Source organism: Kribbella sp. NPDC005582 (assembly GCF_040605415.1).
Classification (GTDB): Bacteria; Actinomycetota; Actinomycetes; order Propionibacteriales; family Kribbellaceae; genus Kribbella.
This window is the reverse complement of record NZ_JBEXCU010000010.1, coordinates 1-54645: the sequence shown is the minus strand read 5'-3', so window position 1 is coordinate 54645 and position 54645 is coordinate 1. Positions and strand designations below refer to the sequence as shown.

Annotated in this window: 62 protein-coding genes (1 of these 62 only partly in view); 28 read left to right on the top strand and 34 right to left on the bottom strand. The window is 67.9% G+C overall.

Annotated elements, in window-relative coordinates; translation table 11 throughout:
- A protein-coding gene (locus ABZS29_RS37250; RefSeq protein WP_355469565.1) for an AraC family transcriptional regulator crosses the window boundary here: on the top strand, positions 1-543 show its 3' portion. 354 nt of this gene lie to the left of the window's left edge; only the last 543 of its 897 coding nucleotides appear in the window; its start codon lies beyond the left edge, outside the window; its stop codon occupies positions 541-543.
- Here ABZS29_RS37250 and ABZS29_RS37245 read toward each other — a convergent pair.
- Entirely contained in the window at positions 524-1207 is a 684-nt protein-coding gene (locus ABZS29_RS37245; RefSeq protein WP_355469563.1) for a TetR/AcrR family transcriptional regulator, read from the bottom strand. The genes ABZS29_RS37250 and ABZS29_RS37245 overlap by 20 nt on opposite strands.
- Positions 1208-1299: 92 nt before the next feature.
- Here ABZS29_RS37245 and ABZS29_RS37240 point away from each other — a divergent pair, with 92 nt between their 5' ends.
- Entirely contained in the window at positions 1300-2511 is a 1212-nt protein-coding gene (locus ABZS29_RS37240) for an FAD-dependent monooxygenase (RefSeq protein ID WP_355469561.1), read from the top strand.
- Here the strand turns inward: ABZS29_RS37240 and ABZS29_RS37235 are convergent.
- Both ABZS29_RS37235 and ABZS29_RS37230 read right to left on the bottom strand, forming a co-directional pair.
- Complete coding sequence (locus ABZS29_RS37235) at positions 2479-2940, bottom strand: PGPGW domain-containing protein (protein WP_355469559.1); 462 nt, start codon at positions 2938-2940, stop codon at positions 2479-2481. The genes ABZS29_RS37240 and ABZS29_RS37235 overlap by 33 nt on opposite strands.
- A gap of 53 nt (positions 2941-2993) precedes the next feature.
- Positions 2994-5117, bottom strand: a complete 2124-nt coding sequence (locus ABZS29_RS37230; protein ID WP_355469557.1) for a peptidoglycan DD-metalloendopeptidase family protein — start codon at positions 5115-5117, stop codon at positions 2994-2996.
- 133 nt (positions 5118-5250) lie between these two features.
- Here ABZS29_RS37230 and lpdA point away from each other — a divergent pair, with 133 nt between their 5' ends.
- Complete coding sequence (gene lpdA, locus ABZS29_RS37225) at positions 5251-6648, top strand: dihydrolipoyl dehydrogenase (RefSeq protein ID WP_355469555.1); 1398 nt, start codon at positions 5251-5253, stop codon at positions 6646-6648.
- A gap of 169 nt (positions 6649-6817) precedes the next feature.
- Here lpdA and ABZS29_RS37220 read toward each other — a convergent pair whose 3' ends face one another.
- The 3 genes from ABZS29_RS37220 to ABZS29_RS37210 all read right to left on the bottom strand — a co-directional run bounded on the left by ABZS29_RS37220 (position 6818) and on the right by ABZS29_RS37210 (position 9832).
- Entirely contained in the window at positions 6818-7687 is an 870-nt protein-coding gene (locus ABZS29_RS37220) for a hypothetical protein (RefSeq protein ID WP_355469553.1), read from the bottom strand.
- A 464-nt stretch (positions 7688-8151) separates the two neighbouring features.
- Positions 8152-8904: a metallophosphoesterase gene (locus tag ABZS29_RS37215; protein WP_355469551.1), complete on the bottom strand. Its 753-nt coding sequence runs from the start codon at positions 8902-8904 to the stop codon at positions 8152-8154.
- Positions 8879-9832, bottom strand: a complete 954-nt coding sequence (locus ABZS29_RS37210; protein WP_355469549.1) for an NAD-dependent epimerase/dehydratase family protein — start codon at positions 9830-9832, stop codon at positions 8879-8881. Before ABZS29_RS37210 ends, ABZS29_RS37215 begins: the two co-directional genes overlap by 26 nt.
- A 106-nt stretch (positions 9833-9938) precedes the next feature.
- Here ABZS29_RS37210 and ABZS29_RS37205 point away from each other — a divergent pair, with 106 nt between their 5' ends.
- The 6 genes from ABZS29_RS37205 to ABZS29_RS37180 all read left to right on the top strand — a co-directional run bounded on the left by ABZS29_RS37205 (position 9939) and on the right by ABZS29_RS37180 (position 15746).
- Positions 9939-10832 (top strand): AraC family transcriptional regulator, encoded by an 894-nt coding sequence (locus tag ABZS29_RS37205; RefSeq protein ID WP_355469547.1) that lies wholly within the window; start codon positions 9939-9941, stop codon positions 10830-10832.
- A gap of 55 nt (positions 10833-10887) precedes the next feature.
- Positions 10888-12246, top strand: coding sequence for an NAD(P)/FAD-dependent oxidoreductase (locus ABZS29_RS37200; protein ID WP_355469545.1), 1359 nt, complete (start codon positions 10888-10890; stop codon positions 12244-12246).
- Positions 12247-12292: 46 nt separating this feature from the next.
- Positions 12293-13312, top strand: coding sequence for an energy-coupling factor ABC transporter permease (locus ABZS29_RS37195; RefSeq protein WP_355469543.1), 1020 nt, complete (start codon positions 12293-12295; stop codon positions 13310-13312).
- Complete coding sequence (gene cbiQ / locus ABZS29_RS37190; RefSeq protein WP_355469541.1) at positions 13309-14067, top strand: cobalt ECF transporter T component CbiQ; 759 nt, start codon at positions 13309-13311, stop codon at positions 14065-14067. Before ABZS29_RS37195 ends, cbiQ begins: the two co-directional genes overlap by 4 nt.
- Complete coding sequence (locus ABZS29_RS37185) at positions 14064-14837, top strand: ABC transporter ATP-binding protein (RefSeq protein WP_355469540.1); 774 nt, start codon at positions 14064-14066, stop codon at positions 14835-14837. Before cbiQ ends, ABZS29_RS37185 begins: the two co-directional genes overlap by 4 nt.
- A gap of 117 nt (positions 14838-14954) precedes the next feature.
- Positions 14955-15746 carry an SGNH/GDSL hydrolase family protein gene (locus ABZS29_RS37180; protein WP_355469538.1) on the top strand — a complete coding sequence of 264 codons (792 nt, stop codon included), beginning with the start codon at positions 14955-14957 and terminating at the stop codon, positions 15744-15746.
- 96 nt (positions 15747-15842) lie between these two features.
- Here ABZS29_RS37180 and ABZS29_RS37175 read toward each other — a convergent pair whose 3' ends face one another.
- Positions 15843-18104: an excinuclease ABC subunit UvrA gene (locus tag ABZS29_RS37175; protein ID WP_355469536.1), complete on the bottom strand. Its 2262-nt coding sequence runs from the start codon at positions 18102-18104 to the stop codon at positions 15843-15845.
- Between the two features lie 106 nt (positions 18105-18210).
- Here ABZS29_RS37175 and ABZS29_RS37170 point away from each other — a divergent pair, with 106 nt between their 5' ends.
- The 5 genes from ABZS29_RS37170 (at position 18211) to ABZS29_RS37150 (ending at position 22868) form a co-directional block, all read left to right on the top strand.
- Positions 18211-19260, top strand: a complete 1050-nt coding sequence (locus ABZS29_RS37170; RefSeq protein ID WP_355469534.1) for a LacI family DNA-binding transcriptional regulator — start codon at positions 18211-18213, stop codon at positions 19258-19260.
- Between the two features lie 90 nt (positions 19261-19350).
- Positions 19351-20652 (top strand): extracellular solute-binding protein, encoded by a 1302-nt coding sequence (locus ABZS29_RS37165; RefSeq protein ID WP_355469532.1) that lies wholly within the window; start codon positions 19351-19353, stop codon positions 20650-20652.
- A 14-nt stretch (positions 20653-20666) separates the two neighbouring features.
- Positions 20667-21542 carry a sugar ABC transporter permease gene (locus tag ABZS29_RS37160; protein WP_355469530.1) on the top strand — a complete coding sequence of 292 codons (876 nt, stop codon included), beginning with the start codon at positions 20667-20669 and terminating at the stop codon, positions 21540-21542.
- Positions 21539-22384 (top strand): carbohydrate ABC transporter permease, encoded by an 846-nt coding sequence (locus ABZS29_RS37155; protein WP_355469528.1) that lies wholly within the window; start codon positions 21539-21541, stop codon positions 22382-22384. Before ABZS29_RS37160 ends, ABZS29_RS37155 begins: the two co-directional genes overlap by 4 nt.
- A 169-nt stretch (positions 22385-22553) precedes the next feature.
- Positions 22554-22868 carry a hypothetical protein gene (locus ABZS29_RS37150; protein ID WP_355469526.1) on the top strand — a complete coding sequence of 105 codons (315 nt, stop codon included), beginning with the start codon at positions 22554-22556 and terminating at the stop codon, positions 22866-22868.
- 128 nt (positions 22869-22996) lie between these two features.
- On the opposite strand, the gene ABZS29_RS37145 is transcribed toward ABZS29_RS37150, so the two are convergent.
- Genes ABZS29_RS37145 through ABZS29_RS37110 form a run of 8 tightly spaced genes read right to left on the bottom strand, consistent with a single transcriptional unit; the run spans position 22997 to position 29915 of the window.
- A complete protein-coding gene (locus ABZS29_RS37145; protein WP_355469524.1) occupies positions 22997-23347 on the bottom strand; it encodes a YciI family protein in 351 nt (116 codons plus the stop codon).
- 16 nt (positions 23348-23363) lie between these two features.
- Positions 23364-23819, bottom strand: coding sequence for a carboxymuconolactone decarboxylase family protein (locus ABZS29_RS37140; RefSeq protein ID WP_355469522.1), 456 nt, complete (start codon positions 23817-23819; stop codon positions 23364-23366).
- 32 nt (positions 23820-23851) lie between these two features.
- Positions 23852-24634 (bottom strand): TIM barrel protein, encoded by a 783-nt coding sequence (locus ABZS29_RS37135; protein ID WP_355469520.1) that lies wholly within the window; start codon positions 24632-24634, stop codon positions 23852-23854.
- Entirely contained in the window at positions 24635-25459 is an 825-nt protein-coding gene (locus ABZS29_RS37130; RefSeq protein ID WP_355469518.1) for a carbohydrate ABC transporter permease, read from the bottom strand. It lies immediately after the preceding gene.
- Complete coding sequence (locus tag ABZS29_RS37125; RefSeq protein ID WP_355469516.1) at positions 25449-26396, bottom strand: sugar ABC transporter permease; 948 nt, start codon at positions 26394-26396, stop codon at positions 25449-25451. The genes ABZS29_RS37130 and ABZS29_RS37125 overlap by 11 nt, the downstream gene beginning before the upstream one ends.
- A 3-nt stretch (positions 26397-26399) precedes the next feature.
- Positions 26400-27707, bottom strand: a complete 1308-nt coding sequence (locus ABZS29_RS37120; protein WP_355469514.1) for a sugar ABC transporter substrate-binding protein — start codon at positions 27705-27707, stop codon at positions 26400-26402.
- A 17-nt stretch (positions 27708-27724) separates the two neighbouring features.
- A complete protein-coding gene (locus ABZS29_RS37115; protein ID WP_355469512.1) occupies positions 27725-28867 on the bottom strand; it encodes an enolase C-terminal domain-like protein in 1143 nt (380 codons plus the stop codon).
- Positions 28868-28877: 10 nt separating this feature from the next.
- Positions 28878-29915, bottom strand: coding sequence for a hydroxyacid dehydrogenase (locus tag ABZS29_RS37110; RefSeq protein ID WP_355469510.1), 1038 nt, complete (start codon positions 29913-29915; stop codon positions 28878-28880).
- Positions 29916-30010: 95 nt separating this feature from the next.
- On the opposite strand from ABZS29_RS37110, the gene ABZS29_RS37105 reads away from it, so the two are divergent.
- The 3 genes from ABZS29_RS37105 to ABZS29_RS37095 are packed head-to-tail and all read left to right on the top strand — an operon-like array spanning position 30011 to position 32663.
- Positions 30011-30892, top strand: coding sequence for a LysR substrate-binding domain-containing protein (locus ABZS29_RS37105; RefSeq protein ID WP_355469509.1), 882 nt, complete (start codon positions 30011-30013; stop codon positions 30890-30892).
- Between the two features lie 17 nt (positions 30893-30909).
- Complete coding sequence (locus tag ABZS29_RS37100; protein WP_355469507.1) at positions 30910-31860, top strand: SDR family NAD(P)-dependent oxidoreductase; 951 nt, start codon at positions 30910-30912, stop codon at positions 31858-31860.
- A gap of 20 nt (positions 31861-31880) precedes the next feature.
- Positions 31881-32663 carry a putative protein N(5)-glutamine methyltransferase gene (locus ABZS29_RS37095; RefSeq protein ID WP_355469505.1) on the top strand — a complete coding sequence of 261 codons (783 nt, stop codon included), beginning with the start codon at positions 31881-31883 and terminating at the stop codon, positions 32661-32663.
- A gap of 8 nt (positions 32664-32671) precedes the next feature.
- Here the strand turns inward: ABZS29_RS37095 and ABZS29_RS37090 are convergent, their stop codons facing one another.
- On the bottom strand, positions 32672-34645 hold the full coding sequence (locus ABZS29_RS37090) for a translation factor GTPase family protein (protein WP_355469504.1): 1974 nt from the start codon (positions 34643-34645) through the stop codon (positions 32672-32674).
- Positions 34646-34805: 160 nt separating this feature from the next.
- Between ABZS29_RS37090 and ABZS29_RS37085 the strand changes: the two genes are divergently transcribed.
- On the top strand, positions 34806-35582 hold the full coding sequence (locus ABZS29_RS37085) for an aminoglycoside phosphotransferase family protein (protein WP_355469502.1): 777 nt from the start codon (positions 34806-34808) through the stop codon (positions 35580-35582).
- Here ABZS29_RS37085 and pyrH read toward each other — a convergent pair.
- Together pyrH and ABZS29_RS37075 are read right to left on the bottom strand one after the other, a co-directional pair.
- A complete protein-coding gene (pyrH, locus tag ABZS29_RS37080; RefSeq protein ID WP_355469500.1) occupies positions 35575-36282 on the bottom strand; it encodes a UMP kinase in 708 nt (235 codons plus the stop codon). The genes ABZS29_RS37085 and pyrH overlap by 8 nt on opposite strands.
- A gap of 56 nt (positions 36283-36338) precedes the next feature.
- Complete coding sequence (locus ABZS29_RS37075; protein ID WP_355469498.1) at positions 36339-37217, bottom strand: NAD(P)-dependent oxidoreductase; 879 nt, start codon at positions 37215-37217, stop codon at positions 36339-36341.
- Between the two features lie 73 nt (positions 37218-37290).
- Between ABZS29_RS37075 and ABZS29_RS37070 the strand changes: the two genes are divergently transcribed.
- The 3 genes from ABZS29_RS37070 (at position 37291) to ABZS29_RS37060 (ending at position 39711) form a co-directional block, all read left to right on the top strand.
- A complete protein-coding gene (locus ABZS29_RS37070; protein ID WP_355469496.1) occupies positions 37291-37860 on the top strand; it encodes a TetR/AcrR family transcriptional regulator in 570 nt (189 codons plus the stop codon).
- Positions 37861-37872: 12 nt separating this feature from the next.
- Positions 37873-38538 carry a VOC family protein gene (locus ABZS29_RS37065; protein WP_355469494.1) on the top strand — a complete coding sequence of 222 codons (666 nt, stop codon included), beginning with the start codon at positions 37873-37875 and terminating at the stop codon, positions 38536-38538.
- A gap of 210 nt (positions 38539-38748) precedes the next feature.
- Complete coding sequence (locus ABZS29_RS37060) at positions 38749-39711, top strand: small ribosomal subunit Rsm22 family protein (RefSeq protein ID WP_355469492.1); 963 nt, start codon at positions 38749-38751, stop codon at positions 39709-39711.
- On the opposite strand, the gene ABZS29_RS37055 is transcribed toward ABZS29_RS37060, so the two are convergent.
- The 4 genes from ABZS29_RS37055 to ABZS29_RS37040 form a co-directional block, all read right to left on the bottom strand.
- Complete coding sequence (locus ABZS29_RS37055) at positions 39699-40463, bottom strand: SDR family oxidoreductase (RefSeq protein WP_355469490.1); 765 nt, start codon at positions 40461-40463, stop codon at positions 39699-39701. The two genes, ABZS29_RS37060 and ABZS29_RS37055, sit on opposite strands and share 13 nt — an antisense overlap.
- A gap of 105 nt (positions 40464-40568) precedes the next feature.
- Positions 40569-41009, bottom strand: coding sequence for a GNAT family N-acetyltransferase (locus ABZS29_RS37050; RefSeq protein ID WP_355469488.1), 441 nt, complete (start codon positions 41007-41009; stop codon positions 40569-40571).
- Positions 40999-41505 carry an NUDIX hydrolase gene (locus ABZS29_RS37045; RefSeq protein WP_355469486.1) on the bottom strand — a complete coding sequence of 169 codons (507 nt, stop codon included), beginning with the start codon at positions 41503-41505 and terminating at the stop codon, positions 40999-41001. The genes ABZS29_RS37050 and ABZS29_RS37045 overlap by 11 nt, the downstream gene beginning before the upstream one ends.
- On the bottom strand, positions 41502-42233 hold the full coding sequence (locus tag ABZS29_RS37040) for a VOC family protein (protein ID WP_355469485.1): 732 nt from the start codon (positions 42231-42233) through the stop codon (positions 41502-41504). Before ABZS29_RS37040 ends, ABZS29_RS37045 begins: the two co-directional genes overlap by 4 nt.
- Before the next feature lie 47 nt (positions 42234-42280).
- Here ABZS29_RS37040 and ABZS29_RS37035 point away from each other — a divergent pair, with 47 nt between their 5' ends.
- Genes ABZS29_RS37035 through ABZS29_RS37025 form a run of 3 tightly spaced genes read left to right on the top strand, consistent with a single transcriptional unit; the run spans position 42281 to position 45543 of the window.
- On the top strand, positions 42281-42730 hold the full coding sequence (locus ABZS29_RS37035; protein WP_355469483.1) for a helix-turn-helix transcriptional regulator: 450 nt from the start codon (positions 42281-42283) through the stop codon (positions 42728-42730).
- Between the two features lie 5 nt (positions 42731-42735).
- Positions 42736-43146 (top strand): VOC family protein, encoded by a 411-nt coding sequence (locus ABZS29_RS37030; protein ID WP_355469481.1) that lies wholly within the window; start codon positions 42736-42738, stop codon positions 43144-43146.
- Positions 43147-43176: 30 nt separating this feature from the next.
- Positions 43177-45543, top strand: a complete 2367-nt coding sequence (locus tag ABZS29_RS37025) for an excinuclease ABC subunit UvrA (RefSeq protein ID WP_355469479.1) — start codon at positions 43177-43179, stop codon at positions 45541-45543.
- 194 nt (positions 45544-45737) lie between these two features.
- Here the strand turns inward: ABZS29_RS37025 and ABZS29_RS37020 are convergent, their stop codons facing one another.
- From ABZS29_RS37020 to ABZS29_RS37010, 3 genes are read right to left on the bottom strand one after another with little or no spacing between them, the layout of a single operon-like run.
- Complete coding sequence (locus ABZS29_RS37020; RefSeq protein WP_355469477.1) at positions 45738-46214, bottom strand: hypothetical protein; 477 nt, start codon at positions 46212-46214, stop codon at positions 45738-45740.
- Positions 46211-46768, bottom strand: coding sequence for a maleylpyruvate isomerase family mycothiol-dependent enzyme (locus tag ABZS29_RS37015; RefSeq protein WP_355469475.1), 558 nt, complete (start codon positions 46766-46768; stop codon positions 46211-46213). Before ABZS29_RS37015 ends, ABZS29_RS37020 begins: the two co-directional genes overlap by 4 nt.
- Entirely contained in the window at positions 46674-47054 is a 381-nt protein-coding gene (locus tag ABZS29_RS37010) for a hypothetical protein (protein WP_355469735.1), read from the bottom strand. Before ABZS29_RS37010 ends, ABZS29_RS37015 begins: the two co-directional genes overlap by 95 nt.
- Here ABZS29_RS37010 and ABZS29_RS37005 point away from each other — a divergent pair.
- The 3 genes from ABZS29_RS37005 to ABZS29_RS36995 are packed head-to-tail and all read left to right on the top strand — an operon-like array spanning position 46965 to position 47858.
- Positions 46965-47150, top strand: coding sequence for a hypothetical protein (locus tag ABZS29_RS37005; protein ID WP_355469744.1), 186 nt, complete (start codon positions 46965-46967; stop codon positions 47148-47150). The genes ABZS29_RS37010 and ABZS29_RS37005 overlap by 90 nt on opposite strands.
- 31 nt (positions 47151-47181) lie before the next feature.
- On the top strand, positions 47182-47466 hold the full coding sequence (locus ABZS29_RS37000; protein WP_355469473.1) for a metalloregulator ArsR/SmtB family transcription factor: 285 nt from the start codon (positions 47182-47184) through the stop codon (positions 47464-47466).
- Complete coding sequence (locus ABZS29_RS36995; protein ID WP_355469471.1) at positions 47463-47858, top strand: VOC family protein; 396 nt, start codon at positions 47463-47465, stop codon at positions 47856-47858. Before ABZS29_RS37000 ends, ABZS29_RS36995 begins: the two co-directional genes overlap by 4 nt.
- Here the strand turns inward: ABZS29_RS36995 and ABZS29_RS36990 are convergent.
- Entirely contained in the window at positions 47847-48527 is a 681-nt protein-coding gene (locus ABZS29_RS36990) for a VOC family protein (protein ID WP_355469469.1), read from the bottom strand. The two genes, ABZS29_RS36995 and ABZS29_RS36990, sit on opposite strands and share 12 nt — an antisense overlap.
- 146 nt (positions 48528-48673) lie before the next feature.
- Complete coding sequence (locus ABZS29_RS36985; protein ID WP_355469467.1) at positions 48674-49072, bottom strand: cupin domain-containing protein; 399 nt, start codon at positions 49070-49072, stop codon at positions 48674-48676.
- An 88-nt stretch (positions 49073-49160) separates the two neighbouring features.
- Between ABZS29_RS36985 and ABZS29_RS36980 the strand changes: the two genes are divergently transcribed.
- A complete protein-coding gene (locus ABZS29_RS36980) occupies positions 49161-49796 on the top strand; it encodes an HAD-IA family hydrolase (protein WP_355469465.1) in 636 nt (211 codons plus the stop codon).
- Here the strand turns inward: ABZS29_RS36980 and pqqB are convergent.
- The 7 genes from pqqB to ABZS29_RS36945 form a co-directional block, all read right to left on the bottom strand.
- Positions 49793-50602: a pyrroloquinoline quinone biosynthesis protein PqqB gene (gene pqqB / locus ABZS29_RS36975; RefSeq protein WP_355469463.1), complete on the bottom strand. Its 810-nt coding sequence runs from the start codon at positions 50600-50602 to the stop codon at positions 49793-49795. The genes ABZS29_RS36980 and pqqB overlap by 4 nt on opposite strands.
- The gene (pqqE, locus tag ABZS29_RS36970; RefSeq protein ID WP_355469461.1) at positions 50599-51684 is read right to left on the bottom strand and encodes a pyrroloquinoline quinone biosynthesis protein PqqE; all 1086 of its coding nucleotides are present in this window, start codon (positions 51682-51684) and stop codon (positions 50599-50601) included. Before pqqE ends, pqqB begins: the two co-directional genes overlap by 4 nt.
- Positions 51681-51941 carry a pyrroloquinoline quinone biosynthesis peptide chaperone PqqD gene (gene pqqD, locus ABZS29_RS36965; RefSeq protein WP_355469459.1) on the bottom strand — a complete coding sequence of 87 codons (261 nt, stop codon included), beginning with the start codon at positions 51939-51941 and terminating at the stop codon, positions 51681-51683. The genes pqqE and pqqD overlap by 4 nt, the downstream gene beginning before the upstream one ends.
- Positions 51938-52627 carry a pyrroloquinoline-quinone synthase PqqC gene (gene pqqC, locus ABZS29_RS36960; protein WP_355469458.1) on the bottom strand — a complete coding sequence of 230 codons (690 nt, stop codon included), beginning with the start codon at positions 52625-52627 and terminating at the stop codon, positions 51938-51940. The genes pqqD and pqqC overlap by 4 nt, the downstream gene beginning before the upstream one ends.
- A 200-nt stretch (positions 52628-52827) precedes the next feature.
- Complete coding sequence (gene pqqA / locus ABZS29_RS36955) at positions 52828-52926, bottom strand: pyrroloquinoline quinone precursor peptide PqqA (protein WP_344147489.1); 99 nt, start codon at positions 52924-52926, stop codon at positions 52828-52830.
- Positions 52927-53136: 210 nt separating this feature from the next.
- Positions 53137-53781 (bottom strand): hypothetical protein, encoded by a 645-nt coding sequence (locus tag ABZS29_RS36950; protein ID WP_355469456.1) that lies wholly within the window; start codon positions 53779-53781, stop codon positions 53137-53139.
- Between the two features lie 9 nt (positions 53782-53790).
- Positions 53791-54504 (bottom strand): hypothetical protein, encoded by a 714-nt coding sequence (locus ABZS29_RS36945; RefSeq protein WP_355469454.1) that lies wholly within the window; start codon positions 54502-54504, stop codon positions 53791-53793.
- Positions 54505-54645: the final 141 nt, after the last annotated feature.

Genomic DNA, 54645 nt, shown 5'->3' with positions numbered 1-54645 from the left:
GCGCAGCGTCGCGGCGTGCTCAGCACACATCTCGAAGGCGAAACCCTGGCCGAGGCCCGGCGCCATCTGGACGGGCTGCGGTCCTTGCGGGACCAGCCGCTGGGCCGGCATCGCGGTGACCTGATCGGCTGGCTGTCGCTATACCTCAGCTGCCTGGCCCGGACCGTTGCCGAGCGCGACGACCTTCACGAGCAGACGCATCCCGCCGTACTGGATGCGATGCGATTACTGGAGGCTGACCCGGCGCGGCAGTGGACGCTGACCGACTTGGCCCAGGCGCTGCACCTCGCGCCCGGCTACCTGGTGCGGTTGTTCAAGTCGGCCACGGGCCTACCGCCGATGGCCTATCTGTCCCGGCATCGCGTCGAGCTGGCGGCTGTCCAGTTGCTCCACACCGACCTGCCGGTGAGCCGGATCGGGGAGTCGGTCGGCTGGCCCGACCAGAACTACTTCGCGCGTCGCTTCAAGTCGCACTTCGGGCTGAGCGCAAGCACGTATCGACAACGTTTCAATACGCCGAAGCTCACTTCCGGCTCTCGATGAGTACCGCGAGGCCGTCCAGAATCCGCTCGAGACCGAACTCGAGTCCTTCGTTGTTCTGATTGCTTGATCGCAGCGCCGCGGCCAGGCTCGGGAAGCGCTCGGCCTGGGTCGTGAGGATCGTGGCGAAGGTGCCGAGGAAGGCCTCCTCGGTCAGGCCGGCGCGGCCGCCTGGCAGGGAAGCGGTCTGGAGGGCGAGCGTCCGGACGTGGCCGCTCAGCACCAGGATCGCATCGAACTGCTCACTGCCGCTCAGGCCGGAATCGGTCAGCGCGCGGACACCATGCTCCATCCAGGTCAGCTCGTTCGGGCCGACCGGGCGGCGGCCGACGGTTGTCAGCAGCAACCATGGATGCCGGTTGAAGCCCTCGTAGAGGTCCATCGACCACGTCCGCAGCGCCTCGCGCCAGGGCTGTTCCGGCCGCTCCGGGGGAGTGCCCATCGCGAGATCACTCATCACCGCGACCAGCTCGGTCTTCCCGGGAACATGCCGGTAGAGCGCCATCTTGGTGACCGGAAGATCGTCGGCGACCCGCTGCATCGAGACCGCGTCGAGCCCTTCGGTGTCGGCGATCCGGATCGCGGCCTCGGCGATCCCGGCCAGCGTGACCGCGGGCTTCGGGCCGCGACTCGGCGGCTGGGGCGTTCCCCACAGCAACTCGGTCATCCGGAAAAGCCCCTTCCCTGATCGGTTGATCTGTGTCTACCATACACATTATTGTGTCCACCGGACACAGTTAACTGAACGAGGAGCTGAGCATGAAGATTCTGGTGTCGGGTGCGAGCGTGGCGGGGCCGTCGGTCGCGCTCTGGCTGGGCCGTGCGGGCCACGAGGTGACGGTCGTCGAGATTGCGCCGACCCTGCGCAAGGGCGGGTACGCCGTGGACTTCCGCGGCGAGGTCTTCCTGACTGTCCTGGAGCGGATGGGCGTTCTGGGGGAGCTGCGGAAGCGGCAGACCGGTGGGAGCGCGATGCGGTTCGTGGACGCGTCGGAGAAGCAGCTGATGCGGCTGCCACCCGAGTTCGCCGGCGGGGAGCTCGAGGTACTGCGCTCGGACTTGTCCCAGGTGTTGTACGAGCACGGTCGCGACGTGGCGGCGTACCGGTTCGGGGACTCGATCGCGAGCCTGCACGAGACGGCCGGCGGTGTGGACGTCACGTTCGAGAGCGGACTGGAGGAGACGTACGACCTGGTGATCGGTGCCGACGGCATGCATTCGGTGGTGCGCAGGCTGGCCTGGCCGGCCGAGCGGGTGACCGAGCGTCACCTCGGGTACTACGTCGCGGGCTGGGAGGTGCCGAACACGATCGGTGCGGTCGAGGACTCGCTGCTCTACAACGTGCCCGGACGGATGGCGAGCGTCAGCGCCGACCGACGGGATCCGGCGCTGGCTCAGACACTCTTCGTGTTCAAGTCACCGGTGCTCGCCTATGACCGGCGCGACCGCGACCAGCAGAAGGCGATCGTCCGCGAGCACTTCGCCGGACTCGGCTGGCGAGTGCCGGAGCTGCTCGAAGGGTTGCCCTCAGCAACAGAGTTGTACTTCGACTCGATCAGTCGCGTCCACGTCGATCGCTGGTCCACTGGCCGGATCGTCCTGCTCGGAGACGCCGGGTACGGCGCGACCTTCGGCGCACTCGGCACCGGTACGGCGGTCGTCGGGGCGTACGTGCTGGCGGGGGAGCTGGCGGCCGGCAACTACCCGGGCGCGTTCGAGCGCTACGAGTCGCGACTGCGCAAGGCAGTGTCGACGACGCAGGACGGCAGCCAGGCGGGCCGCTTCCTCGCACCGCCGTCCAGGTTCGGCATCACAGCCCGGAACCGGATGCTGAGCAACCGGTTCCTGATGGGGCAGATGATCAAGATGGCTCAGAAGATGAGCACCCTGATCGAACTGCCGGCCTACTCGATGCAACAGGGCTCAACACAACAAGGTTCAGCCGAGCAGGGGCAGCTTGTGCAGGAATGACTCCCAGGAGTCCGGCAGCCAGCCGGGCACGCCGAGCACGGCCAGGTAGAGCCAGATCGCGACCAGCACGCAGCAGAACAGCGCGACGGTACCGAGCGCCTTCAGCCAGGCCGGCTGCTTCCCGGTCCAGGCGGTCAGCTCCTTGACCCAGTCCTTGACCTTGTAGAGCAGCCGCTGGGCCCACTCGAACTCGCTGGCCAGGACCGCCAGACCCGCGATGAACAGCGGGATGCCGCCCGGACCCGGCAGCCAGCCGGTCAACGGCGCCGCGATGATCAGCACACCGCCGACCACGCCCACCACGATGCGGTAGATCAGGTGCTTCTTCGGATTCGCCCGGATCCGGCGCCGCCACTCCCACCGGTCGTCGTCAGCGTCCAAGGTGACGTTGTGATCAGTGCGGTCGGGACTCTTGTGCTGCTCGGCCACGCCACCACACTACGTGCTGATCCGGCCGAACTCCCGGAAATACCGCTGCCGAATCAGGTGCGCGCGGCGCGGCCGAACTCCCAGTGCCACGGCTCCTCGCGGCTGCCGCCCTGGTCGGCCCAGGACGGGTGCACCCAGCCGAAGGCGCCGGCGTTGGCCTTCATCCAGCGGTACTGCGCGGAGCCGAACTTGTCGATGCCGCCACACAGGTCGACCGCGACGCCCCAACCGTGGTTCGACGTACCGGGGAGGGCGGCCAGTGACGGCTTGCGCGCGTACAGGCTCACCTGCGCCTGGTACGAGCGGTAGGAGTCGGTGATGCAGAGCGACTTGCCGAACGCCTTCTTGTAGGAGCCGGCGAGCTGCAGGTAGGCCGCGGCGGCGTCGCAGCGCAGCATGTGACCGTTGCCGGTCGCGCACAGTTTGCTGGCCGGGATCATGCCGTTGCTGTAGCCGCCCCAACCGGTGGTCGCGGATCCGGTGGCCAGGAACGGCATCGGGTTGACCGGGTCGCCGCCGATGCGGACCTCGAAGTGCAGGTGCGGTCCGGTCGAGTTGCCTTCAGTGCCGACCGCGCCGATGCGCTGACCGGCGACCACCTGCTGGCCGTCGGTCACGTTGACCTGGCTGAGGTGGGCGTAGAGGGTCTCGAAGCCGTTGCCGTGGTCGACGCGGACCAGGTTCCCGGCCCAGCTCGGGTGCTCGACCCGGATGGTGCCCGCGGTGACCGCGCGGACCGGCGTACCGATGGCGGCGGGGAAGTCCTGGCCGGTGTGGAAACCAGTCGACCACATCGCGCCGGACTGGCCGAACGGCGTACCGATCTCGTAGGTGCCGTCGGCGAGCGGCCACGTCCACGCGCCCGAGCCGACGTTGACCGACGTACCGGTGTTGCCGCAGCGGAAGTTGACCGCGCTCGGCCCTGCGGTGGGGGAGACCTGCGGCTTGGTGGGGGCGCCGAGGGTCGGGCGCAGTGCGGCCCAGAGGTTCTCCGGGACCGGAGTGACGACGACCGAGCCCTTGGACTCGTCGGAGGCGATCATCTCGTCGTTGTCGAGGGCGATGCCGATGTGAACCAGGCCGAGTGACCGGCTTCCCATCAGCATCAGGTCACCGGGCTGGATCTGGTCCGGCGGGACCTGCTGGTAGCCCGGGTAGACCTTGCTGATCGCGTCCGGCAGTTTCGCGTACGGCGCCCACGCGGCGCGGGCGGCGCCGAGGCAGCCGTACTGATCGGGGCCACCGGCGTCGATCGCATACGCACGGCCGACCAGGTTGAAGGCCTGGTTCACCGCGCGGATCGTCTCGGCGGGAAGCACCCGGAGCGTCTTGCCGGCCACTGTCACCGCTGCTGCGCCGGGAACCGGCTGACCGCCCGCGACGAGTGGGGTCAGGCCGGCCGGCAGCGCGGTGGGGTTCTTGAGGGTCGCAGCGGGCGGCAAGGTGACCTTGGCTGCGGTGAGCTCGGTGAGATAGGCCTGCCAGCGCAGCAGCGCCTGCTGGTTGCGGGCGCGCTGGAGCTGCTTCGACAGCTCGGACGCGCCGTCCAGCTCGGGAAGCTGGTCGATCGCGCGCGACGCGGCATCGGCCGCCTTCTGCTTCACGTCGTTGCCGAGTTGCTGGGCCCGCTCGGCGGCCGCCTTGGCCGCGGCGCGCTTGCCGGCCGCCTCGGCCTTGGCCTTGTCGGCCTCGGCACCGGCGTTCATGGCTTTGTTGTACTGCGCGGTCTGCGTGGTGCCGATCTGCTGGATCGCGGTCTGCCGGTCGGCGATCTCCTGGAGGTTCTCCGCGACCGGTGCCAGCGACCACAGGATCGACTCGGCGCCCAGCTGGGTGGGGATGCCCATCTGGTAGGCCTGCGCGGTCACGACACCGAGCTTGCGACGCTCCTCGTCGGCCTTGCCGGTCGAGGTGGTCGCCTCCGTCTCGGCCTTCTTGGCCGCGGCCTCGGCGGTCTCGGCCGCCTTGAGCGCGTTCGTGTAGGCGATCGTCGCCTTGGCGAAGTCGGCCTGCAGCGCGGCGGCCTCGGCCTGGAGCTGCTCGAGGGAGCGTTTGACGTCCGTCACGGAGGCCGGCGGAGGTGGTGTGGGCGTGCCGGCATACGCGGGCAGCGCCATCACTGCCAGCACGGTGCCGAGTGCCGCGAACCGCAGCCCCCGACGGTTCCCCAGAACCATCAGGCTCCCCATTGTCGTCCCGCCTCACGTACGCAGGGCGAACGAGCCCCCGCGCGTGCCCAGCGTAGGCCGCGAACGGTCCTGACGAAACCCCACCCGTGCCGCGCTGGAGCGACCGACTAAAGTTCGGAGTATGGCCTCGCACTTTGACGTTGTTGTCCTCGGCGCAGGTCCGGGTGGGTATGTCGCGGCGATCCGCGCGGCTCAGCTCGGGCTCAAGACCGCCATCATCGAGAAGAAGTACTGGGGCGGTGTCTGCCTGAACGTGGGCTGTATCCCGTCCAAGGCGCTGCTGCGGAACGCGGAGCTCGCGCACATCTTCCGGACCGAGAAGAAGGCGTTCGGGATCAGCGGTGAGGTCAGCTTCGACTTCCCGACCGCCGTCCAGCGCAGCCGCAAGGTCGCCGACGGCCGGGTCAAGGGCGTCCACTTCCTGATGAAGAAGAACAGCATCACCGAGTTCGACGGGTGGGGCTCGTTCACCGACGCCAACACCCTCGACGTGACGCTGAACGACGGCTCCTCGGAGACCGTCACCTTCGGCAACTGCATCATCGCCACCGGCGCCACCACCAAGCTGCTGCCGGGCACCCAGCTGTCCGACCGCGTGGTCACCTACGAGGAGCAGATCCTCACCGAGGAGCTGCCCGGCTCGATCGTGATCGCCGGCGCCGGCGCGATCGGCGTCGAGTTCGCGTACGTGCTGGCGAACTACGGCGTCAAGGTCACCATCGTCGAGTTCCTCGACCGCGTGGTCCCGCTGGAGGACCCGGAGGTGTCGAAGGAGCTCGCCCGCGCCTACAAGAAGCTCGGCGTCGAGATCCTGACCTCCACCCGGGTGGACTCGATCGACGACTCCGGTTCCTCGGTCAAGGTGACGGTGACGGGCAAGGACGGCGCCTCGAAGGTCATCGAGGCCGACAAGGTCATGCAGGCGATCGGCTTCCAGCCGCGCGTCGACGGCTACGGTCTGGACAAGACCGGCGTACAGCTCACCGAGCGCGGCGCGATCGCCGTCGACGGTCTCTGCAAGACCAACGTGCCGAACATCTTCGCGATCGGCGACGTCACCGCGAAGCTGATGCTCGCGCACGCCGCCGAGGCGATGGGCGTGATCGCCGCCGAGACCATCGCCGGCCACGAGACCATGGAGCTCGACTACGCCATGATCCCGCGGGCCACCTTCTGCCAGCCGCAGATCGCGAGCTTCGGCTACACCGAGGAAGAGGCCAAGAAGCTCGGCTACGACGTGAAGGTCGCCAAGTTCCCCTTCACCGCCAACGGCAAGGCCCACGGTCTCAACGACCCGAACGGCTTCGTCAAGGTGATCAGCGACGCCAAGTACGGCGAACTCCTCGGCGCCCACCTGATCGGCCCCGAGGTCACCGAGCTCCTCCCCGAGCTCACCCTCGCCCAGAAGTGGGACCTCACCACCAAGGAACTGGCCCGCAACGTCCACGCCCACCCGACGCTGTCCGAGGCCCTGCAGGAAGCCTTCCACGGCCTCGAAGGCCACATGATCAACTTCTGATCACCCCGCAACGGGCGCCCGCGGATCCGTCCGCCGGCGCCCGTTCGCATTCCCGAGATACACCCCATCTGGTGGGTGGACCCATCAGGTTATGGGTTCCCCAGCCGCATGCGAGTAGCCAACCCACCATCTGGTGGGTGGACCCACCAAATGCGGGCGGCCGGGGTGGTCAGGCTAGGGCGGCGCGGAACTTCGGGTAGCCCGGGGCGAGCTCGGTGAGAATTCCGGCGGCTTGGGCGAATTGCCGCGAGGTCAGCGCGAACTGCAGACTGCCCAGTTGATGGGCGAGGTCCGCGGCCACGGTGGCGGCCTCGTGCTGGTCGATGGCGGCCAGCCAGATCGAGGCGTCGTTCAGCCGCCGTACGCCGGATGGTCCCGCCAGGTGAGCCAGATGACCGCGGATGCCGTCGTCCTCGGCCGCGAGCTGCGCGGCCGTCTGCTCGATGGCTTGCTGTGAGTCGCGGGAGAGCCATTCGCGGGCGTAGGGGAGCGAGGCGCGCAGTGCGTCCTCGACCGACACTTGCTGGCGGCGTTCGAAGTCGGTGCGGAGGATGTAGGAGCCCTCGACCGAAGTGACTTCGTCGGCACGCCATGCCTCGAGGAACTGCGGTATCGGCAGCGTGGCATAGGGAAAGCCGTCCGGATCATGGAAGACGACGGCATCGTCGGTCACCTCGGTGACGACCACCCAGTGGTCACCGCCGACAGCCTTGCCCGGCGACCACGGCTGATGCGTGAGCAGGCCGACATCAACCGGACCGACGAGAGCCGGCGTGCTTGAGCTCAGTCGCGCCAACGCCTCGTCGGCCGAACCGCCCGACGTACGAGTGCAGGTCCAGCCCAGCAGCTCGATCGCCCGGTCGAGTCCCAGGTCCGGTTGCCAGCCGGGCGGATCGAACCACGGCAGCCCGGTGTCTTCGACCTGCGCGCCGAACGGCGACCCGGTCAGCACCTCGATCGCCGTCATCGGCACGTCGCGAATCATCATCGCCAGCGAGTTCGCATAACAGTAGGCGCCAGACCCCACATAACTCGTCATGCGGTGATCCTGGCATTTTCGGAATTCGTTGTCAGGTGTCGGCCGGATGTGAGCTGTAATGACGGGATGAGTCTGCCGGCGCCGTCAGATCCGCGCGTCTTCCACGGGTACGACGACCCGCCCGCGCATCCGACCTTGATCACGCTCGGCTGGTGTGCGGCCGGGGTGTTCAGCGGCGTCGGAGCCTTTCGTCTGGTGCTCCTCCGCATGCCGTCCCATCCCTGCGGTCCTGGCGTCGACTGCGGGCCCGAGACCTCAAGTCTCCTGGCTCTTGCCCTCGGGCTGACCGCCGTGGGTCTTATAGCGGCCGGATGGTCGCTGTTCTGGCATCTCCGGGACCGGCAGTACCGCTTCCAGCCGCCACCGAACTGGCCGCCGGTTCACCCGAACTGGCGGCCGCCGCGTGGATGGTCGCCACCGCCGAACTTTCCCAAGGCGCCCGAGGGCTGGCGGTTCTGGGTCCCTCAGGGGAAGCGGTAGAAAGTCTGGAGGGGTTCGCCCGGGTAATAGATGTGCAGGGCGAGGCCGGGGGCGGCGTCGGTGTCGACGATGGTGCCGCTGGCGGGGGCGGGCTCGAAGGGGAGGGGGACGGTTGAGCGGATGCCGGGGGCGCCGAGGACCGGGTGCCCGGCGAAGGTGGTGGCGACGGGGTTGTGCACGTGGCCGGTGAGGATGGCGGTGATGGGTTTGCCGGCCAGGACGGCTTCGAGGGCAGGCTGCTCGAACAGCAACCACTGGTCCATCACTGGGTGGTGCATGACCAGCGGCGGGTGGTGCATCGCCACGAAGATCGGCCCGTCGAACGGCTCCCGCAGTACGCCGTCCAGCCAGGCCAGCGACTCCTTGGACAGCAACCCGTGGTCCTCGTCCGGCACTGTGCTGTCGACCAGCACGAACCGGGCACCGGCAACGTCCCGCACTTGATGCACCGGATGCCCGTCTCCGGCCGCATCCACGAAACCAGCCAGCCCGGCCCGCAGCGGCGCGCTCACGTCGTGGTTCCCCGGCAGCACGAGCACCGGCACGTCCGTCGGCAACTCGGCTGCCAGTTCGGCGTACTCCGCCGGCAGCCCGTGATCCGCCAGATCCCCACTCACCAGTACGACGTCCACCGGCGTACTGAACTCCCGCAAGTACGCCGTCACCCGCCGAAGCCGGTCCCGCGGAACGTCCGTCCCGTCCAGATGCGGATCACTCAAGTGCGCGATGACGATCATCGCCCGACCCTAACCGCAGCGCGTCGATCGTCTCGATGAGGACCGACTTGAGTGGGGTGGCGGTGACGCCAAGAACAGCTGAGGTGTGGGCGGAGTCGAGCAGGAAAGGTTCGCGGTCGAGGTACTGCATCTCGAGCAGTTCCGCGGTGACCGAGTCCTGCGCACCGAGGCGCGCGAGCTCCACGAGCGCCAGTTCGGTGAGTTGCGCGTCCGGAGCGCCCGCGAGCGCGGTCAGCTCGGCGGTCAGCGCCCGAACCGACAGCATCGAGGTGGACGGCACGTGCCAGACCCGTCCCCAGGCCTCGTCGTGCCGTGCGGCGGCAAGCATCGTCCGGGCGGCGTCGCCGACGTACGTCCAGCCGTGCTCGACGTCGAGGTCGCCGGGGTACGACGCCGGAAGCCCAGCCAGAACACTGGGTACGACGAGCAGGTTGTAGACCGACATGGTGTCTCCGCCGAGGAATGCACCCGCGCGGATCTCGGTGACTCGGACGCGGCCGGCCTCGTGCGCGGCCAGGGCGTCGGCCCACATCTGCTCACGCACCGCGCCCTTCACCGAGATCGGGGCGGAGGGCTGGTCCTCGGTGACCGGTCCGCTGACCGCGCCGTAAGCGTAGACGTTGCCGAGCATGACGTAGTCCGCACCGCTGTGCTCGGCCGCAGCGAGCAGAGCGGCCGCAAGCGGCGGCCAGTCGGTTGGCCATCGGTCGTACGGCGGCATCGCGCAGTTGTAGAGCGTGGTCGCGCCGGCGGCCTGATCGGTGAGCCAGTCGACCGCTGTGGCATCGCCCGCGACCCGTTCGATGCCGGGATGATTCGGGCCGGAGCCGCTCCGCGTGACGAGCTTGACCCGCTCGCCACTGTCCGCGAGCAGTCGAGCCAAAGCCCGCCCGGTACCGCCCGCCCCGACCACGACAGAAAACGTCATTGCAATCTCCCGAAGAGTTGTTGGACCTCGACAGTACGAATCCAACGATGTCCACGGACATGGTCACGACGCTCAATGCCATATCCGACCGTCTAAGCTGATCACCGTGGACGTGCTGAGCGACGTACTGACTGCCTTGCGGACCGGTCGGCCGCACGCATCGCGGACCCACGAGCAGGCGCCGTGGGGGATCCGCTTCCCACCGAGCGATGGCGCTGGATGTCACGTGCTGCTCGAAGGCTCGTGCTGGCTCCTTCCGGCGCGCGGTGAGCCGATCCAGCTGCGCATCGGCGATGTCGTGTTCGTTCCGCACGGCGCCGGCTATGCCTTGGCCGACCAGCCGGACAGCCCGCTCAAAGACTTCCGCTTCGACACCGCGCCGGCCGCCGACGCGGTCGCTGTCCAGGGCCCCGCGATCAAACTGCTGTGCGCGGCGTACTACTTCGACCGGTCGAGCAGTCATCCGCTGCTCGACGACCTGCCCGAGGTCGTGCACCTGTCCGGCCGGGATCCGTCGCTGCGCGCCGCCATCGAACTGCTCTCCGACGAACTCACCGAGCCACGGGCCGGCTCGTCCGCGATCTTGACCGGTCTCGTCGACATGCTGTTGATGTTCGTACTCCGCGCCTGGTTCGCCGGCGAGCGCGCGACCGACGGCTGGGCCACCGTGCTCGCGGATCCCGCGCTGATGGCGGCGCTGCGTGGCATCCACGGCAACCCGCAGCACCCGTGGACGGTGGCCGAGCTCGCCACCCTGTCCGGGATGTCCCGGGCCAGCTTCGCCAAGCGGTTCACCAGCGCGGTCGGACGGACGCCGCTCGGCTATCTGACCTGGTGGCGGATGACGCTGACCGCGCGCCGGTTGCATGATTCCGACGTACCGCTGCGAACGATCGCCGCCCAGACCGGCTACGGCACCGAGTTCGCTCTCGCCAAGGCCTTCAAGCGTGAGTACGGCGTCGCTCCGGGTGAATACCGCAGGAGCCGCCTTACCGCCTGATGACGCGCCGACGCCGGGCTTGGCTGCCGGACCGCCATCTGCGAGATTTGGCGGCATGGCTGAACAGGTTGACGTGGTCGTGATCGGGCTGGGTGTAGGCGGCGAGGAGGCGTCCGGGCGGCTTGCCGAAGCCGGGCTGAACGTGGTGGGCATCGAGCCGCGGCTGGTCGGCGGCGAGTGCCCGTACTACGGGTGCATCCCGAGCAAGATGATGATCCGTGCCGCCAACCTGATCGCCGAGACCCGCCGGGTCGACGGCATGGCCGGTACGGCGACGGTCCAGCCCGACTGGGCTCCGGTCGCGAAGCGGATCCGTGACGAGGCGACCGACAACTGGAACGACCAGGTCGCGGTCGACCGGCTGGCGAAGAAGGGCGTCACGTTCGTCCGCGCGCACGCGACGATCACCGGACCGAAGACCGTCGAGGCGGGCGGCCGGGAGTTCGAGGCTTCGAAGGGCATCATCGTCGCGACCGGCACGGTCCCGCTGGTGCCGCCGATCGAAGGCCTCGCCGGTACGCCGTTCTGGACGAACCAGGACGCGATCCGGGCCGAGACGCTGCCGGCCTCGCTGGTCGTGCTCGGCGGCGGCGCGATCGGCGTCGAGCTGACCCAGGTCTTCGCCCGGTTCGGCGTCGCGGTGACCGTGATCGAGGGCGCCGAGCGCATCCTCTCGATGGAGGAGCCCGAGTCCGGTGACCTGGCCCGTGAGACGCTCGAGCGCGACGGCGTGACCATCAGCACCGGCGTCCACGCATCCAAGGTGGCGCACGACGGCAACGAGTTCACGATCACTCTCGACGACGGCCGCACGGTGACCGGCGAGAAGTTGCTGGTGGCAACCGGTCGCCGGGTCGACATCAAGGGGCTCGGCCTGGACCAGGTCGGGATCGACGCCGATGCCCGCAAGATCGAGGTCGACGAGCACGTCCGGGCCGCGGACGGCGTCTGGGCGGTCGGTGACGTGACCGGGGTCGGCGCGTTCACCCACACCGCGATGTACCAGGCGAACATCGCCGTCCACGACATCCTCGGCACCCAGAACGCGCCGCTGGCGCGCTACCACGCGATGCCGCGGGTCACCTTCACCGATCCGGAGATCGGTGCGGTCGGGCTGACCGAGAAGCAGGCCCGCGAGCACGGCCTCAACGTCGCCACCGGGCTGACGCAGATCCCGTCCTCGTCGCGCGGCTGGATCCACAAGGCCGGCAACGAGGGCTTCATCAAGCTCGTCGTCGACACTGACCGCGGTGTCCTGATCGGTGCGACCAGTGCCGGGCCGACCGGCGGCGAGGTGCTCAGCGCGCTCGCGATCGCCGTTCACGCCGCCGTACCGGTGCACTCTCTGCAACAGGTCATCTACGCGTACCCGACCTTCCACCGGGCGATCGGCGACGCGCTGAAGGACCTGTGAACGATCTCTCTTGCGATTCGATCGCAAAAGGACCAAGAATGTCGGCGTGCATGTTCCTGATGGGTTCTTCGACGCGCCGACCTCCGTCGCCACCGGCCTGATCGCGGCCGGTGCGGTCGGGTTCAGCCTGCAGCGGGCCAACCGCGAGATCCGGGAGACCGGTCCCGCGCTGGCCGGGCTGACCGCCGCCTTCGTCTTCGCCGTACAGATGGTGAACTTCCCGGTCGGCGCCGGCACCAGCGGCCACCTGCTCGGTGGCGCGCTGGCGGCCGCGCTCGTCGGCCCGTGGACCGGCGTACTGGTGATGTCCACGGTGCTGCTGGTCCAAGGGCTGCTCTTCGCGGACGGCGGCCTGACCGCCCTCGGCACGAACATCACGCTGATGGGCCTGATCACCGTGCTGGTCGGCTACTTCATCACTCGTGCTCTGCTGCAGGTCCTGCCACGCCGTACGGGCAGTGTCGTACCGGCGACAACCGTCGGCGCGCTCGTCTCGGTACCGGTCGCCGCACTCGCCTTCACGGGCCTGTACGCGATCGGCGGCGCGGTCGACATCCCGATCGGCAAGCTCGCGACCGCGATGGTCGGCTGGCACATCCTGGTCGGGATCGGTGAGGCGGTGATCACCGCGGCCGTGCTGGGCGCGGTCGTCGCGACCCGTCCTGACCTCGTGTACGCCGCCCGCCACCTGCAGCCCGACCTGATCCTGGTCGATGCCGACGGCAACACTTCCACCGTCTCGCCGGACAAGCCCATCGCCGCCAAGCCCGCAGGCCGCTTGTTCGGCATCGGTATCGCGGTCACGCTCGTCGTCGCCGGTGGCGTCAGCCTGCTGGCCAGCGCACATCCCGACGGTCTGGAGTTCGTCGGCGCGAAACTCGGCTTCGAGAGCGCCGCGAAGAGCTCCGCGGTCGCCGGCAGTCCGCTGGCCGACTACGGCGTGAGTGGCATCGGCAACGCGCAGGTCTCCGGTGCGCTCGCCGGGATCATCGGCGTACTGGTCACGATCGCCGTCGGCCTGACCATCGCCAAAGTCGCCTCCCTCCGCGCCAACAAAGCATCGTGAGTGGGGACGGCCTGCTCGTCGCGGTCGACAGCAAGGTTCATCGCATCCCGGCGCAGGTGAAGATCGTCGCGCTGTTCGTCTTCGTGCTGGCAGTGGTCTCCACCCCGGCCGCGCACTTCTGGGCCTTCGGCCTGTACGCCGCCTTCCTCGCCGCCGCGATCGTGCTGGCGAAGCTCCCCATGCCGGTGGTGTCGCGGCGGTTGGCCGTCGAGACGCCGTTCCTCGTGTTCGCCTTGCTGCTCCCGTTCGTGGCGACCGGGCCCACGGTCGACGTACTCGGCCTGCAGTTGTCGGAGTCCGGCGTACTGGGTGCGTGGAACGTGCTCGCCAAGGGCACGCTCGGTGTCATCGCCGCCATCTTGCTCTCGGCCACCACCGGCCCTCGCGACCTGCTCGCCGGTCTCGAACGACTGCGCCTGCCGTCGACGCTGGTGGCGATCCTGTCGTTCATGGTCCGCTACCTCACCGTGGTCTCCGACGACCTGCACCGGATGCGGATCGCCCGCGAGTCCCGTGGGTACGCCGGTGGCCGAGCCGGCCATCTGAAGGCGGTCGCCGGGGGAGTGGGCGCGCTGTTCGTGCGGAGCTTCGAGCGTGGTGAGCGGGTTCACCTGGCGATGCGTTCGCGCGGGTACACCGGCCGGATGCCGCTGCTCGGCGAGGTCGGCGCGACCCGGGCCCAGTGGCTCGAGGGGCTGACGATCTCCCTGGCCGCGGTGGCGGTCGCGGTGGCGGCTAGGGTTGTCGGCTTGTGAGCGGTCCCGCGATTCAGGTCGAGCGTCTGGTCTTCGCCTATCCCGACGGGAGGCAGGCGCTGTTCGGCGTCGACTTCACCGTCCAGCGCGGTGAGCGAGTCGCGCTGCTCGGCCCGAACGGCGCCGGGAAGACCACGCTGGTGCTGCACCTCAACGGCATCCTCGGCTCGGTCGCCGGCGGCTCTGGCAGCGGCCGGATCGAGATCGGCGGGACCGGACTGCACCGCGATCATCTGCGCGTGATTCGCCGCAAGGTCGGCCTGGTCTTCCAGGACCCCGACGACCAGTTGTTCATGCCGACCGTGCGCGACGACGTCGCCTTCGGTCCGGCGAACCTCGGCCTGCGTGGTGCCGAGCTGGACGACCGCGTGCGCGAAGCGCTGGTGCAGGTCGGCATGCAGGACCACGCCGACCTCGCGCCGCACCACCTCTCCTACGGTCAGCGTCGCCGCGTCGCCGTCGCGACCGTGCTTGCGATGCGTCCCGAAGTACTGGTTCTGGACGAACCGTCGAGCAACCTCGACCCGGCCAGCCGACGCGAGCTCGCCGACATCCTGACGGGTCTGGACGTGACGCTCCTGATGATCACCCACGACCTGCCGTACGCCCTGCAGTTGTGCGAGCGGAGCCTGCTGATGGACGGCGGCCGCATCGTCGCGGACGGCCGGACCCGCGACCTGCTCGGCGACCCCGGCCTGATGAGCGCACACCGGCTCGAGCTCCCGTACGGGTTCGATCCGCTCTCGGTTCCCGGCCCCGAAGGCCGCTGACGTAGGCGAGAAATACCTCGCCAGTTTCTTACCAAGACCTTGTTTGTTACCCGCGAGTCGGCCATCGTGACGTTAAGTATGTGAGTCGCCACCCCTCGCACCCAAGGCGGTCCGCCCATGAAGTCCATCGCCAGCCTCCTGTCCGCAGCCGCCCTCGGCGCTGCGATGCTTCTCAACCCCGGCGTCGCCCACGCCGCGGTCAACTACGTCGCGCTCGGCGACTCCTACGCCGCCGGCGTGGGTACCCGCACCTACATCTCCAGCAGCGGCTCGTGCCAGCGCTCCACGAAGGCCTACCCGTACCTCGACGCCGCCCGGCTCGGCGCGACCCTGACCTTCGTCGCCTGCTCCGGCGCCCGCGTCGCCGATGTCACGAACAACCAGCTCAGCGCGGTGACGAGTGCCGCCAACCGGATCACCGTGCAGGTCGGCGGCAACGACGCAGGCTTCTCCTCGGTGATCACGGAATGCGCCAAGCCGGCCTGGCTCGGCGACTGCAACACCGCGGTCAACAACGCCCAGGCCACCATCAACAACACGATCCCGGCCCGGCTGAACGGCCTGTACGGCGCGATCCGCAGCCGCGCCGCGTCGGCCAAGGTGATCGTCGTCGGCTACCCGAGGCTGTTCAACGGCACCGACTGCAACGCCGGCACCTTCTTCAGTGCCGCCGAGATGACCCGCCTCAACGCAACCGCCGACCTGCTCAACTCCAAGATCGCCGCCGCCGCGAGCGCGGTCGGGTTCACCTTCGTGAACCCGACCTCAGCCTTCATCGGCCACGCGGTCTGCGGCAGCCCCGAATGGATCAACGGCCTGTCCAACCCGGTCAGCGAGTCCTACCACCCCAACACCACCGGCCAGGCCGCCTACGCCAACCTGCTAGCCCCCACCCTCACCAAGTCCTGACCTCCGACCGTTTGATGGGCGGGCCTACCGGCGTGTGGGTGGGCTAACCGCATGCGGTGGGCCCACCCACAACGCGGTGGGTGAGCCCACCAAATGTCAGTCGGTGGTGGTGATGTAGGCGCGGAGGTGTTCGGCGGTGAGGGTGGGGCTGCTCTCGACGAGGTCGGCGGGGGTGCCGGTGAAGACGATCTGGCCGCCGTCGTGGCCGGCGCCGGGGCCGATGTCGATCAGCCAGTCGGCGTGGGCCATCACCGCTTGGTGATGCTCGATGACGATGACGGTGTTGCCGTCGTCGACCAGCTTGTCGAGCATCGCGAGCAGTTGGTCGACGTCGGCCAGGTGCAGACCGGTCGTCGGCTCGTCGAGGATGTAGATCGAGCCGCTCTTGCCCATGTTGATCGCGAGCTTCAGCCGCTGCCGCTCACCGCCGGACAGCGTGGTGAGCGGCTGACCGAGTCCGATGTATCCGAGCCCGACCGCGGACAGCCGATCGAGAATCGTCCGGGCCGGTCCCTTCACGAAGAATCCGCAGGCCTCGGCGACGGTCATCCGCAGGACCTCGCTGATGTTCTTGCCGCGCAGCTTGTAGGCGAGCACCTCGGGCGTGAACCGGGCTCCGTTGCAGACCTCGCAGACGGACGCGACCTCGGCCATCATCGCGAGATCGGTGTAGACCAATCCGATCCCCTTGCAGGTCGGGCAGGCGCCGACGGAGTTCGCGCTGAACAGTCCCGGCTTCACGCCGTTCGCCTTCGCGAACTCGGCCCGGATCGGATCCAGCAACCCCGTGTACGTCGCCGGGTTGCTGCGCTTGGAACCGCGGATCGGCTCCTGACCGGCCACGATCACGCCGGGCCGGCCGGGCAGTGAGCCATGGATCAGCGAGCTCTTGCCGGACCCGGCCACCCCGGTGACCACGGTCAGCACGCCCAACGGGATGTCGACGCTGACGTCCCGCAGGTTGTGCAGGGTCGCGTGCTCGATGGCCAGCTTCCCGGTCGGCCGCCGTACGTCGTCCCGCACTCCGACGCGGTGATCCAGGTAGCGGCCGGTCAACGTGCCGGACCGCTTCAGCCCGTCCAGGTCCCCGGCATAGCAAAGCCTTCCCCCGGAAGTGCCGGCACCGGGCCCGAGGTCGACGACGTGGTCGGCGATCCGGATCGTCTCAGGCTTGTGCTCGACGACCAGGACGGTGTTGCCCTTGTCGCGCAGCTGGATCAGCAGGTCGTTCATCCGCTGGATGTCGTGCGGGTGCAGTCCGACCGTCGGCTCGTCGAAGACGTACGTGACGTCGCTCAGGCTGGAGCCGAGGTGCCGGACGAGCTTCACCCGCTGCGCCTCACCGCCGGACAGTGTGCCGGACTCGCGATCGAGGCTCAGGTAGCCCAGCCCGATGGTGACCATCGAGTCGAGCATCTGCCGCAGACCCTCCAGCATCGGGCCGACGCCCGGGTGCTCGACCCCGGCGACGAACTTGGCCAGGTCGCTGATCTGCATCGCCGAGCACTCGCCGATCGTGCGGCCGTTGAGAGTGACGGAGCGGGCCGCCTCGTTCAGCCGGGCGCCGCCGCAGTCCGAGCAGGTCGCCTGCCTGACCGCACGCTCGCCGAACCGGCGGGCCGGAGCCTGCATCGCCTCCAGGTCCTTGCCGACGTACTGGCGTTTGATCTTGGCCGCGAGACCTTCGAAGGTCAGGTTGCTCTTGCCGACCTTCACCTTCATCGGCTCCTGCCAGAGGAACTGCTGCCAGGTTCCGGCCGGATAGTCGCGCAACGGCAGGTCGGGATCGAACAGACCCGACTGGACGAAGATCTGGTACCACCACGTCTCAGCGCCGTACCCGGGCGCCTTGATCGCGCCTTCGGCCAGGCTCAGGTCGCGGTCGACCAGCTCGTCGATGACGAGTTCGGTGGTTCGGCCCAGTCCCTCACACACCGGGCACATTCCTTCGGCGCGGTTGAAGCTGAACGCCGACGGCGGCCCGGCGTACGGCGTACCGGCGCGGCTGAACAGGACCCGCAGCATGGTGTGCGCGTCGGTCGCGGTGCCGACCGTCGATCGGGAGTTGGCGCCGATCCGCTCCTGGTCGACGACAATGGCTGCGGACAGGTTGCGCAGCGCGTCCACGTCCGGCCGGGCCAGACTGGGCATGAAGTTCTGGACGAACGCTGTGTAGGTCTCGTTGATGAGTCGCTGGGACTCGGCGGCGATGGTGTCGAAAACGAGCGACGACTTCCCGGATCCGGAGACTCCGGTGAACACGGTCAGGCGGCGTTTGGGGATGTCGAGCGAGACTCCGGCGAGGTTGTTCTCGCGGGCACCACGGACTTCGATCACGTCATGGTTGTCAGCAAGCATCCTTCAATCCTCCCATTGAACCGTCCGTAAAAGCTTTGTCCGCAGACCGCCGCTCAGCCGGGCGGCAAAGTTTCGACAGGCCGTGAAGGGTGGGACAATGGCGCGCATGCGAGCCACCGTGAAAGATGTCGCGAAACTGGCCGGGGTCTCCCCGAAGACGGTCTCCAACGTCATCAACGGTGTGGTGTTCGTCCGGCCGGAGACCCGGGCCCGGGTCGAGCAGGCGCTCAGCGAGCTCGACTACGTGCCGAACATGAGTGCCCGCGGCCTGCGCAACGGCCGGACCGGCATGATCGCCCTCGCCCTGCCCGACCTGCTCCGGCCGTACTCGGCCGAGATCGTGCACCTGGTCGTCGAGCTCGCCCACGAACGCGGCTGGGGAGTGCAGATCGAGCAGACCGCCGCCGAACCCCGTCGCGAGTTCGAGTTGCTGTCGAAGGCCCGCGCCTACCTGGTCGACGGCCTGATCCTGAACCCGGTCAACCTCGACGACAGCGCCGTCCTGTCCGCCGGGCCGCTGCCGCCCGTCGTGTTGATCGGTGACGTGGACCAGGACCTGGTCAGCCAGGTGGCGATCGACAACGTCGCCGCGGCTCGCGACATGACCCGGCACCTGATCGCGAAGGGCTGCCGCCGGATCGTCGCCGTCGGCACGCCGGAGATCCCGCGCGGGTCCAGCGGCGCCGGTGTCCTCGGCAGCGCCGCCGAAGCCCCCGGTACGGCGGCCTCCCGGCTGCGCACCGAGGGATATCGCCAGGCGCTCGAGGAGGCCGGAATCCCGAACGACCCGGCCCTGGAGATCGCCCTCGACCGCTGGCGACCGGAAGGCGCGGCGACGGTCGTCGCGAAGTACCTGGCCGACCACGAGGTGCCCGACGCGTTCTTCTGCTTCACCGACACCCTCGCCTCGGGCGCACTCTCAGCACTCTGGGGCGCGGGCGTCGCCGTACCGGGGGAGACGTTGGTCGCCGGCTTCGACAACATCCTCGAGAGCCAGTTCATGATCCCGCCGCTGACCACGGTCGACTTCGACCGGCGTGCCTTCGTCGCGGCCGCCCTGGAGCTGCTCGCAGAGCGGATGGCCGACTCGAACGCAGCGCCGCGCCGCGTGATGGTTCCGCACCGCGTCATCGAACGGGTCAGCACCACCCGCTGAACGGACACGATCAGGCAAAAACAAACACAAACACTTGTCAACGCATTCCAACGATGTAATCATCCAGGGGCCCCTGTGAAGGAGACCTGAATGAGTGCGCTGGACCAGCATTTCTCCCGGCGCCGGTTGCTCGGGACGGCGGCCGCGGTCGCCGGCGGCGGCCTGCTGCTGGGATGCTCACCTGGAGCGTCCCGGTCGGCCGCCGACCTCAGCTACTGGCACCTGATGACCGGTGGGGACGGGATCGTGATGGCCGGCCTGGTGGACGCCGTCAACGCCCAGAACCTCGGCTTCACGGCCACCCAGACCGTGCTGGCCTGGGGACCGCCGTACTACACGAAACTGGCGATGGCCTCGGCCGGCGGCCGCGCGCCCGATCTCGCGATCATGCACGCGTCCCGGATCGCCGGCTACGCGCCCGGCGGGCTGCTCGAGCCGTGGGATCTCGACCTGCTGGCCGAGGCCGGCCTGCACGAGAGCGACTTCCCGCCGCTGGTGTGGCAGAAGGGCCTGTACGACGGGAAGCTGTACTCGATCGCCCTGGACACCCACCCGTTCGTCCTCTACTACAACACCGAGCACGCCGAGAAGGCCGGTGTCACCGAGGACCTGCACACGCTGAAGTCGGCCGAGGAGTTCACCGAGGTCGCCCGCAAATTGCAGAAGGTGACCGGCAAGCACGGCCTGTCCTACGGTTACCTCGGCGACGGCTCGCAGATGTGGCGGCTGTTCTACACGTTCTACCGCCAGCAGAACGCCGAGATGAAACTCGTGCCCGGGCAGCAGGCCCAGGTCGACGAGGCGGCGGCCGTGAAAGCGCTGAAGTTCGTCCAGTCGCTGCTCGACGACACGATCGCCACCAAGGCCGGCGACGGCGGTACGGCGACCAGTGAGTTCCTGCACGGCGAGAGCGGGCTGCTGTTCGGCGGCGTGTGGGAGCTGCCCCCGATCAAGGACGCGAAACTGCCGTTCGACGCGATCCCCATTCCAACGTTGTTCGGCACCGACGCGGCGTACGCGGACTCGCACACGTTCGTGCTGCCGCGGCAGTCGAAGGCCGATCCGGAGCGACGCCGGCACACGTACCAACTGGTCGCCGAGATCCTCAAGCGGTCGGTGAAGTGGGCCGGCGCCGGCCACATCCCGGCGTACCAGCCGGTGGTGAAGAGCTCGGAGTACCAGGCGCTGAAGCCGCAGTCGAACTACGCGGGTATCCCGGCCTACGTGAACTACGACCCGGACGCGTGGTTCGGCGGCGCCGGCAGCGACTTCCATCGGTACTTCGCCGAGAACGTCCAGAACGTCTATCTCGGCAGCGGTGATCCGGCGACCGGGTTCGAAGGATTCGTGAAGCGGCTGAACGTGCTGCTCGACCGCCCGCAGCCGCTGTGAAAGGGGATCTATCGATGTCGAACCGACGAGGCGAGAGCCTCACCGGATGGGCGTTCGCGGCGCCGTTCGCCGTACTGTTCGGGCTGTTCCTCGTGGTGCCGGCGATCTACGGGCTCTATCTGAGCTTCACCGGCGAGACGCTGACCGGATCCGGCGGCGACCTGCTCGGTTTCGCGAACTACACCGAGGCGCTGACCGACCCGGACATGTGGCGGTCGCTCGGCAACACCTTGTGGTTCACGGTCCTGAGCACGATCCCGCTGGTCGTGCTGTCGCTGGCGTTCGCGTTGCTGGTGAACCTCGGACTGCCGGGGCGATGGCTGTGGCGACTGTCGTTCTTCCTGCCGTACCTGCTCGCCTCGACCGTCGTGGTGATGTTCTGGTCCTGGATGTACAACCCGAAGCTGGGTCTGATCAACGGCGTCCTGGCCGAGTTCGGGATCGGGCCGGTGGCATGGCTGCAGGATCCGAAAGTCGCAATGATCTCGGTCGTCGTCACCACCTTGTGGTGGACCATCGGGTTCAACTTCCTGCTCTATCTCGCGGCCCTGCAGAACATTCCGGAGCAGCAGTTCGAGGCGGCCGCGATCGACGGCGCCGGCAAATGGCGGCAGCTGTTCTCGATCGTCATTCCGCAATTGGCGCCGACCACGGCGCTGATCCTGACGCTGCAGATTCTCGCGTCGCTGAAGGTCTTCGACCAGATCTACATGCTGACCAACGGTGGTCCGGCCGGCTCGACCCGTTCGCTCGTGCAGTACATCTACGAGTCGGGCTTCACCGGCTACCGCTTCGGCTATTCGTCGGCCATCTCGTACTTGTTCTTCGCGATCATCGTGCTGGTGTCGCTGGCGCAGTACAAACTGATCAACCGCAGGAGCGCCGCATGAGGAAGCCTGGAGAAAACCCGTGGAGTGTCTCGCGGATGGTTGCCCTGCTGGTGCTGGCCGTCCTGGCCGCGACCTGGCTGGTGCCGTTCGCGTGGTCAGTGCTCACGTCGCTGAAGAGCGAGGCCGATGCCGGCGCATCGTCGATCAGCCTGAACCCGCCGGACGGGCTGGGATTCGATGCCTACCGCAAGGTGCTGTCGGCCGGGGACATCCCGGCCTGGGCGTGGAACAGCTTGCTGACCTCGGTGGCGATCACGCTGATCACGGTCGCGACCTCGGCACTCGCGGGCTACGCCTTCTCCCGGATCTCTTTCCGTGGCAGGCGCTGGCTGTACGCCGCGATCATTGCCGCGATCATCATTCCGCCGCAGCTGCTGATCGTGCCGCTGTTCCGGCAGATGCTGACCTTCAACCTGGTCGACACCTACTGGGGCATCATCCTGCCGCAGGCGTTCGCACCCGCGATGGTGCTGATCCTGAAGCGCTTCTTCGATCAGATCCCGGTCGAGCTCGAGGACGCGGCCCGGGTGGACGGAGCCAATCGGCTGCGGGTGTTCTGGTCGATCGTGCTGCCGTTGTCGCGGCCGATCCTGGCCGCGGTCGCGATCTTCGTCTTCATCGGTGCGTGGAACAACTTCCTCTGGCCGTTCATCGTGACCACCGACGCCGATCTGATGACGTTGCCGGTCGGTCTGCAAACGGTGAAGAGCGCGTACGGCCTGCAGTACGCGCAGAACATGGCCTCGGCGATCCTGGCGGCGTTACCGCTCGTAGTGGTCTTCCTGTTCTTCCAGCGCCAGATCATCAAAGGCATCGCCACCACGGGATTCGGCGGACAGTGAACAAGGCGTGAAGCAGGGCTCAACGTTTGCGTGACAGGACAACCTTCGCACGATACCTGGACAACAGTTCCGGAACCCGGGATTCCTGAACTGATCCCTTGAAAACCCCGTCACTCTCAGCAAGGCTTCACTGGTCACTCGGGGGTAGTAACGAGAAGAAGGGGGACGTGTGTCAGCGATGACAAAGCTCGTCGAGCACTGCCGTGATGTGAGGAGTCACGGCAACGGAGGTCTCGGACGGGCTTCGATCCAACCAGCGGTCTGCACCGGCATCCACGAGGTGATCTCGTCGATTCCGTCGGTGCGACCGCGCCGCGTGGCGGTGCTCAGACTGAGCAACGGTCTGACCACCACGCTCCGGCTTGGCGACGGCGCGGCAGCGCCGGATCCAGGCGCAACCGTGTTCGTCCGGGGTGGCCGAGGGATGGGCGATGAGCCTGCCTCCACAGGTGGGGTCATCCTCGCGTCGGTCGCACCGAACTGAACACTTCGATGGTCCAGTCCATCGGGCTGAATCAGTGATTCGCCGGTCTCAGGTCCCAACGCCGAGCTGAGGCCGGCAAGTCCCTGCCGAGGCCCAACGGCCTGGCCAGCAAGAGGTTTCCCGGCTTCTCAGTCGGGGATCGGTGAGGTGAGCGCCCGGATCTCGATCGGGGAGAACGGCGCCTCCGGAAGTTTCGCGGCCAGCTCGGTCGCACGCTCCAGCGAGCAGTCGACGAGGTAGTAGCCGGCCAGCACCTCCTTGGCCTCGGTGAACGGTCCGTCCGTCACCGCCGGTACGCCGTCCTGCACCTGTACGACGCGCGCACCCGCGGTCGTCAGTCCGTCCGAGGCGACGTACTCGCCGGCCGCCCGCATCTCCGCCTGCAGAGCGCGATGAGCGTCGTACACGGCATCCATGCCGGCGGCGCTCATCGCCTCCCAGGTCTCGGTGTTCCCGTAGATCAGCAGCATGTATTTCATGCCACCAAGCTACTGGTCACCAGGTCGCGCCGGCCGGTGCCTTGGTGACGGTGTTGAGCCGGTTGAACAGGTTGGTCAGGCCGATCATCAAGATGATCGCGGCCAGCTGGGTCTCGTTGTAGTGCTCAGCGGCGGCCGCCCAGGTCGCGTCGGAGACGGCCTCGCCGCGATCCGCGATCCGGGTCGCTTCCTCGGCGAGGACGAGCGCCGACCGCTCGGCGTCGGTGAACAGGTCGGACTCGCGCCAGGCGGCCACCTGGTGCAGGCGCTCGTCGGTCTCGCCGTTCTTGAGCGCAGACTTGATTCCGCCGTACACGCAGGCGGAACAGCCGTTGATCTGGCTCACCCGTAGGTGCACGAGCTCCAGCACCGGGCCCGGCGCTCCGCCTTGGTGGATGCCTTTGAAGATGTTCTGAATGCCCTTCATGGCGTCCGGCAGCAGAGCGGTGGGGCTGGTCATGCGAGCAGTCATCGGTGGTACTCCTTGGTTCCGTTGGGGTGTCTTCACTCCCTTGACGGATCCCGGCCCCACGATGTGACAGCGGTCCGCAGATCTTTTCGGACGCGCTCCTCGACGGATACGGTCAAGTCCGAATACTGAGCAGTCAGGCAGATCGGTCCGGAGTACTGCGCCCGGACCAGCGCCGCGTGCACGGCCGACCAGTCGGACATCCCCTCGTCGGCCTGACCGAACTGCGTCTTCCAGCCGTCCGCGGTCTCGACGTACTTCGCGTTCTTGAGGTTCACGATGCCGAGCCGCTCGGCGCCGAGTTCGATCGTCACTGCCGGGTCGTCGCCGGCCAAAGCGTCGTGGGCGGCGTCCCAGACGAGCCGGAACCTCTCGGGTAGACCACTCAACAGTTGCAGGACGCCCAACGTCGACGGTACGAACTTCCCGTGATGCGGCTGTACGCCGACCTGAACGTCGTACTGCTCGGCCAGTACGACGGCCGCCTCGAGCTGCTCGCGGTTCCGGCGTACCGAGGCGGCGTAGCCGTCGTCGCCGAGCGGGGCCATGATCCGGATCATCGGTACGCCGGCCGCCGAGCAGGCCGCGAAGACCGGCTCGCTGAGGTCGGAGGCCACGCTGATCGGCTCGATGCCCTCGGCCCGCAACTGCTTGGTGAACGTCGGCAGCTCGGCCTCCGCGGTCGCCGTCGTCACGTACGCCGTGTCCCGGACCGGGATCTCGGCCCCGGCGAACCCGAGACCGGCGATCAGCCGGCCGAGCTCGGCGCCGGGCAGCCCCGCCCACGGTTTGGTGAAGACAGACCAGAGATAGGTCATTCAGCGGCCTCCCAGCCCACTCATGGTGATACCTCGGACGAACCAGCGCTGCGTCAGGAAGAACAGCACGATCAGCGGCACGGTGGTGACAGTGGCTGCCATCAGCAACAGGTTCCACTGCGTTCCGTTGGTGTCCTGGAACACCTGCAGCCCGACCGACGCCGTCCGGGTCGCGTCGCTGTTGGAGATGACGAGAGGCCAGAGCAGGTTGTTCCACTGGCCGATGAACTTGAAGACCGCGAGGGTCGCGATCGCCGGGACGGCCAGCGGCACGATGACCCGGACGAACGCCTGCCACCGGTTCGCACCGTCGAGCCGGGCGGCCTCCTCGTAGTCGCGCGGGATGCCGAGGAAGAACTGACGGAGCAGGAAGACGCCGATGGCGGTGAAGGCGTGCGGCAGGATCATCCCCGGCCAGGTGTCGATGCCGTGCAGCTTGGCGACCAGCACGAACTGGGGAATCAGCGTCACCTGGGACGGGATCATCAGCGTTGCCAGGTAGATGCCGAACAGCCAGCTGCGGCCGGGGAAGTTCAGCCGCGCGAACGCATAGGCCGCGAGGGCGGCCGTAATGGTTTCCAGCAGCGTCGTGCCGGCGGCGAAGTAGATGGTGTTGAGCAGGTACTTGCCGAGGGGTACCAGGTCGAAAGCGCGGCTCAGGTTCTCGGGATGCCAGCTGGTCGGCCAGAACGACGGCTTGGCGGCCATCGACTCGGCGTCGGACTGGAAGGCGACCAGCACCATCATGACGACGGGGACGAGAGTGAGCGCCGTGACCAGGAAGCAGGCGAAGACGACCAGCTTGCGACGGATCTCAGTTGTCATAGTGCACCAGCTTCCGCTGCATCGTGAACTGGGCGGCGGTGATCAGGACGATGAACGCGAACAGCACTAGCGACTGGGCGGCGGCGTACCCCTGGTCGTAGTTCTCGAAGCCGGTCCGGTAGATGTACATGACGAGCGTGGTGGTGCGGGTGCCCGGGCCGCCGTTCGTCATGATGAGGGCCTGGTCGAAGACCTGGAACGAGCCGATGATCGACGTCACGATCACGAAGAACAGCGCGGGGGAGAGCATCGGCAGGGTGATGTTGCGGAACCTCTGCCAGGTCGAGGTGCCGTCGACGCGGGCCGCTTCGTAGAGCTGTTGCGGGATCGCCTGCAGTCCGGCCAGGAAGACCACCATGCCGAAGCCGAAGCTCTTCCAGACGCTCATCAGGATCAGCGCCGGCATCGCCCAGTTGTCCGAGATCAGCCATTGCGGCCCGTCGATCCCGAGCCGGCCGAGCACGGCGTTCACCAGGCCGTCGTGCGGGATGTAGAGCCAGATCCAGACGAACGCGACCGCCACCGTGATGGTTGCGTAGGGCAACAGCAGGAGCGAGCGGAAGACCGCGACCCGCTTCAGGCCCTGGTTCAGCAGCAGCGCGAGCGCGAGGCTGACCAGGATGGTCAGTGGGACGCTCACCAGCGTGAAGTACGCCGTGTTGCCGAGCGCGGACCAGAAGGTCGGATCGGGACCGAGCCGGGCGAAGTTGCGCAGCCCGGCCCACTTCGGGGCGCTGAACAGGTTCCAGTCGAGCAGTGAGATGACGCCGGCCGCGACCACCGGGCCGGCGGTGAAGATGAGGAAGCCGATCAGGCTGGGCAGGATGAACAGCCAGGCGGTGAGCGACTCACGGTTGCGCCAGCGTGGGGTGGGTTTCGATCCGGTCGTCACGGTCGGGTGCGGGGCAGCCGCGGGTGGTGCGGTGTCGACGGCCATGGTTCACCCCTTCCTGGCGGTGGCTTGGCGGATGGTGTCCTGGTGCTGACGCATCAGGATGTCCAGGCGCGGGGTGAGTCCGGCGATGGCATCGCTGACCGAGACCTGGCCGAGGAAGGTTCGCGGCAGATCCTGACCGAGTAGTTGCTTGACCTGGTTCCAGTTGGTGGTGACGTCGAACGCGTGCCCGCCGGCGAGCTTCCCGGCGAGGATCTGCTGGACGATGCCGAGGTTGTCCGGTGGGGCCTGGAACGCGCTGCCGGCGCTGAGCCGGGCCGGATTGTTGCGGCCGGCCTTGGCGTAGATGTCGAGCGCGCCGGTGCTGGTCAGTGTCTTGAGCAGCTTCCACGCGAGGTCGAGCTCGGCTCCCTCGCGCACCCCCGATGGAATCGCGAAGCTGGAGCCGGAGACCCGCGGCGTACTGCCGGCGGCGCCGGCCGGGAACGGGATCACGTCCCAGTCGAACTTCGCCTTGCGCACGTTGACGACCTGCCAGGGGCCGTTCTGCATGAACGCGACGTTGCCCTGGATGAAGTTGGCCAGCGAGCTCTCGGTGACCAGGTTCTTGATCGGCGGCGTCACCTTGTCCTTGACGAACAGGTCGATGACGAACTGGATCGCCTGCATCGCCTCGGGCGCGTTCAGCGTGCTGCGGTCGGCGGCGTCGTTCATCACGTTGCCGCCGGCGCAATAGATCCACGAGACCAGGTCGTCGATCGCCGGGGCGCAGGTGAAGCCGTACTGACCGTTCCCGGTGAGCTGCCTGGCCAGGTCGCGGAAGGTTGCCCACGGCATCGGCTCGGTCCGGGACGGGAGCGGGACGCCCTGTTTTTGCAGCAGCGTCTTGTTGTAGTACAGGACGGTCGGCGCGACGTCGAAGCCGATCGCGTAGGTCTTGCCGTTGAAGCTCGAGATCCGGCGGCTGGTCGGGTAGAAGTCGTTCAGATCGAGGTCCGGGTCGGCCGCGATCAGGTCGTCGAGCGGCCGGTGCGCGCCCCGGGCGGCGTACGTCGGGATCAGGGTGCCGTTGAGCGCGGTGACCAGGCTCGCGGTGCCACTGACCAGTTGCAGGTCGAGTTTGGTCGGGTAGCCGCTGGACGGGGTGAGGGTCGGGACCGACTTCACGCCGAGCTGCTGCTCGACGTACTGGCTGAAGTCGTCCCAGACCTTCTTCTCGGCGGCGCTGCTGGACCACATCGCCCAGGTCGCGGCGCCTCGGGGTGGACCGGAGGAGCAACCGGTGACGGCCGCCCCCAGGCCGGCCAGACCGGTGAGTTCGAGAAAGCTGCGGCGGGACAGCTTGGCGGGCATAGCTCTCCTCGATCGTTCTAGTGGAAGGCGAGATCGATCGCTTCGGCGCGGATGCGCTCCTCGTCGACCTGGACGCCGAGACCTGGGGCGGTGGGGACCGTGGCAACGGCCTTGGTGATCGTCAGTCCTTCGACATACAGATCCGAGAGCAGTTCCGGACCGTTCAGCTCGGCGGGTAGCGCGAGCTCGAGCTGGCTGAAGACGTGCAGCGCGGCGGCGAACGCGATCCCGCAGTCGGTCAGCCCGCTCGCGAGAATCTCGAGACCGCCGGAGAGCGCCGTCTGAGCGGTCTTGAGCGCGTTACGCAGTCCACCGGACTTGCAGACCTTGATGACGACGAGGTCGGCCGCCTGGAGCTGGATCGCCCGGGCGAGGTCCTGCGCGGAGAAGCTGCCCTCGTCGATGGCGACCGGAAGATCGATCAGCCCGCGGAGGCGTGCCATCGCCAAAGTGTCGGTGCTTGGAACTGGTTGCTCGACGCAATGGATCGTGTGGACGTCACGCGTGCGGTCGAGGAGCTGCTTGAGGGCGCTCGGCCGATAGGACTGGTTCGCGTCGAGCCACAACGGCTTGCCGCCGGCGACCTCGGCGACGGTCCGGATCGCCGCGGCATCGGCATCCAGATCACCGCCGATCTTCACCTTGTACGCCGCGTAGTCCGAAGACTGGACCGCGTGGTCGCGAACCGTGTCCTGGTCGCCGACCCCGATCGCGGAACACAGCGGGATCTCGTCGTGGATCTTGCCGCCGAGGAGAGCGTGTACCGGTACTCCGGCCAGCTTGCCGGCCGCGTCGTGCATCGCGACGTCGACGGCAGCCCGCGCGAAGGGGAACCCGTTCGACACCGCCGGGCTCAGCCGCTTCGCTGCGCGCTGGTGGAAGAGCTCGACATCGAACGGAGTGAGCTCGAGCAGGATCGGCGCGAGGTGCCGCCGAATGACCACGGCCATCGTCTCGGCGGTCTCGTAACTCCAACTGGGGAGCGCTCGCTGCTCTCCCCATCCGACCACCCCGTCCTCGGTCGTCAGCTTCACGAACACCACCGCGCCGGCCTGATCCGGCGGCGCGTCAGGTGCCCCCACCGCTCCGCTGCCCAGCACGAACTTCCGCGCAAACGGAACCGCGACGGGGAAGACCTCGACTTGCCTGATCCTCGACATGACAGTCCTCTCAGGCGGCGATCGACCAGGTGGCCGGGTCGACGAAGCTGGGACCGCGGGTGCCGTGGTCGAGCCAGTTGAGTGCGTCCTTCAGCACGTAGCCGGCGAGGGCGAGGTGGCCTTCGGCGGTGTCGCCTGCGATGTGCGGGCTGAGCAGCAGGTTCCCCGCTCGGAGAACGCCCTCTCCGAAGCTCGGCGGTTCGGGGTCGTAGACGTCCAAGGCGGCGTACAGGCGGCCGTCGAGGACGTGGTCGAGCAGTGCCTGCTGATCGATCGCCGGGCCGCGCGAGGAGTTGACCACGACGGCTCCGTCGGGGATCCGGCCGATCAGTTCGCGGGTGATCATGCCCTTGGTCTCCGGCACGTTCGGCACATGGATGGTCAAGAAGGCGCTCTCGACGGTCTCTCCGAGGTCAGCCATGCGTACGCCGAGTTCCGCCGCACGCTCAGCGCTCAGGTACGGGTCGTAGACGACGACATCACAACCGAAGGGCTTGAGCAGAGTGATCAACGCACGAGCTGTGCTGCTTGCCCCGACGATGCCGACCTTCGCACCGGCCAACTCATGCCCGCGGAACGCGGTCTGCTTCCAGCCGCCGGCCCGGATCGCGCCGTCGAAGCGGGGGAGCCGCCGGGCCTGGGTCAGCATCGCGGCCAGGCAGTACTCGCCGACGGACCACGCGATCCGCGGTCCCGCGGAGAACACCGCGACACCCTGCTCGAGAATCGCCGGGTCGATCAGGTTCTTCACCGTGCCGGCCGCGTGCGCGACCACCTTGGGCCCGCTTCCGCCGGACCACAGTTCCTTCCGCAGCGCCGGCGTACCCCAGCTCGTCAACACGACATCGGCACCAGCCACCAACTCAGGGACCGCGGCCGCGTCGAGACCGGCCGGCTTGGCCGGGTCGTCCGCGCCGGCCAAGTGCTGCTCGGTCGCCCAGACCACCTCGAACCGCTCGTCGAGCAGGCGTCGCGTCGCGGCGTCCACCACGTCGGCGGCTCGCGCGGGGGACATCAGCGCGGCAAGTTTCAGCCCAAGCTCAGGCACAGGGTCAGCTCCCTCGTTCGTCGGTGATCCGACGGTAGGCGCTTTCCGTTATGCAGGTCCAAGCCCGATTTCGCATGAACCGATACCGTGCCGGTATGGATGTCTCGCTGCAGCAGTTGCGTGGGTTCGTCGCCGTCGCGGAGGAACTGCACTACGGCCGCGCCGCCCAGCGCCTGAACCTGACGCAACCGCCGCTCACCCGCCAGATCCAAAGCCTGGAGCGCTCTCTCGACGTCCGCCTCTTCGACCGAACCGGCCGAGGAGTCCGGCTGACCGCGGCCGGTAGCGCGTTCCTCGAGCACGCTCGCCGCGTCCTCGCGCTGCTCGAAGTCGCCCCCGAGGCCGCTCGCCGGGCCGCCGACGGTCACACCGGAACACTCCGGATCGCGTTCACCGCGATCGGTGCGTACGCCGTACTGGCGGACTTCCTGACCACGGTCGCCGAGCATGCGCCGGCCGTGACGGCAGAGCTCACCGAGCTGGTCAGCCCGGACCAGTTCGAGGCGTTGGCCAAGCTGGAGATCGACATCGGTCTGGTGCGGCCGCCGATCCCATCGCAGTTCGCTTCTGTGCTCGTGCACTCCGAAGATCTGGTCCTCGCCGTACCGGCCGCGCATCCGCTGGCCGTCGGCGACTCGGCGGTGACACTGGCCGATGTCACCGAGGAGTACATCGGCTACAGCCCGGAGGGTTCGCAGTACCTGCATGACATCTGCGCGGCGATGATCGGCATGGATCGGTACGCCGTCAGCCAGCTCGCGTCGCAGGTGCCGACGATGCTCGCGCTGGTCCGGGCCGGGTTGGGATGTGCGCTGATCCCGCGCTCGATCATGGCGATGCGGGTCGAAGGCGTCAGCTACCGTGAACTCGACGCGGCCGACGCGCACTCGGTCACCCTGCACGCCTGCTGGAGCCCGGACAATCCGAACCCGGCGCTACAGCGCCTGACGGCGAGCTTGACTTCGAGTGCGCTCTAGCTCGTAGGGTCGAAGACATGACTGAACAGCAGGCAATTGGTTCGGGATTCGGGCACGACAGCACGGCGGACGATGTCCTCGCCGGTATCGACCTGAGTGGCAAGCTGGCGGTGGTCACGGGCGGATACTCCGGCCTCGGCCTGGAGACGACCCGGGCGCTGGCGAAGGCCGGCGCGCACGTGGTGGTCCCGGCCCGGCGCCCGGACGCGGCGAAGGAAGCACTGTCCGGCATCCCCGGCGTCGAGATCGACGAACTGGATCTCGGTGATCTCGCGAGTGTTCGCGCCTTCGCCGACCGGTTCCTCGCCTCCGGCCGAAGCATCGACATCATGATCGACAACGCGGCCATCATGGCCTCGCCGGAGACCCGGATCGGTCCCGGCTGGGAGGCGCAGTTCGCGACGAACCACCTCGGCCACTTCGCGCTGGTGAACCGGCTCTGGCCGGCGATCGCCGCCGACAGCGGGGCCCGCGTGGTCTCGGTGTCGTCGACCGGTCACCGGCGCTCGGACATCCGCTGGGACGACCTGCACTTCGAGCAGGGCTACGACAAGTGGGAGGCCTACGGACAGGCGAAGACGGCCAACGTGCTGTTCGCCGTCCAGCTCGATGCCCTCGGCAAGGACTCCGGCGTCCGCGCGTTCGCCTTGCATCCGGGCGGCATCCTCACTCCGCTGCAGCGGCACCTCGAACGCGAGGAGATGGTCGGGTACGGCTGGATCGATGCCGACGGCAACCCACTGAACCCGGCGTTCAAGTCGCCCGAGCAGGGCGCGGCGACGCAGGTCTGGGCCGCGACCTCGCCGAAGCTCGAGGGTCTCGGCGGCGTGTTCTGCGAGGACTGCGAGATCGCCGAGGTCTCCACCGACGACAGCCCCGGCGTCCGCCCGTACGCGATCGATCGGGAGTCGGCGGCGCGGTTGTGGACCGTCTCGGCGGAGCTGACCGGGGAGAACGCCTTCCGGTAGGGTCGGTCGAGTGGGTGCCCGTGACTGTCTCTTCTGATCCGTCCGTTGCGATCGTCAGCCGGCTGCGCGCGGCCGGCTGCGTGTTCGCCGAGGACGAGGCCGCGCTGCTCGTCTCGGCTACCGGTGATGCCGCCGAGCTCGAAGCGATGATCGAACGCCGGGTATCCGGGGAGCCGCTGGAGTACGTCCTCGGCTGGGCGTCGTTCCGCGGCCTCCGGATCGCCGTCGACCCCGGTGTGTTCATCCCACGCCGCCGTACCGAGTTCTTGGTCGCGGAGGCACTGCGGGTGACCGCACCGGGCGCGGTCGTGGTCGATTTGTGCTGCGGCTCCGGCGCGCTGGGTGCGGCCGTCGCCGCCGAGCAGCGTGTGTCGCTGCACGCGGCCGACATCGAGTTGCCGTCGGTGCGCTGCGCCGAACGCAATCTCGCGGCATCGCAAGGTGCGGTCTATCAAGGCGACCTGTACGACGCGCTCCCCGCCGAGCTCCGCGGACGGATCGACGTACTGCTCGCGAACGTGCCGTATGTACCGACCGAGGAGATCCGCCTGCTGCCGGCCGAAGCCCGGCTGTACGAACCCGTGGTGACTCTCGACGGCGGCCCGGACGGGCTGCGGCTCCTGGAGCGGGTCGCTGCCGACGCAACCGAATGGCTGGCGCCCGGAGGTCACGTCTTCGCCGAAGTGAGTGAACGCCAGGCGCCGCTCGCGCGGGAGGTGTTCGTCGAGCACGGTCTGGTCGCGGAGCTCGCCGTCGATGACGAGCTCGGCGCGAATGTTGTCCGCGGCACCTATCTCGGCTGACGCGCGGCTTAGACGCGGCGTTGGGTGTGGAGGAGATAGTCGCGGCGGTTGAGGGGGTTGTGGTCGGTGCGGGGGCGATCAGGTGAGGTGCCGGGGACGGGCTGGTAGTGGGAGAAGGTGGATTCGAGGACGCCTTCGCCTCGGGTGAGGCTCGGGAGTTGCTGCTCGAGTTGGTAGACGGCAGCTGCGGGGATGGCGCCTTCGAGACGTGAGGTGTCGGCGGCGAGGGCTGGTACTTGGGGGATGGCTCGCAGGCGAGCGAGAGCGGCGAGTACGGCGCTGGTGGTGTCGGTGGGGACCTCTAGCTGGAAGCGGTGCATCGGCTCGTGGACCGTCGTACCTGCTTGTTGGAGTGCGGTCATCAGGACCAGGGGAGTGAGGTTGCGGAAGTCGCCGGCGGTGCTCGACATGCTCTTGTCGAAGACGGCATGGGCGTGACTTTGCCGCGCCGCGTAACCCGAGTGGGTCAGGAACACTCGGGCGTCCGGGATCTGCCAGCCGTGGAGGCCTTGCGAGAGTGTTTCCCGGACGGTTTCCTCGACTGCTTTGATGAACGCGTACGGCATCGACCCGAGCTCGACCTCCAGCTCGAACGTCACGCCGGCATCGACCGGAGCCGGCTCGATCCGCAGTCCGATCGTGGCCAGGAACGGGTTGTCGTCCTTCTTTTTGATCTCGACCGCGGATCCGATGCCGCGGACCCGCTCGATGCAGATCGTCGTGGTCTCGCGGAAGCCGACCTCGATTCCGAACTCGGTCGCGAGCGTGGTCTGGATGACCTCTTTCTGGACTTCGCCGTAGAGCGAGACCGAGGTTTCCTGGCGGACGTCGTCCTGCCGGACGTTGATCAGCGGGTCCTGCTCGGCCAGTTGCGAGAGCGCTTCCCGGAGTTTTCCCTGGTCGCCGAGCCGGTTCGGGGTGACGACGGTCTCGAGTGTCGGTGGCGCGAAGAAGCCGGCGGCTTCGGTGGGTGGCGGAGGTTCGTCGGTGAAGAGCCGGTCGCCGATTCGTACGTCGGGAAGTCCCCAGACTCGGGCGATCTGACCGGCCTGGACTTCGCTTGCGACCATGGCGGCGCCGTCCGCGAAGACGCGCAAGCCGGTCACTTTCGCTTGGCGTTCGCCGTACCGGATGCGGTCGCGGATCCGCAGCACGCCGGAGAAGATCCGGACGTAGGCGATCTTCTCGCCTGCTGGTCCGCGTTCGACCTTGAAGATCACGCCGTGGAGCGCTCTCCCGTCCGTTCTCGCCGGTGGCAGCAGGGTGCGGATGGCGTCGGTCAACGCCGCGATTCCCGTGCCTGTGATCGCGGAGCCGAAGTACACCGGATGGACGAGCGCCTGCGCTGTCTGGCGAGCGAGTGCTTGCCGGAGAGCGTCGTGCGAGAGCGCTTCCTCGTTCTCCACGAACGTTCTCAGCAGCACGTCGTCGTTCCCGGTCAGGAGCTCGACCAGAGCGCCGTACGGGTCTGATGCCGTGAAGTCCGCGGTGCGCGTGCCGAGGTCGGCGACCGACCCCATCGGTACGACGGCCGGCGAGAGCTTGTCGGTGATCGCCTTCAGAACCCCGTCGTACTGGGCGCCGGAGCGGTCGATCTTGTTGACGAAGATCAGCGTCGGAATGCGCAGCCGCTGCAGGGTGCGCATCAGCACGCGGGTCTGCGCCTGCACGCCTTCGACGGCGGACACCACGAGCACCGCACCGTCGAGCACGCTCAACGCCCGCTCGACTTCCGCGATGAAGTCCGGGTGCCCCGGAGTGTCGATCAGGTTGACCGCGACCTCGCCGATCGTGAACGACACGACCGCCGACTTGATCGTGATCCCGCGCTGGCGTTCCAGTGCGAGCGAGTCGGTCTGGGTGTTGCCGTCGTCGACGCTGCCGATCTCGTCGATGACTCCGGCGGCGTGCAGCAGCCGCTCGGTCAGGCTGGTCTTACCGGCGTCGACATGCGCCAGGATGCCAAGATTCAGTACTTTCACGTCGCCTCATGTCCTCAGAGCAGCTGTCCGTTCCTTCCACGACAGACATGAAGCGAGCTCGCACGACTTTCTCCTTGGCTAGGGTTCTGAACAACCCCTCGAGTACACCAAGCACCGCGAGCACCGTCCAAACGTTTTAGCCCGCGGCTAAAGGAGACCTGTGCAACCAGCTGAAGCCGGCCAGTACGCCGCCGCCGTCCTCGGACCGATCGACTCTCTCGAAGAGGTCCAGGGATTCGCCGGCAACCAGACCTTCCGGCTGCACGCCGGTTCCGGCGCGACGGCGTACCTGAAGACCGGCGCGGCGATCGCGGCCGAAGCACACGCGATCGGGCGTGCCCGGGCGGTCGGCGTACCGGTGCCGGAGATTCTGGCGACCAGCCTGGAGGTGCCGCCGTACTTGATCCTGGCCGCGGTTGACGGCACGCCGTCGGATGAGCCGGAGGTGCTGGTCCAGGCCGTCCATGCTCTTCGTCGCCTGCACGGGATCCACGAGGACGCCGACTGGGCGGGTGGGTTGACCGCGCTGATCGAGGACCTGGGCACGCTGCAAGGCATCGTTCCCGACGACCTCGCCGACCGCCTCCGGGTGACGATGCCGCCGTTCATCGCCGAGGTTGCCGACGTACCGACGGTTCTGCTGCATGGCGATCTGCACGCTCGCCATCTGTACGCCGTCGATGGCAAACTGACGGCGATCCTCGACTGGGGCGACGCCTGCTACGGCGATCCCCGCTACGACCTTGCCCGGCTCACGATGACCGCCGACCCGAGCATCATCCTCACCGCCTACGGCCTCACGTCCAGCGAGAACGAGGAGAGAACGCTCTCTCGTTACCGCGTCCTCTGGTCACTGGCGGCACTGCACGCCGAACACGCCGCCGGCGGCGATTGGTTCGACGCGCATGTACGGCGGATCGCCGCGGAGCTCAGTTGATCAGCGTGCCGATGTGTTTGCCGCTGCTGATCGCGGCGGCCGCCCCGGACTGGTCGATGTCGAAGACGTGCAGTGGCAGGCGATGGTCGCGGGCCAGGATGAACGCCGCCTGGTCCATCACACCGAGGCCCCGGTCGATCACCTCTTCATAGCCGAGCCGGTCGAACCGGGTCGCGTCGGCGTTCTTGTTCGGGTCGGCGTCGTACACGCCGTCGGCGCCGTTCTTGGCGACCAGCAGCGCGTCGGCCTCGAGTTCGACGGCGCGCTGCACGGCCGGGTAGTCGGTCGTGGTGAACGGCTGACCGTTGCCTCCGGCAAGGACCACGATCGAGCCCTTCTCCAGGTGCCGCAGCGCGCGCAGCCGGATGTACGGTTCGGCGAGGTTGTTGATCGGTACGGCGGTCATCAGCCGGACGCCGTGCGCCCCGAGCGCGGCGAGCCGGCCGCGGAGCAGCACCGCGTTGATGACCGTGCCGAGCATGCCGATGTTGTCGGCCTCGACGCGATCGATTCCCCAGTCCTCGGCCCGGTTGCCCCGGAACACGTTGCCGCCGCCAACGATCACCGCGACCTGGACGCCGGTGGCCCGCAGTGCGAGCACTTCGGTCGCCAGGTGCGTGAGCCGGTCGCTGTCGAAGCCGAACTCGTCACCCCCGGCGATCGCCTGGCCGGACAACTTGAGCACGAGCCGTCGGTACATACTGCTCCGTTTCTCAGGGCGGTGGTGATCCGCGTCAGCAGATCGACCACATCCTTTCACCCCGGCAGCTGAGCCGTGCGCCCTTCGATGGCGCGCAGCACCGCCACCATGTCCGCGCCGCCGAGTCCGAGCGCCAGCGTCTCGCCGTACAGGCTGTGACAGAGGTCGAGCAGCGGTACGGCGAGGCCGGTGGCGCGGGCCTGCTCGGCGATCAGCCGGTTGTTCTCCAGCACGTTCGCGATCGATGCCTGGACGCCGAGATCGCCGGTGACGAGTTTGCGCACCTTGACCTGCGAGACGCTGCTCGCCATCGGCCCGGCGTCGAGCACCTCGGCAAACTGGGTCAGGTCGAGCCCGTGACCGGCGGCGAAATGGGTCGCCTCGGCGAGCCCGGTGACCATCGTGATCAAGAAGATGTTCACCGCGAGCTTGGTGAGCAGCGCGTTCGGCACCGGACCGCAGTCGAACATCTGGTGGCAGAGCGGCCGCAGCAACGGCCGAACCGCTGCGACGGCGGCGCGATCACCGGCCAGCATCGCCACCAACTCGCCGGCCTCGGCGGGCTTGCGCGAGCCGGAGACCGGTGCCTCGACGTAGTTGCCGCCCGCCGTACGGACGGCATCCTCGAGGCCCCGCGAGTACTCGGGTGAGGTGGTTCCCATGTGGACGATCGTCCGGCCCGCGACCGCCGAAAAGGCCTCGGTGCCGCGACCGAGGACGGTGTCGATCGCCGAGTCGTCGGCCAGCATCATCACCACGATGTCGGCCTGCCGAAGGACCTCGGCGGGGGAGTCCGCGACTTTCGCGCCGGCCGCACGCACCGGGTCGCAGCGGTCGGGTGAGCGGTTCCAGACGATCGGCGCCGCCCCGGCCCGAGCCAGGTTGAGTGCCATCGGCTGACCCATCACGCCGAGACCGAGGAAACCGACGCTCATCAACAACTCCGTTCTATGACAGCTGTCATAGAACGGTACTATGACGAGTGTCATAGAGCCAAAGGAGTTCCCCATGGAGCGGAGTCCGCGGGAGCGGATGGTGTACAGCGCCGCACAGCTGGTCCGGGCGCGCGGGCTGGCCGGCACCGGCGTACGCGAGATCGTCGAACATGCCAACGCGCCGCGTGGGTCGTTCCAGCACTACTTCCCGGGCGGCAAGGACCAGTTGGTCGGTGAGGCGCTGTTGTGGGCGGGCGACTTCGCCGCGAAATGGGCGGCCCGCTACCCGGAGACCACCAGCGACCCGACTCCCAGTGGCCTGTTCGCGCACATGGTCGAACCCTGGAAAGAAGAGTTCGCCAAGCGCGGCTACGAACGCGGCTGCCCGGTGATGGCCTCGGTCGCCGACCTGGGCGGTACCGACACTCCGCTCACCGGCCAGATCCGGGCCGCCCTCAACCGCTGGGAGCAAGCGGTCGCCGAGGAACTCGTCCGGATGGGCATCCCCGTCCCTCGCGCCCACCACCTCGCGATCCTGATGATCAGCACCCTCGAGGGCGCGATCATGTTCGCGCGCCTTCACCACGACGTCACTCCGCTGAACACCGCCGTCGCGACCCTCTCGCCGGCCCTCACTTCCTAGTAGCGTGTGGCAATGGATGTGTTGAGCGTGCAGGCGATCCAAGAGGCAGGGCTGGCCGACTGGAGCGAACTGTCGACGGCGTTGCATGCGCGGTACCTGGTCGGATCGCTCGCGGAAGGCCTCGAGTTCGCCCAGGCCGTGGCGGAGCTGTCGGCCGGGCACGATCCGGAGGTCCGCGCGACCTCGACCTTCGTGGACCTCAAGCTGGTCACCCCGGATGCAGTGGACGGCGACGGAGATGTCCGGTCCTCCGTGACGCAGCTCGACGTCGATCTGGCCCGCGACATCACCGGCCTAGCCGCAGCACGTGGCCTCAAGGCTGATCTGACCGGCATCTTCCTGGTCGAGCTGGGCCTCGACACCCACGATGCGGACGAGATCGGCCCGTTCTGGGCCGCTCTGCTCACCGGCGACACCGCGAACTACCGCAACCAGTTGGAGGTCGTGGACCCGACCGGTCGCACGCCGGATCTCTGGTTCCAGAAGACGACGCCGCACGAGACGCCGCGTCAGCGGTTCCACCTCGACCTCTGGATGCCGATAGCCCTCGCTCCGGCCCGCATCGAGGCAGCCGTCGCGGCCGGCGGCAAGGTCACGTTCGACGAGTATCCGTCGTTCACGGTGCTCACCGACGCGCAGGGGAACAATGCCTGCATCTGCACGATTCAGGGCCGATAAATGGGTGGGAGGCCGGCGAGCGGCTTGGTTATGGTGTGAGCGAGAGCCGCTTCTGAGTGCGGCGTGAGGAGGTGCGTGATGACCTGCATGGCTATCCGGTTGCGCACCAACTCCTCCAGCTGAGCTTTCGGACCGGTTGGTGCGTCGCGGCGTTGGCCGCGGGTCCTGTGCGTTCTGCGCACTTCGCACCTGCCGAACCGGAGCTTCCTCATGTCCTCCGTGGACACCCAATTGCATACTGCCCTCCTGCGCGCGCTCACCGGCGTGACGTACGACGTACTGCGCTCGCGCGCGATCGAACTGTCCGCCCGCTACCGGGAGGCGGCGGTCGCCGACGCGTCACCCGGTCTGCGGGATGAGCTCGACTGCCTCGCGTACGCCGTCGTGCGGATGCCGGCCACGTACCGCGCTATCCAAGCTGCGCTGCGAGCGGTTGATACCCATGTGGGCGCTGTCCGCACGCTGGTCGACTTAGGTGGTGGGACCGGCGCCGCCGCGTGGGCGGCCGCCTCGATCTGGCCGGGCATCCGCAGTCAGGTCGTCGAGCGCCAACCCGCGGCGATCAGCCTCGGCCGACAACTTGCTTCATCCTGGAGACCGGCGCCGCGGTGGTCAGCAGCGGACCTCCGCAGCTGGCAACCGTCGTCCACTGTGGATCTCGCGACCGTCGCGTATGTCCTGAACGAATTGGCGCCGGCTGTCCAGAACTGCGTCGTTGCTACCGCGGCGGTTGCTGCCGACACGGTGGTGCTCGTCGAGCCCGGTACGCCGCGCGGCTACCGGCACCTCCTCGAGGCGCGTGCTCAGTTGATCGGCCTCGGGTTCACGATCGCTGCACCTTGTCCGCACCAGTTCGAGTGCCCGCTGAGCGGTCCTGACTGGTGCCACTTCGCCGTACGGTTGCCGCGGAGCGAACTACATCGGCGGCTCAAGGACGGCACCCGGAACTTCGAGGACGAGAAGTTCAGCTACCTGGTTGCGACTCGCCGGCCGGTGCAGTCCGCCGCCGCGCGAGTCCTCACCCCACCGGTCCGTCCGAAGAACCAGGTGCTTCTCACGCTCTGTACGTCGGACGGCCGGCGAACCCAGACCCGGGTCCCCAGGTCGAGTCCGGACTACCCGGCCGCGAGGTCCGTCGTACAGGGAGCTGCTTGGCCGGCTCAGAGGTCGTAGCCGCCGGAGGCTTCGAGGGTCTGGGCGGTCAGCCAGCGGGCCTCGGGGGAGAGGAGGTAGGTGATCACAGCGGCGACGTCCTCGGATTCGCCGATCCGGCCGAGCGCGGTGTTGTCGGCGATCGGCGGAATCAGCTCAGGGTGCTGGGCGAAGGCGTCGCCGCCGAGGCGGGTGCGGGTGACGCCGGGAGCGACGGCGTTCACCCGGATGCCCCGGGCGCTCAGTTCCTTCGCGAGGTAGCGGGTCAGGACGACCTGCGCGCCCTTGACGCTGCCGTAGACCGAGTAGCCGTTCGACGGTCGCGAACTCAGCAGCCCGGCCGAGCTGGTCGTGAACACCACCGAACCGCCATCTGCGATCAACGGCAGCAGAGTCTGGGTGAGGAAGTACGGCCCCTTGAGGTGCACGCCGACCATCTGGTCGAACAGCTGTTCCGTGGTCTCCTCGAACGGCACCGGCGGCTGCCCGACACCGGCGTTGTTGACCAGGAAGTCGAACGTGTCGCGTCCCCAGCGCTCTTGCAGCGCGGCCGAGATCGAGTCCCGGAAACCGGTGAGCGCTTCCTGGCTGCTCACATCGAGCGGCAGCGCGACCGCGGTCCCGCCGTCCTTCTCGATCCGCTCGGCCGTTTCCAGCCCGCGCTCGGCGCTGCCGTGGTACGTGAGGATGACGCCGATACCCCGCTTGGCGACCTCGAGGGCCGTGGCCTGACCGATTCCGGAGCTTCCACCAGTGATGACAGCGATTTGCATGATCCCGCCTATCTTCTACAACGTCGTGGTTGGCTACCACTCCAGTAGACGTTGCGGGACAGAGGTTTCTGTAGACCGATGCTCGCCAGTCCTTGCACGATCCTGTCAGGCCGGCGGATGCGCGACGAAGCCGGTCTTCTCGCCCGCGACGAAGCCGCACGCCTGGTAGTAGGCATGGGTCGATTCCCGCTTCGATCCGGTCAGCAGCATCACCTTGTAGCAACCCGCGTCCCACGCCGCCTGCAGCGTGCCGGCCATGACCGCCTTGCCGACACCGGTTCCCCGGTGGGCCGCGTCCACGATCACGTTCTCCACGACGCCGTACGGCGCTGCGCCGCGGGTCAGGTTCGGGATCAGATTCAGGTACGTCGAGGCGATGACGACGCCGTCCTGCTCGATGACGAACAGGTGCATTCCCGGCGTGCGCAGGATCTCGTCGTACACCGCTTGGGCGCGTTCGTCTGGGACGACCGCGTCACGTGGATGAAGCTGCCGGTAGAGCTCCATGACGCTCGCGAAATCCGCAGGCTCGGCCTTAAGAAACATCGGACTCGCAGAGCCGGCTCGCGGTGATCAGGGGTTCCCAACCGGCTGCAGTCTGGTGATGGGACGCCTCCAGGTGCAGCAACGATCGGTTGCCCGCAGCAACATGCTGGAGGACCGGCCAGCCCAGTCCTGACACTTCGTCGGCGACAAGCTCAGCCGGGTCGAGCCACGCGACCGCGCTGATCCGCGCGTCCGTCGTACGCAACTCTGCGGACGACTGAGGCGTCGCCTCGAAGTACACGATCTCGACGCTGCGACCGCGCCACCGATGCAGGCAGTCCGCCATGACGCGCCCCGGCGTGACCAGTACGCCGGTCTCCTCGACGGTCTCCCGAACCGCAGCCTCGGCCGCCGACTCACCAAGCTCGACGTGCCCTCCGGGCAGCTCCCACCGCACCACTCCGAGCCGCTCGTGCCGAACCATCAGCACCCGTCCCTCAGCGTCTACCGGACAGGTGAACGCTGTGAGGCGCAGTGGCAGGTCGATCGCCCTCACGGCGTCCCGACCAGCAGGCAGAACGGATGTCCCGCCGGGTCGGCCAGGACGTACAGAGGTTCCGATCCTTGCCCGGTGCGGTCATGCAACACCCGTGCCCCGAGCAGCTCGGCGTGCACGCGGTGCAGCTCCAGCGCCTCCTTTGTCGGTACGGCGAAGTCGAGATGCATCTGCATCGGGATCTCGGCCGACGGCCAGGTGGCCCGCGGCAGCACATCGGTCCGCTGTACGGCGAGCTGCCGCCGCCCGTCCGCGTCGACGAGCACGAGCCAGTCCGGATCATCCGGCGTACCGTCTGCCGGCGGCTCGTCGCCCGGTCGGTACCGCAGTCCTAGGAGCTGCCGGTAGAACTCCGCGAGTCCTCGCGCGTCCTCGGTATCCAGCGCGGTGTGCATGCGCTGCGGGCGCGGCACCTCGTCGACGTCGAAGCGGACGATCACCAGCTCGTCATCCGGCTCCAGTGACGGGTAGTAGTCGCGCAGTCCGGTCAGTACGCCGCTCGCTCCGGCGAAGCCGTCCGCACGAGCCTCGTCATCGCTGACCGTGGCGACCGTCTTGGCAACTGCCGAGGTGATTCGCCCCGGCACGCGCACCTCAGGCGTCGACTCGAACACCAGCATCGCCGGTCCGACCTCGACGGGATCCTGGAAGCGCATCGTGATCCGCTTGCCGCCGTTCAGGACGGCCGGCAGGTGCGTCGCCCGGAATCGCAGTTCCTGGATAGCCATGGCCTTACCCTGTCAGAACGGGCCGGGGGCGTGACAGGATCTGGGGTATGGCGGGGAAAAGTGCTGATGAGCAGCGGCTGGAGGATCTGGTCCGGCTGCGGCGGGTGCGGGACCGGATCGACCGGGAGTACGCGCAGCCACTCGACGTCGACGCGCTGGCCCGGGGCGCCAACATGTCCTCGGGCCACTTGAGCCGTGAGTTCAAGCGCGCGTACGGGGAGTCGCCGTACAGCTACCTGATGACGCGGCGGGTCGAGCGGGCGATGGCGCTGCTGCGGCACGGGGAGATGACCGTCACCGAGGTGTGTTTCGCGGTGGGCGCGTCGTCGCTCGGGACCTTCACGACGCGGTTCACCGAGCTGGTGGGGATGTCGCCGGGCGCCTACAAGCGGGAGGTCAGCGCGGCGGCCGCAGGACTGCCGTCGTGTATTGCGAAGCGCGTGACCAGACCGATCAGGAATCAAGAAGTTTCCCAGGCCGCCTCGCACCTACTGTGATGGCCATGGACATCAAGATTGCAACCACCTTCCTCCCGCACACCGACCCCGAAGAGTCGGTCACCTTCTACCGCGACGTGCTCGGCTTCGAGGTCCGGATGGACGTCGGCGGCGGCACGATGCGCTGGATCACCGTCGGCCCGGCCGGTCAGCCGGACACGGCGATCGTGCTCTGCCCGCCGTTCGCCGATCCCGGCATCACCGAGGACGAGCGCCGGACCATCTCCGAGATGATGGCCAAGGGCACCTATGCCACCATCGTGCTGTCCACCCCCGACCTGGACGCGGTCTTCGAGAAGATCGTTGCCGGCGGCGCCGAGGTGGTCCAGGAACCGACCGACCAGCCGTACGGCGTGCGCGACTGCGCGTTCCGTGACCCGGCGGGCAACCACGTCCGCATCAATCAGCAGGCCTGACCGTACGCCCGGACCCCTGGAGACCACCGCATGACGAAGGCCGAACACGTTGCCGATAGCCACGACCTGATCCGGGTCGTCGGCGCCCGCGAGAACAACCTGAAGGACATCAGCGTCGAGATCCCGAAGCGCCGGCTGACCGCGTTCACCGGGGTCTCGGGCTCGGGCAAGAGCTCGCTGGTCTTCAGCACGATCGCCGCGGAGTCGCAGCGCCTCATCAACGAGACGTACAGCGCGTTCCTGCAGGGGTTCATGGCCAACCAGGCCCGCCCGGACGTCGACGTCCTGGACGGGCTGACCACCGCGATCATCGTCGACCAGGAGCGGATGGGCGCGAACCCGCGGTCCACGGTCGGTACGGCGACCGACGCGAACGCGATGCTGCGGATCCTGTTCAGCCGGCTCGCGAAGCCGCCCGCGGGCCCGCCGACGGCGTACTCGTTCAACGTGCCGCGGCGGGTCGCGACCGGCTCGATGGTCGCCGAGAAGGGCGCCGGGGTGAAGCAGGTCGTCCGCGAGGCGGTGTACGCCGGGGGCATGTGCGCTCGCTGTGAGGGGATGGGTGCGGTCACCGACTTCGACCTGACCGCCCTGTACGACGACAGCAAGTCGCTGAACGAGGGTGCGCTGACCATCCCCGGCTACAGCATGGACGGCTGGTACGGGCGGATCTTCCGCGGCGCCGGCTACTTCAACCCGGACAAGCCGATCAAGAAGTACACGAAGAAGGAACTGCACGACCTGCTCTACCGGGAGCCGACCAAGATCAAGGTCGAGGGCATCAACCTCACCTACACCGGGATCATCCCGGCGATCCAGAAGTCGTTCCTGAGCAAGGACGTCGAGGCGATGCAGCCGCACATCCGGGCGTTCGTGGAGCGGGCGGTGACGTTCACGACCTGCCCGGACTGCGGCGGCACGCGGCTCAGCCAGGAGGCGCTGGCCTCGAAGATCAACGGCAAGAACATCGCCGATCTGTGCGCGATGCAGATCAGCGACCTGGCCGACTGGATCCGCAAGCTGAAGGCGCCGTCGTACGCGCCGCTGCTGAACGCGCTCGGCGACACGCTCGACTCGTTCGTGTCGATCGGTCTCGGGTACCTGTCGCTCGACCGTCCGGCCGGCACGCTGTCCGGCGGTGAGGCGCAGCGGACCAAGATGATCCGCCACCTCGGGTCGTCGCTGACCGATGTCACCTACGTCTTCGACGAGCCGTCGATCGGTCTGCACCCGCACGACATCCAGCGGATGAACGAGCTGCTCCTGCAGTTGCGCGACAAGGGCAACACGGTGCTGGTTGTCGAGCACAAGCCCGAGATGATCGCGATCGCCGACCACGTCATCGACCTCGGTCCCGGCGCCGGCAGCGACGGTGGCGAGATCGTCTTCGAGGGAACGGTCGAGAAGCTGCGCACCAGCGACACGCTGACCGGGCGGCACCTCGACGACCGCGCGAAGTTGAAGAGCGAGCTTCGGACGGCGAACGGCGTACTGGAGGTTCGCGGTGCGGATACGCACAACCTGCGCAACGTCGATGTCGACGTGCCGCTCGGGGTGCTCGTGGCCGTGACCGGGGTCGCCGGGTCGGGGAAGAGCTCGCTGATTCACGGGTCGCTGGTGGGCCGGGACGGCGTGGTGACTGTCGACCAGAGCCCGATCAAGGGATCACGGCGGAGCAACCCGGCGACGTACACGGGGATGCTGGAGCCGATCCGGAAGGCGTTCGCGAAGGAGAACGGCGTCAAGCCGGCGCTGTTCAGTGCGAACTCCGAAGGTGCGTGCCCGGCCTGCAATGGCGCGGGCGTCATTTACACCGAGCTCGGCGTGATGGCGACCGTCGAGGCGACGTGTGAGGAGTGCGAGGGCAAGCGGTTCCAGGCCGCGGTGCTGGAGTACCAGTTCGGCGGGCGGAACATCTCCGAGGTGCTGGAGATGCCGGTGAGCGAGGCGCTCGAGTTCTTCGCCGACGGTCCGGCGAAGGTGCCGGCCGCGCACAAGGTCCTGGATCGGCTGGCTGACGTCGGGCTCGGCTATCTGAAGCTGGGCCAGCCGCTGACCACGCTGTCCGGTGGTGAGCGCCAGCGACTGAAGCTGGCCACGCAGATGGCCGACAAGGGCGAGGTGTACATCCTCGACGAGCCGACCACCGGCCTGCACCTGGCCGACGTCGAAAACCTGCTCGGCCTGCTCGACCGCCTGGTCGACTCCGGCAAGTCGGTGATCGTGATCGAGCACCACCAGGCCGTGATGGCGCACGCCGACTGGATCATCGACCTCGGTCCGGGAGCCGGGCACGACGGCGGCAAGGTCGTCTTCGAGGGCACTCCGGCCGCGCTGGTGAAGGCGGCGAAGACGCTGACCGGCCAGCACCTGAAGGAGTACGTCGCCGCTCACTAATCCACGGGTGTCGGCGGGCATCGTTGCGCCGTACGTCGGGATCGCGTCGAGCCGTGGTGCGCAGTTGTTCGGGACCGCGCGGACGCTGGCGCCTTCGGATGCTGGGGAGTATTGGGAGGCGTTTCGGTGGCAGTCCGACTACGCGGAGCGGGGCCGATCGATGAGTGAGGCGCCGTCGGATCCGCTGACGGTGATCACGCCGGAGCGGATCCTTTATACCGATCACTGGCTCCGGCGGAGCGGCTACGCGCCCCGCCAGACCTGGCGGCCACAGTCAGACCGGCCGTAGCCAGCGCTGCGATCAGTACGACGGGCATGAGTCCGGTCGGTACGACGCCGGCCGAGTACGTCGTACCGTCGTCGAGCCGGCAGTCGAATCGCGGCGGGAGGTAGCTGGCCCAGTGGTCGACGACGTGCGCGACCTGTGTCGGTGACGCTTGGCGGCAGGCCGGAGCCGGGGATGATTCGGCCCCGTGGGCCGACTCGCCTTCCGCGAGGGCAACCAGGGATACACCGAGCGCATAGCCGCCGATCGCGATGGATCCGCAGACGAGCGCCAGGCCGCGGTAGATGGTGCGCTGGCGGCGTTTGGCCAGGCCGAGGACGGTCTTGCCGACTCCCCAGAGGGCTATGAACAGGGCTGCTATGACGAGCAGCAGGGCGAGGATCATGTGGTGGTCCCAGGTCGTCGGCCGAAGGCGTCGAGCAGCCTCAGCTCCGCCGACGCATCGGATGTCAGCTCGCCGCTCGGGCCGTCGCCGTACGAACCGAAGGCGAGCATCTCGGTCAGGTGTGGTTCGACCAGTGCCCAGAGTTGTTCGGTGACGGTGGGGTCGAGGGTGTCGTCCTGGCGGGCGGTCCAGAGCAGGTCCCAGGCGTGGACGACGACGTCGACGAGGCGGTAGCGGAGGAACGCTTCGGCTGAGATGTCGCCGGCTGGGTGGTGCACGACCTGGTCCTCGGTTGCTCCGCGAAAGGCATCGATCTGCTGGGCGCCCGACTTCGCCAGATCGCCTGCCTGTTCATCCCGAACCGCAGCCCACGCCTCTGCCGCGCTCGCTCCTGCGAGCACCGCGACCGCGAACTGGTTCCCCTGCACCACGTGCTCGACGAGCTCCCGGACGTCAACCTCACAAGGCGTCGGCAGTCCCCACGCTTCCTCCGGCAGACCTCGCACCACGCGCTCGAACTCGGCCGAGGCTGCTGCCAACAGTTCCACGTCCATGCAGACACCGTACGGCGTCGGTAAGGACACGTAGACCGGTCGTTTCAGGGGCTGCGGATGGGCTCCTGAGCGTGGCCGCTGCCGCCCGTCGGTGTGGAGTACGTGTTCTTACCGACGAAGCTGTCGAGTGCGGACATGAACTCGGTGAAGTGCGAGTACCAGAGGCAGTGGTCTGGTGGTCGACGGGGGAGTCGCCGTGACCGGGGAGGGCGACGGCGACGGCGCGGAAGCCGCGGGCCGCGAGCGCGGGACCGACGCGCCAGAACTGCTGACCGGAGCCGAGCATCCCGTGCAGGAGGACCGCGACGCGCTCGCCCGCACCCCAGGTCGTCGTGTGCAGCTTCATGCCGGTCTTGGACGTCAGGAGAGCCTGAAGAGTTGATAGGCAAGTGGCTACTTGCCTATAGTGAGGCGTGGTCACGGTGTTCCGGGCGTTGGATGACGAGACGCGGCGAGTGATTCTCGACGAGCTGGCAGCGCGGGACGGTCAGACGTTGTTCGAGATCTGCTCGACGCTGACGACGCGGCACGGGTTGTCGTCGACGCGGCAGGCGATCTCGCAGCACTTGGGGGTGCTGGAGGCGGCGGGGCTGGTCGTGACGGAGAAGCGTGGGCGCTCGAAGTTCCACTATTTCAATCCCGAGCCATTGGCGGAGATCGCGCGCCGGTGGCCGGTCGACGGAAGGACCCCGGAATGAGAATCAACCTGGTGAGTGTGTTCGTGGACGATCAGCGGGCGGCACTGGAGTTCTACACCGACGTGCTCGGCTTCACGAAGAAGCACGACATCCCGCTCGGCGAAGCCACCTGGCTGACGGTGGTCTCACCCGACGCGCCGGACGGTCCGGAACTGCTACTGGAGCCCGCCGGCCACCCGGCCGTGAAGCCGTACCGCGATGCCTTGGTCGAGGACGGGATCCCGCTGGTGCAGTTCGCCGTGGACGACGTCGAGGCCGAGCATGCCCGGCTGACTGCGCGCGGTGTCGTGTTCACGCAGCCGCCGACCGATGTCGGCACCGTGATGATGGCGGTCCTCGACGACACCTGCGGCAACCTGGTGCAGATCGTCTCGCCGAAGTCAGCCGGCTAGCAGGACGAACTCGTTGCCGTCGGGATCGAGCAGCGTGTCACCCTCACCGGGTGTCGCACCGAGCGCGACGAGACGATCGACCTCGACCTGACGGTCGCCGTCGGCCCGCAGCTTCAGCTGGAGCCGGTTCACCCCGAGCTTCGGGTTCACCGGCGGACCACCCCAGGCGATCTTCGTCCCGCCGTACGGCGCCTGGATCGCGGTCTCCTCGTCCTGGTCCCAGACGAGCGGCCAGTCCAGCGCCTTGCTCCAGAAGTAGCCGACCGCCTGGCTCCCGTCCGACGACAGCGCGCCGATCTCGGCGGTGTCGGCCAGGAAGTTGTTGGTCGGCTCGATCACACAGAACTCGTTGCCTTCCGGATCAGCCAGTACGACGTGCTTCTCGTCGGGCGACTGCCCGATGTCGAGGTGCTGACCGCCGAGCTCGATCGCGCGGTCGACCATGCCCTGCTGGTCGTCGAGCGACGTACTCGTCACGTCGAAATGCATCTGGTTCGGGCCGAGCTTCGGCAGGTCCGACGCCACGAACCGAAGGCGGAACGCCCGCTCGTCGGCCGGCGCGAGGACGGTGTCGTCGACGAGCTCGAACCCGAGTACGCCGGCCCAGAAGCGCGCCAGCCCGGCGGGATCCTTGGCTGCGTAGGTCAGCTCCTGCAGACGAACACCCATCGGTTTCCACATCCCAACTCTCGGCCTGGTGCGACGCAAGCAGCCTAGACCGGTTCCCGCCCCGGAGCACCCCAATATCGCTCCAGGGCGGGTTGCCGTCGTACTAGCAGGCACCCGAATATCGCTCCGGGGCGGGCACGGTCGCCCTACCGGGTCACGCGCAGGTGCGCGCGCTCGGCGAGTTCCTCGGCGCTGACCATCGTCAGGATCGGAGTGCCGGGCTCGGCGAGCATGGTCACGACGAACTGTGCCTCGTTGTCGGCGGAGTTGTTCGCGCCCTGGAGGTGGATCACGTCGCCGCCCGGCTCGGCGAGCCCATCGCCGGCCTTGAGGATCCGCGGCGCCTGCCCTTCCAGCTCGAACAGGACCTCGCCCGAGATCACGTACCCGAACACCGGTCCCGGGTGCCGATGCGGCGGCGCGCCCGGATCGCCGGGTGCCAACGTGATCCGAATCGTCCTGGCCTCCGCACCGGCCGGAATCCGGAACTCCGTCCCCGGCACTGTCGAGATGACCTCGACCCCGGGCGGCAGGTTGTCACTCATGAATCCTCCAAATCGTGGCTGTCACTACCAAGACCGGCCACGCCGCTCGCCTGTGACATCTGCCCGAGCTGCGGGCATCATCGATCCGGTGAGCGACGAACGGTACGTCCTCTCGCCGATTCGGCATGTGTTGCTGGATGCGGACGGGGTGCTGCAGGACCTGCCGGGTGGGTGGTACTCGGCGATGGAGCCATATCTGGGTGAGCGAGCGCGAGAGTTTCTGCACCGGACCTGGAAGGACGAGCTACCGATGCTGGCCGGCCAGGGTGACTACCTACCCGTGCTGGCAGCGACCCTGCAGGAATTCGGCGTGGTCGAGCCGGTCACGACCGTGTACGACGCGGTGTGGAAGAACATCGTGATCGCCGAGGAGTCGTTCGAGATCGTCCGCGGACTGCGGCGCAACGGGTACGGCGTCCACCTAGGCACGAACCAGGAGCAGTACCGCGGCGGCCACATGCGGACAGTGCTGCGGTACGACGAGTTGTTCGACGTGAGCTGCTATTCGCACGACCTGGGCGTGGCCAAGCCTGATCCGCGCTTCTTCACGGAGGCCGCGCGGCGGATCGGTGCTGAGGTCGAGACCGTGCTGTTCGTCGACGACAACGCTCGCAATGTCGAAGGCGCACGGGCGGCCGGGATGGTCGCCGAGCAGTGGGACCTGACCCAAGGGCACGACGTACTGATCGAACTGCTGGCGAAGCATGGAGTGTCGGCGCGCTAGATCTGCCAGCGAGTACCGTCGGCGGGGACAAAGTGCCCATGCTTCTCGATGACAGCCCGCTCGGGTGAGGCCGGGTCGATGACCGGGTTGGTGTTGTTGAGGTGCGTGAACGCGAGCGGGCGGTCGACTTGCTGGACGGCTGTGGCGATCGGGAGGTGACCCATGACCGTCTGCCCGGGCATCTCGTCGTTGCTGTAGAAGGTTCCGTCCAGCAACACGTACGCCGCGCCCGCGGCGAACTGCGCGAAACCTTCTGGCAGCTGCGCGACACAAGGTGCATAGACGAGCGATCGGCCGTGGTGCTCGAAGCGGTACGCGATCACCCAAGGTCCGGGAGCGGGATCGTCGGCGTACCGGGGTTGCTTGTCGCTGACGGCGAGTGTCTTGATGGTGATTCCGTCCAGCTCATCGGGCACCGCAGACCAGGTCCAGGCGTGGTAGCGATCGGTGATGTCGCGGAAACGGGAGAGTGCGTTCAGTACCGCCGGGGGAGCGTGGACGGTCAGGGTCTCCGCCTCGCGAAGGAGAAGCAGGCCGAGCGTGTGGTCGAGTTCCGCGTCGGTCAGCAGTACGCCGCGGATCGGGGTCTCGCGGACTCCGGGGCCGGCGCGCAGCTCGGGAGTGGCGAGGATCTGCGCACGCAGATCGGGCGACGCGTTCACCAGGTACCAGTTGTTGCCGTCGGCACTGATCGCCAGGCCGTCCTGGCTGCGCGGCTCGAGCTCGGGATCGCGGCAGGTCGCGCAGGCACAGTTCCACTGCGGGAAGCCGCCACCGGCCGCAGTACCGAGCACGATGACCTTCATCGGCCGGGACTCCGCAGCACGAATCCGGTCTGACGGGGTTCGGCGAGGACGAGGTCGACGAGCCCGCGGTCGGGCGACTTGTGGCAGACGGGATCGGTGGCTGCGGCGTCGCCGGTGAGCAGGAAGGCCTGACAGCGGCAGCCGCCGAAGTCGAGTTCGCGCCGGTCGCAGCCGCGGCAGGTGTCGCTCATCCACTCCTCGCCGCGGTAGGCGTTGAACGAGCCTGAGTCGTACCAGATCTCGGCCAGTGAGCGCTCCCTGACGTTGTCCAGCTGCAGCGTGCTGATCGCCGCGGCGGCCGGGCACGGCAGCACGGTCCCGTCCGGTGCGACGGTGATCTGCCGCGCACCCCACCCGTAGGTGCAGGGCTTGGGGTACTTCTCGGGGTAGTCCGCGATCACGTAAACGATCTGCATCGCCCCCTTGAGCCTGGCCAGCGCGTCCCGGACGATCGGCTCGGCGGCGGCGAGCTGCTCTGCGGTCGGCATCAGCTGCGAGCGATTGCGCAGCGCCCAGCCGTAGTACTGCGTGTTGGCAAGCTCGAGCCGATCGGCACCGAGTTCCTCCGCGAACGCGATGATCGCGGCGAGCTGGTCGTGGTTCTCCCGGTGCAGGACGACGTTCACACTCAGCGGCAGGCCGGTACGGCGAACCAGGTCGGCCGCGATGATCTTGTGGTGATGCGCCCGGGTGCCGGCGATCCGGTCTGCGGTCGCCGCGTCAGCTCCCTGGACGGAGAGCTGGACATGGTTGAGCCCGGCATCGACCAGGCTCTGCAGTCGCGCCTCGGTGAGGCCGAGTCCGCTGGTGACCAGGTTGACGTAGGCGCCAAGGACGGCGGTGTGTTCGATCAGCTCGGCGAGATCCTTCCGTCCGAGCGGTTCGCCGCCGGAAAAGTGCACCTGCAGTACGCCGAGCTCGCGCGCCTGGGTGAGGATGTCGCGCCAGGCGGCCGTGTCGAGCTCGCTTTCGCGGCCGAGCAACTCGAGCGGGTTGGAGCAGTACGGGCAGTGCAGGGGGCAGCGGTGGGTCAGCTCGGCGGTCAGGCTCAGGGGCGGTGCCGCGTTCTTGGGGTTGCTCACGTCCACTCCACCACCTGCTTGTCGGCCAGCCGGTCCAGCAGACTGCGGATCTGCTCGGGCCGGACGGCGTCGTACCGGTCGGTGAGGAGTGCCGTGATCTCGGGCAGCGAGCGCTCTCCGTCGCAGAGCTCGAGCACTGCGGTGGCGGTCGGGTTCAGGATCAGCACGCCTTCGGGGTGCAGGACGACCGGGGTGTTCCGGACCGCGTCGTGACTCAGCCGGACGCCGCGCCGGATCCGCGGGCAGTCGGCGGTCACTGTTTGCTCGCGGCGTGATCGATTGCGTCGAGCAACGACCAGAGCACGTCGCACTTGAACGACAGAGCGGCAATGGCGGCGTCCTGCTCGGCCCGGGTGCGGCAGTGGCCGACCACCAGGTCGAGGGTGGATTGGCCTTCACCGGCGACGGCGTCGATCCGGTTCGTGAAGTAGGCGAGATCGTCCGGGCGGATCCAGTCGTACTGCGCCAGCATGTCGGCGACGCGTGCCTTCATCAGGTGACCGGAGAACATCTCGGTCAGTCCGGAGGCCACCGCTTCGACCCACGGCCGGTTCCGCGCGAAACCGACGTACGCGTCGACGGCGAAGCGGGCACCGGGGACGACATACCGTTCGTCGAGAACTTCGTCGCGGGTCAGCCCGACTGCTTCGCAGAGCCGGAGCCAGCGCTCCATGCCGCCTTCGCCGGGCGCGGTCCCGTCGTGGTAGACGATGCGGGGCAGCCATTGGCGGCGTACCTCGGGCAGCGGGCAGTTGCTGATGATCGCGGCATCCTTGCGCGGAATCGCGCTCTGGTAGTACCAGCGGTTCGCCGCCCAGACCTGCAACTCCGGCTGGGACAGCTCACCGGCATGCATCCGCTGGTGGAACGGATGCGTCCCCCAGTAACGATGCGAAAGCCCGCGGAGTGCGTCGACGAATTCGTCCGCTCCGAGCGGCTGCATAGGACCTCCCGAGTCATCCAGCGAGCTATGGAACAATTTCCAGATTTCGCCCACAGGATGGAACTCACGGGAATTGCGTCGATCAGCAAGAACCGCACCTGCCGGACCGGCGGCCGTTGCCGCAGGCCCGGACAGGCTGTTCATCGGACGGGGGCGGAAGTCCGATGATCACCTTGCTGTACAGGGGATACGGGTGGTGATCAGTTCACTCGGCCGGCGTATCCGGTGACCTCGGTGGGGGTCTCGAACTCGGTGAAATCCGGGGCGATCCACTCTTCCCGGGCAGTGTTTTCCACCATGTTTTTCTCCTTGCGATCGTGGCGGGGGGCGCCGTCCTCGATTCCGGTCCCACTGGGCCGGAATACGCACAGTAGAGTCCCGGAGAAGCTTTTCCCAGAGCCGTCCCGCGATGCGAGCATTTTCGTCCCCGTCCATCGATGTAACCGTCGACCGCGCGTAAATGAGTTGATCAGAGCGTCGTACGCCTCGGCGTGCACATAGCCCCAGGCCTAAAGTTGGAGGGTCCAAGGAGCGCCAGGATGCGAGCGTACGGCGCTTTGGCCGGGTTCGAGGTCCAGTACGTCGAGGAGTGAGTGGTCCTCGTCGATCGCATGGCTGAGGTGGCCGAACTTGCCGTCGGAACCTGGGGCCGTCGTACCGGCGAGGTGAAACGTGCCGTCCTCGCCATGGCCGACGCGCAAGACCGGTTCGCGCATCTCGAAGACCTCGGGCGTCTGAAGGCAGTTGGTTTGCAGCAACCAGTGGCGCAGCCACCAGGCGCGCCGGTCGCGGGCAAACGCGTGGTCGGCGACCCACCACATGAACGGCAGGTCCTCGTGGTCCCGGGCCTGCTGGGCCGTCAGGTCCGGTCCACCTTCCGGGACCTGCTCGAACGGTTCGTCGATCAGGCTGAAGGCGTACCCGTCCCCGTTGTCCAGGACGACGGCGTGGATCGTCGCGCCGCCCGGATTGCCGGCTCCGATCCCGACCGAGAGCCGGCCGACGTGCTGGTCGGTACCAGTCGTCCAGCCCACGGCGTACGACGCGAGCTCGCCCTGCGGGCCGGTGAACTCGCCGAACGCACGGCGATCCATCCCACGCGCATCCGCGGTCGGTACCTCGACAAACCGGCCCTCGACAACCTGAACATCCATACCCGAACGCTAACGCAACCGATCGAGCGCGAAGTCCTTCAGAACGAACGGCGGGATGCGATCGACCATGCCGCTGAGGAAGGGGACCGCGGCCAGCGTGTGCGGGACGGTCCAGGGCTTGTCGGTGTAGGCGATGAGGAGGTTGCCGACCAGCCGGAAGTCCTGGTGCGGGTGGGCGAGGATCCACTCGATCATGCGGGGATGCAGCATGGCTGAGGTGTAGCGCGGGTCGAGGCTGGCCGCGAAGTACCGCTGGTTGAACGCGTCGCTCTCGGTGTCGCTGGTCTCGAGCACAGGCTCCAGCGGCGGCAGCGAAGGCGGCACCACGCTGTCGTGGCTCACGCGCAGCTCGGGAAGGCTGACCGGCAACTCGATGGCGACCAGGTTGTTCACGACCGTGGTCGGGAGTTTGCCCCCGCTCGAATACAGGTACTCCGCCATCTCGATCCGGCGTCCCTCGTACTCACCCACGAGCAGCCGACGCAACGTGCCCGTCTCCCCAAAGCACCGCGCCCCAGCCGCAGCCAGCCGACCGCCAACGTCCTCGCCCGGCAACCACCCGTACCGCTCGGCCCCAGCCTGCAGCCGCGCCAGCTCCGCAGCCTTCCGATCGAGCCCCGGCCCAGCGATCCGAGCGATCACCCACCCGACAGCCATCACGCAACCAACCACGAGCGCAACACCCATCTGCATCCCGACAAGCGCATCCAGCCAGGTAGGCACCGCAAAACCAAACACCCCGGCAACCTAGTCGACCGCCCGGTCAACTGGGACTGCCCCCGGTTCGGTTGACTCCTGATCTGTGAGGACTTGGGTCCTTGCTGGAAGGATGTCTGTCATGCCGAAAGCTTTTCCTGAGGAGTT

Bases quoted from the DNA above. Each gene is read 5' to 3' on its own strand.
- ABZS29_RS37060 (WP_355469492.1), top strand. From the start codon at position 38,749: ATGTCCTCCGTGGACACCCAATTGCATACTGCCCTCCTGCGCGCGCTC.
- ABZS29_RS37220 (WP_355469553.1), bottom strand. From the start codon at position 7,687: ATGACGAGTTATGTGGGGTCTGGCGCCTACTGTTATGCGAACTCGCTG.
- ABZS29_RS37035 (WP_355469483.1), top strand. From the start codon at position 42,281: ATGGCGGGGAAAAGTGCTGATGAGCAGCGGCTGGAGGATCTGGTCCGG.
- pqqA (WP_344147489.1), bottom strand. From the start codon at position 52,926: ATGGTGGAAAACACTGCCCGGGAAGAGTGGATCGCCCCGGATTTCACC.
- ABZS29_RS37165 (WP_355469532.1), top strand. From the start codon at position 19,351: ATGAGTGCGCTGGACCAGCATTTCTCCCGGCGCCGGTTGCTCGGGACG.
- ABZS29_RS37160 (WP_355469530.1), top strand. From the start codon at position 20,667: ATGTCGAACCGACGAGGCGAGAGCCTCACCGGATGGGCGTTCGCGGCG.
- ABZS29_RS37215 (WP_355469551.1), bottom strand. From the start codon at position 8,904: ATGATCGTCATCGCGCACTTGAGTGATCCGCATCTGGACGGGACGGAC.
- pqqB (WP_355469463.1), bottom strand. From the start codon at position 50,602: ATGAAGGTCATCGTGCTCGGTACTGCGGCCGGTGGCGGCTTCCCGCAG.
- ABZS29_RS37075 (WP_355469498.1), bottom strand. From the start codon at position 37,217: ATGAGCGTCGGTTTCCTCGGTCTCGGCGTGATGGGTCAGCCGATGGCA.
- ABZS29_RS37120 (WP_355469514.1), bottom strand. From the start codon at position 27,707: ATGCCCGCCAAGCTGTCCCGCCGCAGCTTTCTCGAACTCACCGGTCTG.
- ABZS29_RS37015 (WP_355469475.1), bottom strand. From the start codon at position 46,768: ATGGACGTGGAACTGTTGGCAGCAGCCTCGGCCGAGTTCGAGCGCGTG.
- ABZS29_RS37135 (WP_355469520.1), bottom strand. From the start codon at position 24,634: ATGACCTATCTCTGGTCTGTCTTCACCAAACCGTGGGCGGGGCTGCCC.
- ABZS29_RS37025 (WP_355469479.1), top strand. From the start codon at position 43,177: ATGACGAAGGCCGAACACGTTGCCGATAGCCACGACCTGATCCGGGTC.
- ABZS29_RS37055 (WP_355469490.1), bottom strand. From the start codon at position 40,463: ATGCAAATCGCTGTCATCACTGGTGGAAGCTCCGGAATCGGTCAGGCC.
- ABZS29_RS37210 (WP_355469549.1), bottom strand. From the start codon at position 9,832: ATGACGTTTTCTGTCGTGGTCGGGGCGGGCGGTACCGGGCGGGCTTTG.
- ABZS29_RS37130 (WP_355469518.1), bottom strand. From the start codon at position 25,459: ATGACAACTGAGATCCGTCGCAAGCTGGTCGTCTTCGCCTGCTTCCTG.
- ABZS29_RS37145 (WP_355469524.1), bottom strand. From the start codon at position 23,347: ATGAAATACATGCTGCTGATCTACGGGAACACCGAGACCTGGGAGGCG.
- pyrH (WP_355469500.1), bottom strand. From the start codon at position 36,282: ATGTACCGACGGCTCGTGCTCAAGTTGTCCGGCCAGGCGATCGCCGGG.
- pqqC (WP_355469458.1), bottom strand. From the start codon at position 52,627: ATGCAGCCGCTCGGAGCGGACGAATTCGTCGACGCACTCCGCGGGCTT.
- ABZS29_RS37040 (WP_355469485.1), bottom strand. From the start codon at position 42,233: ATGGCTATCCAGGAACTGCGATTCCGGGCGACGCACCTGCCGGCCGTC.
- ABZS29_RS36990 (WP_355469469.1), bottom strand. From the start codon at position 48,527: ATGGGTGTTCGTCTGCAGGAGCTGACCTACGCAGCCAAGGATCCCGCC.
- ABZS29_RS37100 (WP_355469507.1), top strand. From the start codon at position 30,910: ATGACTGAACAGCAGGCAATTGGTTCGGGATTCGGGCACGACAGCACG.
- ABZS29_RS37200 (WP_355469545.1), top strand. From the start codon at position 10,888: ATGGCTGAACAGGTTGACGTGGTCGTGATCGGGCTGGGTGTAGGCGGC.
- ABZS29_RS36985 (WP_355469467.1), bottom strand. From the start codon at position 49,072: ATGAGTGACAACCTGCCGCCCGGGGTCGAGGTCATCTCGACAGTGCCG.
- lpdA (WP_355469555.1), top strand. From the start codon at position 5,251: ATGGCCTCGCACTTTGACGTTGTTGTCCTCGGCGCAGGTCCGGGTGGG.
- ABZS29_RS37020 (WP_355469477.1), bottom strand. From the start codon at position 46,214: ATGATCCTCGCCCTGCTGCTCGTCATAGCAGCCCTGTTCATAGCCCTC.
- ABZS29_RS37030 (WP_355469481.1), top strand. From the start codon at position 42,736: ATGGACATCAAGATTGCAACCACCTTCCTCCCGCACACCGACCCCGAA.
- ABZS29_RS37125 (WP_355469516.1), bottom strand. From the start codon at position 26,396: ATGGCCGTCGACACCGCACCACCCGCGGCTGCCCCGCACCCGACCGTG.
- ABZS29_RS37065 (WP_355469494.1), top strand. From the start codon at position 37,873: ATGGATGTGTTGAGCGTGCAGGCGATCCAAGAGGCAGGGCTGGCCGAC.
- ABZS29_RS37230 (WP_355469557.1), bottom strand. From the start codon at position 5,117: ATGGTTCTGGGGAACCGTCGGGGGCTGCGGTTCGCGGCACTCGGCACC.
- ABZS29_RS37240 (WP_355469561.1), top strand. From the start codon at position 1,300: ATGAAGATTCTGGTGTCGGGTGCGAGCGTGGCGGGGCCGTCGGTCGCG.
- ABZS29_RS36995 (WP_355469471.1), top strand. From the start codon at position 47,463: ATGAGAATCAACCTGGTGAGTGTGTTCGTGGACGATCAGCGGGCGGCA.
- ABZS29_RS37180 (WP_355469538.1), top strand. From the start codon at position 14,955: ATGAAGTCCATCGCCAGCCTCCTGTCCGCAGCCGCCCTCGGCGCTGCG.
- ABZS29_RS37070 (WP_355469496.1), top strand. From the start codon at position 37,291: ATGGAGCGGAGTCCGCGGGAGCGGATGGTGTACAGCGCCGCACAGCTG.
- ABZS29_RS37050 (WP_355469488.1), bottom strand. From the start codon at position 41,009: ATGTTTCTTAAGGCCGAGCCTGCGGATTTCGCGAGCGTCATGGAGCTC.
- ABZS29_RS36950 (WP_355469456.1), bottom strand. From the start codon at position 53,781: ATGGATGTTCAGGTTGTCGAGGGCCGGTTTGTCGAGGTACCGACCGCG.
- ABZS29_RS37170 (WP_355469534.1), top strand. From the start codon at position 18,211: ATGCGAGCCACCGTGAAAGATGTCGCGAAACTGGCCGGGGTCTCCCCG.
- ABZS29_RS37140 (WP_355469522.1), bottom strand. From the start codon at position 23,819: ATGACTGCTCGCATGACCAGCCCCACCGCTCTGCTGCCGGACGCCATG.
- ABZS29_RS37010 (WP_355469735.1), bottom strand. From the start codon at position 47,054: ATGCTCGGCTCCGGTCAGCAGTTCTGGCGCGTCGGTCCCGCGCTCGCG.
- ABZS29_RS37245 (WP_355469563.1), bottom strand. From the start codon at position 1,207: ATGACCGAGTTGCTGTGGGGAACGCCCCAGCCGCCGAGTCGCGGCCCG.
- ABZS29_RS37105 (WP_355469509.1), top strand. From the start codon at position 30,011: ATGGATGTCTCGCTGCAGCAGTTGCGTGGGTTCGTCGCCGTCGCGGAG.
- ABZS29_RS37175 (WP_355469536.1), bottom strand. From the start codon at position 18,104: ATGCTTGCTGACAACCATGACGTGATCGAAGTCCGTGGTGCCCGCGAG.
- ABZS29_RS37155 (WP_355469528.1), top strand. From the start codon at position 21,539: ATGAGGAAGCCTGGAGAAAACCCGTGGAGTGTCTCGCGGATGGTTGCC.
- ABZS29_RS37115 (WP_355469512.1), bottom strand. From the start codon at position 28,867: ATGTCGAGGATCAGGCAAGTCGAGGTCTTCCCCGTCGCGGTTCCGTTT.